The 57,671-nt window shown below is 36.8% G+C and carries 51 protein-coding genes and 1 tRNA gene (2 of these 52 cut by a window edge); 34 read left to right on the plus strand and 18 right to left on the minus strand.

Going from position 1 to position 57,671, the window contains the following annotated elements:
• Positions 1-2,506, minus strand: partial view of a 2-oxoglutarate dehydrogenase E1 component gene (locus BUB25_RS03245; RefSeq protein ID WP_072939919.1) — the 5' portion only. Its footprint begins 269 nt before the window's first position; only the first 2,506 of its 2,775 coding nucleotides appear in the window; the start codon lies at positions 2,504-2,506; its stop codon lies off the left edge, out of view.
• 116 nt (positions 2,507-2,622) lie between these two features.
• Here BUB25_RS03245 and BUB25_RS03250 point away from each other — a divergent pair, with 116 nt between their 5' ends.
• Positions 2,623-3,165, plus strand: a complete 543-nt coding sequence (locus BUB25_RS03250) for a hypothetical protein (RefSeq protein ID WP_072939923.1) — start codon at positions 2,623-2,625, stop codon at positions 3,163-3,165.
• Positions 3,166-3,209: 44 nt separating this feature from the next.
• Here BUB25_RS03250 and BUB25_RS03255 read toward each other — a convergent pair whose 3' ends face one another.
• The gene (locus BUB25_RS03255; protein ID WP_072939926.1) at positions 3,210-3,563 is read right to left on the minus strand and encodes a hypothetical protein; all 354 of its coding nucleotides are present in this window, start codon (positions 3,561-3,563) and stop codon (positions 3,210-3,212) included.
• A gap of 89 nt (positions 3,564-3,652) precedes the next feature.
• The gene (locus BUB25_RS03260; RefSeq protein ID WP_072939930.1) at positions 3,653-4,627 is read right to left on the minus strand and encodes a polyprenyl synthetase family protein; all 975 of its coding nucleotides are present in this window, start codon (positions 4,625-4,627) and stop codon (positions 3,653-3,655) included.
• A gap of 197 nt (positions 4,628-4,824) precedes the next feature.
• Between BUB25_RS03260 and BUB25_RS03265 the strand changes: the two genes are divergently transcribed.
• Genes BUB25_RS03265 through BUB25_RS03285 form a run of 5 tightly spaced genes read left to right on the plus strand, consistent with a single transcriptional unit; the run spans position 4,825 to position 11,609 of the window.
• Positions 4,825-5,346, plus strand: coding sequence for a YceI family protein (locus tag BUB25_RS03265; RefSeq protein WP_072939933.1), 522 nt, complete (start codon positions 4,825-4,827; stop codon positions 5,344-5,346).
• A gap of 20 nt (positions 5,347-5,366) precedes the next feature.
• Positions 5,367-5,963 carry a TetR/AcrR family transcriptional regulator gene (locus BUB25_RS03270; RefSeq protein WP_072939936.1) on the plus strand — a complete coding sequence of 199 codons (597 nt, stop codon included), beginning with the start codon at positions 5,367-5,369 and terminating at the stop codon, positions 5,961-5,963.
• Positions 5,963-7,327 carry a TolC family protein gene (locus BUB25_RS03275; RefSeq protein ID WP_072939938.1) on the plus strand — a complete coding sequence of 455 codons (1,365 nt, stop codon included), beginning with the start codon at positions 5,963-5,965 and terminating at the stop codon, positions 7,325-7,327. Before BUB25_RS03270 ends, BUB25_RS03275 begins: the two co-directional genes overlap by 1 nt.
• An 8-nt stretch (positions 7,328-7,335) precedes the next feature.
• On the plus strand, positions 7,336-8,403 hold the full coding sequence (locus tag BUB25_RS03280) for an efflux RND transporter periplasmic adaptor subunit (RefSeq protein ID WP_072939941.1): 1,068 nt from the start codon (positions 7,336-7,338) through the stop codon (positions 8,401-8,403).
• Between the two features lie 29 nt (positions 8,404-8,432).
• Positions 8,433-11,609 (plus strand): efflux RND transporter permease subunit, encoded by a 3,177-nt coding sequence (locus tag BUB25_RS03285; RefSeq protein ID WP_072939944.1) that lies wholly within the window; start codon positions 8,433-8,435, stop codon positions 11,607-11,609.
• Between the two features lie 50 nt (positions 11,610-11,659).
• On the opposite strand, the gene BUB25_RS03290 is transcribed toward BUB25_RS03285, so the two are convergent.
• Together BUB25_RS03290 and BUB25_RS03295 are read right to left on the minus strand one after the other, a co-directional pair.
• On the minus strand, positions 11,660-12,658 hold the full coding sequence (locus tag BUB25_RS03290) for a GntR family transcriptional regulator (protein ID WP_072939947.1): 999 nt from the start codon (positions 12,656-12,658) through the stop codon (positions 11,660-11,662).
• A 273-nt stretch (positions 12,659-12,931) separates the two neighbouring features.
• The gene (locus BUB25_RS03295) at positions 12,932-13,936 is read right to left on the minus strand and encodes a TlpA family protein disulfide reductase (protein ID WP_072939950.1); all 1,005 of its coding nucleotides are present in this window, start codon (positions 13,934-13,936) and stop codon (positions 12,932-12,934) included.
• A 147-nt stretch (positions 13,937-14,083) separates the two neighbouring features.
• On the opposite strand from BUB25_RS03295, the gene aspS reads away from it, so the two are divergent.
• From aspS to BUB25_RS03395, 20 genes are all read left to right on the plus strand, one after another.
• Positions 14,084-15,835 carry an aspartate--tRNA ligase gene (aspS, locus tag BUB25_RS03300; RefSeq protein ID WP_072939953.1) on the plus strand — a complete coding sequence of 584 codons (1,752 nt, stop codon included), beginning with the start codon at positions 14,084-14,086 and terminating at the stop codon, positions 15,833-15,835.
• Positions 15,836-15,946: 111 nt separating this feature from the next.
• Positions 15,947-16,141, plus strand: a complete 195-nt coding sequence (locus BUB25_RS03305; protein WP_007137066.1) for a cold-shock protein — start codon at positions 15,947-15,949, stop codon at positions 16,139-16,141.
• Positions 16,142-16,384: 243 nt separating this feature from the next.
• Positions 16,385-16,750 (plus strand): NADH-quinone oxidoreductase subunit A, encoded by a 366-nt coding sequence (locus BUB25_RS03310; protein WP_072939957.1) that lies wholly within the window; start codon positions 16,385-16,387, stop codon positions 16,748-16,750.
• 88 nt (positions 16,751-16,838) lie between these two features.
• Positions 16,839-17,387: an NADH-quinone oxidoreductase subunit B gene (locus tag BUB25_RS03315; RefSeq protein ID WP_072939960.1), complete on the plus strand. Its 549-nt coding sequence runs from the start codon at positions 16,839-16,841 to the stop codon at positions 17,385-17,387.
• 5 nt (positions 17,388-17,392) lie between these two features.
• Positions 17,393-17,914, plus strand: a complete 522-nt coding sequence (locus BUB25_RS03320; RefSeq protein ID WP_072939963.1) for an NADH-quinone oxidoreductase subunit C — start codon at positions 17,393-17,395, stop codon at positions 17,912-17,914.
• Between the two features lie 32 nt (positions 17,915-17,946).
• Positions 17,947-19,185 carry an NADH-quinone oxidoreductase subunit D gene (locus BUB25_RS03325; protein WP_072939966.1) on the plus strand — a complete coding sequence of 413 codons (1,239 nt, stop codon included), beginning with the start codon at positions 17,947-17,949 and terminating at the stop codon, positions 19,183-19,185.
• Between the two features lie 3 nt (positions 19,186-19,188).
• Positions 19,189-19,719 (plus strand): NADH-quinone oxidoreductase subunit NuoE family protein, encoded by a 531-nt coding sequence (locus tag BUB25_RS03330; protein WP_072939969.1) that lies wholly within the window; start codon positions 19,189-19,191, stop codon positions 19,717-19,719.
• A gap of 1 nt (position 19,720) precedes the next feature.
• Entirely contained in the window at positions 19,721-21,088 is a 1,368-nt protein-coding gene (gene nuoF, locus BUB25_RS03335; protein ID WP_072939973.1) for an NADH-quinone oxidoreductase subunit NuoF, read from the plus strand.
• Positions 21,089-21,175: 87 nt separating this feature from the next.
• Positions 21,176-22,219: an NADH-quinone oxidoreductase subunit G gene (locus tag BUB25_RS03340; protein ID WP_072939976.1), complete on the plus strand. Its 1,044-nt coding sequence runs from the start codon at positions 21,176-21,178 to the stop codon at positions 22,217-22,219.
• A 3-nt stretch (positions 22,220-22,222) separates the two neighbouring features.
• Positions 22,223-23,275, plus strand: coding sequence for an NADH-quinone oxidoreductase subunit NuoH (gene nuoH / locus BUB25_RS03345; protein WP_072939979.1), 1,053 nt, complete (start codon positions 22,223-22,225; stop codon positions 23,273-23,275).
• Between the two features lie 135 nt (positions 23,276-23,410).
• Positions 23,411-23,956 carry a NuoI/complex I 23 kDa subunit family protein gene (locus BUB25_RS03350; RefSeq protein ID WP_072939982.1) on the plus strand — a complete coding sequence of 182 codons (546 nt, stop codon included), beginning with the start codon at positions 23,411-23,413 and terminating at the stop codon, positions 23,954-23,956.
• Positions 23,956-24,468: an NADH-quinone oxidoreductase subunit J family protein gene (locus BUB25_RS03355; RefSeq protein WP_072939985.1), complete on the plus strand. Its 513-nt coding sequence runs from the start codon at positions 23,956-23,958 to the stop codon at positions 24,466-24,468. The genes BUB25_RS03350 and BUB25_RS03355 overlap by 1 nt, the downstream gene beginning before the upstream one ends.
• 1 nt (position 24,469) lies before the next feature.
• Positions 24,470-24,790, plus strand: coding sequence for an NADH-quinone oxidoreductase subunit NuoK (gene nuoK, locus BUB25_RS03360; protein WP_072939988.1), 321 nt, complete (start codon positions 24,470-24,472; stop codon positions 24,788-24,790).
• Between the two features lie 6 nt (positions 24,791-24,796).
• Positions 24,797-26,680, plus strand: coding sequence for an NADH-quinone oxidoreductase subunit L (gene nuoL, locus BUB25_RS03365; RefSeq protein ID WP_072939991.1), 1,884 nt, complete (start codon positions 24,797-24,799; stop codon positions 26,678-26,680).
• 9 nt (positions 26,681-26,689) lie between these two features.
• Entirely contained in the window at positions 26,690-28,132 is a 1,443-nt protein-coding gene (locus BUB25_RS03370; RefSeq protein ID WP_072939993.1) for a complex I subunit 4 family protein, read from the plus strand.
• Between the two features lie 40 nt (positions 28,133-28,172).
• Positions 28,173-28,490, plus strand: coding sequence for a four helix bundle protein (locus BUB25_RS03375; RefSeq protein WP_072939995.1), 318 nt, complete (start codon positions 28,173-28,175; stop codon positions 28,488-28,490).
• A 77-nt stretch (positions 28,491-28,567) separates the two neighbouring features.
• Entirely contained in the window at positions 28,568-29,938 is a 1,371-nt protein-coding gene (locus BUB25_RS03380; RefSeq protein ID WP_072939997.1) for an NADH-quinone oxidoreductase subunit N, read from the plus strand.
• A gap of 177 nt (positions 29,939-30,115) precedes the next feature.
• Complete coding sequence (locus BUB25_RS03385) at positions 30,116-30,832, plus strand: DsbA family oxidoreductase (RefSeq protein WP_072939999.1); 717 nt, start codon at positions 30,116-30,118, stop codon at positions 30,830-30,832.
• A gap of 100 nt (positions 30,833-30,932) precedes the next feature.
• Entirely contained in the window at positions 30,933-32,207 is a 1,275-nt protein-coding gene (locus tag BUB25_RS03390; protein WP_072940001.1) for a Y-family DNA polymerase, read from the plus strand.
• Complete coding sequence (locus BUB25_RS03395) at positions 32,198-32,638, plus strand: LexA family protein (protein ID WP_072940004.1); 441 nt, start codon at positions 32,198-32,200, stop codon at positions 32,636-32,638. The genes BUB25_RS03390 and BUB25_RS03395 overlap by 10 nt, the downstream gene beginning before the upstream one ends.
• Positions 32,639-32,675: 37 nt before the next feature.
• On the opposite strand, the gene BUB25_RS03400 is transcribed toward BUB25_RS03395, so the two are convergent.
• Positions 32,676-32,755: transfer RNA gene (locus tag BUB25_RS03400), tRNA-Leu, on the minus strand.
• Positions 32,756-33,284: 529 nt separating this feature from the next.
• On the opposite strand from BUB25_RS03400, the gene BUB25_RS03405 reads away from it, so the two are divergent.
• The 3 genes from BUB25_RS03405 to pth all read left to right on the plus strand — a co-directional run bounded on the left by BUB25_RS03405 (position 33,285) and on the right by pth (position 35,842).
• On the plus strand, positions 33,285-34,226 hold the full coding sequence (locus BUB25_RS03405) for a ribose-phosphate pyrophosphokinase (protein WP_072940007.1): 942 nt from the start codon (positions 33,285-33,287) through the stop codon (positions 34,224-34,226).
• A gap of 42 nt (positions 34,227-34,268) precedes the next feature.
• On the plus strand, positions 34,269-34,880 hold the full coding sequence (locus BUB25_RS03410; RefSeq protein WP_072940010.1) for a 50S ribosomal protein L25/general stress protein Ctc: 612 nt from the start codon (positions 34,269-34,271) through the stop codon (positions 34,878-34,880).
• A 287-nt stretch (positions 34,881-35,167) separates the two neighbouring features.
• A complete protein-coding gene (gene pth, locus BUB25_RS03415) occupies positions 35,168-35,842 on the plus strand; it encodes an aminoacyl-tRNA hydrolase (RefSeq protein ID WP_072940013.1) in 675 nt (224 codons plus the stop codon).
• Between the two features lie 30 nt (positions 35,843-35,872).
• On the opposite strand, the gene BUB25_RS03420 is transcribed toward pth, so the two are convergent.
• On the minus strand, positions 35,873-38,551 hold the full coding sequence (locus BUB25_RS03420; protein ID WP_072940016.1) for a zinc-dependent metalloprotease: 2,679 nt from the start codon (positions 38,549-38,551) through the stop codon (positions 35,873-35,875).
• A gap of 208 nt (positions 38,552-38,759) precedes the next feature.
• On the opposite strand from BUB25_RS03420, the gene BUB25_RS03425 reads away from it, so the two are divergent.
• The 4 genes from BUB25_RS03425 (at position 38,760) to bioB (ending at position 41,937) form a co-directional block, all read left to right on the plus strand.
• The gene (locus tag BUB25_RS03425) at positions 38,760-39,689 is read left to right on the plus strand and encodes a bifunctional riboflavin kinase/FAD synthetase (protein ID WP_072940982.1); all 930 of its coding nucleotides are present in this window, start codon (positions 38,760-38,762) and stop codon (positions 39,687-39,689) included.
• A 113-nt stretch (positions 39,690-39,802) separates the two neighbouring features.
• A complete protein-coding gene (locus BUB25_RS03430) occupies positions 39,803-40,240 on the plus strand; it encodes a hypothetical protein (RefSeq protein WP_072940019.1) in 438 nt (145 codons plus the stop codon).
• A gap of 76 nt (positions 40,241-40,316) precedes the next feature.
• Positions 40,317-40,754: a hypothetical protein gene (locus BUB25_RS03435; protein ID WP_072940022.1), complete on the plus strand. Its 438-nt coding sequence runs from the start codon at positions 40,317-40,319 to the stop codon at positions 40,752-40,754.
• Positions 40,755-40,851: 97 nt separating this feature from the next.
• Positions 40,852-41,937: a biotin synthase BioB gene (gene bioB, locus BUB25_RS03440; protein WP_072940025.1), complete on the plus strand. Its 1,086-nt coding sequence runs from the start codon at positions 40,852-40,854 to the stop codon at positions 41,935-41,937.
• A 122-nt stretch (positions 41,938-42,059) separates the two neighbouring features.
• Here bioB and BUB25_RS03445 read toward each other — a convergent pair whose 3' ends face one another.
• Entirely contained in the window at positions 42,060-45,290 is a 3,231-nt protein-coding gene (locus BUB25_RS03445; protein ID WP_139256886.1) for a hypothetical protein, read from the minus strand.
• A gap of 351 nt (positions 45,291-45,641) precedes the next feature.
• On the opposite strand from BUB25_RS03445, the gene BUB25_RS03450 reads away from it, so the two are divergent.
• Positions 45,642-46,112 carry a regulatory protein RecX gene (locus BUB25_RS03450; RefSeq protein WP_072940984.1) on the plus strand — a complete coding sequence of 157 codons (471 nt, stop codon included), beginning with the start codon at positions 45,642-45,644 and terminating at the stop codon, positions 46,110-46,112.
• A gap of 3 nt (positions 46,113-46,115) precedes the next feature.
• Here BUB25_RS03450 and BUB25_RS03455 read toward each other — a convergent pair whose 3' ends face one another.
• The 10 genes from BUB25_RS03455 to BUB25_RS03500 all read right to left on the minus strand — a co-directional run.
• Complete coding sequence (locus BUB25_RS03455; RefSeq protein WP_072940988.1) at positions 46,116-47,300, minus strand: beta-ketoacyl synthase N-terminal-like domain-containing protein; 1,185 nt, start codon at positions 47,298-47,300, stop codon at positions 46,116-46,118.
• 457 nt (positions 47,301-47,757) lie between these two features.
• Positions 47,758-49,029, minus strand: coding sequence for an adenosylmethionine--8-amino-7-oxononanoate transaminase (bioA, locus tag BUB25_RS03460; RefSeq protein ID WP_072940030.1), 1,272 nt, complete (start codon positions 49,027-49,029; stop codon positions 47,758-47,760).
• Between the two features lie 43 nt (positions 49,030-49,072).
• On the minus strand, positions 49,073-49,693 hold the full coding sequence (gene bioD, locus BUB25_RS03465; RefSeq protein ID WP_072940033.1) for a dethiobiotin synthase: 621 nt from the start codon (positions 49,691-49,693) through the stop codon (positions 49,073-49,075).
• Between the two features lie 53 nt (positions 49,694-49,746).
• Positions 49,747-50,040 (minus strand): GxxExxY protein, encoded by a 294-nt coding sequence (locus tag BUB25_RS03470; protein ID WP_262496838.1) that lies wholly within the window; start codon positions 50,038-50,040, stop codon positions 49,747-49,749.
• Between the two features lie 132 nt (positions 50,041-50,172).
• A complete protein-coding gene (locus tag BUB25_RS03475) occupies positions 50,173-51,336 on the minus strand; it encodes an aminotransferase class I/II-fold pyridoxal phosphate-dependent enzyme (protein ID WP_072940036.1) in 1,164 nt (387 codons plus the stop codon).
• A 61-nt stretch (positions 51,337-51,397) separates the two neighbouring features.
• Positions 51,398-53,218 (minus strand): TonB-dependent receptor plug domain-containing protein, encoded by a 1,821-nt coding sequence (locus BUB25_RS03480; RefSeq protein WP_072940040.1) that lies wholly within the window; start codon positions 53,216-53,218, stop codon positions 51,398-51,400.
• Positions 53,219-53,283: 65 nt separating this feature from the next.
• Complete coding sequence (locus tag BUB25_RS03485) at positions 53,284-53,565, minus strand: F0F1 ATP synthase subunit delta/epsilon (protein ID WP_072940043.1); 282 nt, start codon at positions 53,563-53,565, stop codon at positions 53,284-53,286.
• A 73-nt stretch (positions 53,566-53,638) separates the two neighbouring features.
• Positions 53,639-55,150 carry a F0F1 ATP synthase subunit beta gene (atpD, locus tag BUB25_RS03490; protein ID WP_072940046.1) on the minus strand — a complete coding sequence of 504 codons (1,512 nt, stop codon included), beginning with the start codon at positions 55,148-55,150 and terminating at the stop codon, positions 53,639-53,641.
• A 249-nt stretch (positions 55,151-55,399) separates the two neighbouring features.
• Entirely contained in the window at positions 55,400-56,920 is a 1,521-nt protein-coding gene (locus BUB25_RS03495; protein WP_072940049.1) for an SGNH/GDSL hydrolase family protein, read from the minus strand.
• A gap of 33 nt (positions 56,921-56,953) precedes the next feature.
• Positions 56,954-57,671: the end of a TonB-dependent receptor domain-containing protein gene (locus BUB25_RS03500; RefSeq protein ID WP_072940053.1), read on the minus strand. It continues 2,180 nt past the right edge of the window; 718 of the gene's 2,898 nt are visible here — the last part of the coding sequence; its start codon lies beyond the right edge, outside the window — the gene reads right to left on this strand; its stop codon occupies positions 56,954-56,956.

Consider the following 57,671-nt stretch of genomic DNA (forward strand, 5'->3'; position numbering starts at 1 on the left):
CTACGGCAACATCTTTGCGTCCGTTATTTTCTCTTTCGGCAGTGATGTCATAATAGAATTTACCGGTGCAGAAAACTAAGGTTTTTACCTCTTCTTTGTTTACTGTTGTATCATCAATTGTTTCCTGGAAACTTCCGTTAGTGAATTCTTCTATTGAAGAAACGCATCTTGGATCACGCAATAAACTCTTTGGTGTAAACACGATAAGTGGTTTACGGAAAGTGGTTTTCATTTGTCTTCTCAACAGGTGGAAGAAGTTTGCCGGCGTGGTACAATCGGCAACATACATATTATGTCTGGCACAAAGCTGTAAATACCTTTCCATCCTAGCCGAAGAGTGTTCTGCTCCTTGCCCTTCGTAGCCGTGAGGCAGTAGTAAAACAATTCCGTTTTGATTGTTCCATTTGTCTTCCCCACAGGAAATGTATTGGTCAATCATAATTTGAGCGCCATTAGAGAAATCTCCAAACTGTGCTTCCCAAATCGTCAATGTATTAGGATTAGCCAAAGCATATCCATAATCAAATCCTAAAACCCCGTATTCTGATAAAAAGGAATTAAAAATATGAAATTTTCCTTTTGCTCCTTCTAAGCTATTTATTAATGTTACTTCTTCTTCCGAATCTTCTACCTTAACCACAGCATGACGGTGAGAGAAAGTTCCACGCTCCACATCCTGACCGGAAATACGAACATCATAACCTTCCTGCAATAAAGAGCCATAGGCCAAATGTTCTCCCATTCCCCAATCTAATTGATTGGTTTCAAAGAACATCGTTTTCCTGTCGTTTATTAATTTTTCTGTTTTTTTGATAAACTTTTTATCCGAAGGTAAATTACAAATAGCGTTTGCTACCTGAGTCAAACCTTCTTTAGGATAAGTCGTATCCACCTTTTGCAACATTTGAGTATCAGTCACCTGCTCAAAACCTTTCCATTCATTTTTCATAAATGGAGTGATAATGGTCAAATCTTTTTTGCGTGAAGCTTCCAGATTGATTTCTAGATTCGATTTATATTCTACCTCTAAACTATTGACATAAGTAGCGTCGATAACACTTTCTGACAATAATTTTTCAGCATAAATGTCTCTAGGATTTTTATGCTTTGCAATAAGTTTATACAATACCGGTTGTGTAAAACGAGGTTCATCACCTTCATTATGTCCGTATTTTCTATAGCCTAATAAATCGATAAACACATCACGTCCAAATTCCATTCTATAGTCCAAAGCAAATGCCATGGCATGTACTACCGCTTCGGCATCATCGGCATTGACATGCAATACTGGCGACAACGTTACTTTGGCAACATCTGTACAATATTTAGAAGAACGGGCATCGGTATAATTTGTGGTAAATCCAACTTGGTTATTGATAACAATATGAATGGTACCGCCTGTCTTGTAACCATCAAGCTGAGCCATTTGAATGATTTCATAAAGAATCCCTTGTCCAGCTATGGCCGCATCTCCGTGTACCGCAATTGGCAATACTTTTGAAAAATCATCCGGGAAATACTTATCCTGTTTCGCTCTGGTAATTCCTTCAATTACCGCCCCTACTGTCTCTAAGTGAGATGGATTTGGCGCTAAATTGATGTTTATCTTTTTACCTGTGGCAGTAACTTTATCAGCTGTTAAGCCCAAATGGTATTTTACGTCTCCGTCAAAATATTCCTGATCGTAATCTTTACCATCAAATTCGCCGAAAATATCCTGGGTAGATTTGCCAAATATATTTGCCAAAACGTTCAAACGACCACGGTGTGCCATTCCCATAACAAATTGTTCCACTCCTTTTTCGGCAGCTTTTTCAATCAAAGCATCCAGAGCCGGAATAATTGTTTCTCCTCCTTCTAGCGAAAAACGTTTTTGACCTACATATTTTGTATGCAAGAAATTCTCAAAAGAAACCGCCTCATTCAATTTATTCAAGATTGATTTTTTCTCCTCGTTAGAGAATTTAGGCAAATTATCATTTACACCTAGCTTATCCTGAATCCATTTAATAACGCCAGGATTCCTGATATACATGTACTCGACACCAATGTGTTGGCAGTAAATCGTATCAAGATGCTTAATAATATCCGAAAGCGAACAAGGCGCTTTTCCTATAATCTTGGCCGCATCAAAAATAGTATTCAAATCAGAACTTGCAAGTCCAAAATTTTCGATATCCAAAGTAGGCGTTGATGCTCTACGATCGCGAACCGGATTTGTTTTTGTAAACAAATGACCACGAGAACGGTAGCCGTCAATCAGTTTTAATACGTTGAATTCTTTTTGAAGTTTTTCAGAAATAGGTGCACATTCTATAGCCCCGGCTGCTACATTTGCTATGTATGTCGCTGGGTTTTCCTCATTATAAGTAGCCATCCCAAAGTCAAAACCTTGAAAAAAACTCCTCCAGCTTGGCTCTACGCTATCTGGATTTTCTAAATATTGATCGTATAATTGTGCAAAAAACTCTGTATGTGCTGCGTTTAAAAATGAAAACCTATCCATAATATCAGTGAATATACTTTTTGTTAAAATAGTTTGGCAAAAGTACAATAATCCACTAAATTTATATTTACTTTTATTTACATTTAAATGTTAAATTGTTCTAAATTTAAATAATTATGAGAAAGAATCGCTTTTTTTCTGTTTTAAAATTAATTTTAGCTGCCATTGTTTTATTAATTTCAAATAATCTGTTGGCACAACAACAAAAAAGCGTGTCAAATTCCGGAAACGATTTCTGGAGAAATGTGCAATTTGGAGGCGGAATCGGCTTGAGTCTGGGCACCGGCTATACCGACATTTCATTGGCTCCCAGTGCCATTTACAACTTCAATGAATATGTCGCCTTAGGACTCGGGGCACAATACGCCTATATCAAACAGAAAAATTATTACGCTTCGCATCTATACGGAGGCAGTATAATCGCCTTGTTCAACCCGATTCAAGAAATTCAGCTTTCGGCAGAATTAGAAGAATTAAGAGTCAATGTAAACCTTGACGGATCAAGCAATAACTCCCAGGATTATTGGAACACCGGCTTATTTCTGGGCGCTGGTTACAGAACCGGCAATGTAACTATTGGAGCCCGTTACAATGTATTGAATGACACCAATGACATTTACGGCAGCGCTTTCATGCCTTTTGTAAGGGTTTATTTTTGATTTTTCCCTTTTCAAAGAACAGAGAAATCCCAATCAAAAAGAAATTATTTATATTTATTCCTGAACCAAACCTTCTGCCACTCTCTTTTTAGAATCAAAAAAGAAACCTCTTCGGCCAGAATCACTAAGTCTGATCCGTCCAGTTCTTTTATCTGCTGCTCAGAAACATCAATAATATAAAGCAGATTGAGGTATTCGGCAAATTTATATTGAATCAACCTGTAGATTTTTTCATGCAATTGAATTTTTAATTCCTCTGGAGAAATACTCAAAGGAAAATCAACTCCTTCATTGGCCAGATTAAAATCTTTATTCAATTGCTCGACTAATTTGATATACAAAGTCTCTTTCTCGGCTTCCGAAAACAGCAAATCAACAGTTACTGGCGCTATATACATGGGTTTTTTGATTTTTAATTAACGTCCCGAAACCATCGGGATTGATTTAAGATTCCTGAGCACGAAATACTGCGGCAGATTATTGCCCACTATACTTTCCTTCCCATCAAGTCTTCGCCGAAAGCGCGCAATATCGCTTTCTTGTCTTTCTCGATATCCATTTTTTCAAGGGTATCAAAAGCTTGAAAAGTATATTGCTGTATGGCTTGTTGGGTCGCTTTTGAAGCTCCCGAACGAACAAAAATTTCTTTTACCACATTTATTTTATCCAAATTATCCTCCAGTTGAACAGAAAACAAATCTATTAATTGCTGCCCTTCTTCTTTTGCCGAAAACTCTAATGCTTTTAGATACAAATAGGTTTTTTTATTCACAATAATATCACCGCCCAACTGTTTTCCAAAGGTTTCCGGATCGCCGAATGCATCTAAGAAATCGTCTTGCAATTGGAAAGCCAAGCCTAAATTCAATCCAAATTCGTAAATTAAATTTGCATTCGCTTCAGAAGTTTGGGCTACAATCGCACCCATTTTCATCGCTGCAGCAACCAGAACGGCTGTTTTATATTCAATCATTTTCAGATATTCAGCAATAGTGACATCTTTTCGAGCTTCAAAATCAACATCCCATTGCTGTCCTTCGCAAACTTCGAGTGCTGTCTTACTGAACAATTTTGCCAAATCCCTGAAAATAGCAGGTTCATATTGCTCAAAATACTGATAGGCCAAAATAAGCATCGCATCTCCAGACAAGATCCCCGTATTGAGATCCCATTTTTCATGAACCGTTTCGTGTCCACGTCTCAACGGTGCATCATCCATAATATCATCATGGACTAATGAAAAATTATGAAAAACTTCTACCGCCATAGCAGCTGGAAGTGCTTTTTTATAATCTGCATTAAAAACCTCCGAAGCCATCAGGGTCAACAAAGGCCTCATGCGCTTTCCTCCTAAACCTATTATGTATTCAATAGGCTCATATAGATTTTTAGGTTCTTTACGGATGGATTGATTCATTAAATAAGTCAAGAAAAAATCTCGATACTGGCTAATGGCGTGCATAAAATATTTTTCGGCTAAATTACAGCATTAACCGCTTATAACAAACTGGCTTGTTAAATGAAATGTTAAAAAAAAGCAAATACTGCGGAAACTATTTTGGTTTCCTGAGTTTCCGCTTTACATTTGCAAACGAATTTTCACACTAAACGTTCCCATTGCGTTTTTAAATCGAAACGCAACAGACACATTTTTTAATTATGACAACAAAATGGACTATTGATTCGAATCAATCAGATGCTCTGATTAAAATTAGACATTCCATAATTGCTTATTTAGCCGGAACCAAAAACAAGTTTGACGGTTACTTAGACATTAAAAACAACGAGCTGGAAAATGCAAGCATCACATTTGATTTAGACATCAACAACAAAGACACCAAACTAGAACAGGTGGATTCGCATTTAAAATTAAATGATCTTTTTGACACAACGGTATACCCGCTTATCAGCTTTAAGTCGACATCATTCCAAAAAGTAAACAAAAACATTAACTTCCTCAAAGGAAACTTGACGGTAAAAAACATTACCAAAGTAGTAGAACTTGATGCAGAACTTATAGGAATTGAAACTTATAACGGGAGTACCAGAGCAGCTTTTGAAATCACCGGAAGCATCAATCGCAAAGATTTTGGTTTAACATTAAATTCGCATAATCACTCTGGCGGTTTAGCTATGGGCCAAGACATTAAACTCGTTGCTAATCTGGAATTCAGTGCTTAAATAAAAACTAATTCAACACAATGAAAGAGAAAATAGTATCAAAAGCCAGCGAATTGTTTTTAAAACTTGGTTTTAAAAGCATTACTATGGATGATATTGCAGGAGAAATGTGTATTTCAAAAAAAACAATTTACAAATACTTCTGCAACAAAGAGGTTTTAATAGAAGAATGTACCACAATGGTTCATCAGGAATTGCATCGAATAGTGGATACCATTACAGCCAAAGATCACAATGCAATTAAAGAAAATTTTGAAATTAAAAGAATGTTTAAAGAGATGTTTAGTTCTTCAGACACATCTCCTTTATATCAATTAAAAAAATACTATCCAGCGATGTACCATACTGTCATCTCAAGAGAAATAGACGTTTGTCAGGCATGGTTCAAGCAAAACATCCAAAAAGGGATTGAGCAAGGATTGTATCGACAGGATATAGACATAAACACTTACGTTATATTCTATTACACCCTTCTTTTCAGCATCAACGAAAACACAGGCTCTGAAAAAGATGCACAAAACAAAGAACTACAAGCTCTGGAATATCATACAAGAGCTATGGCAACAGCTGAAGGAATCATTGAACTAGAGAAAAATTTACTAAACTTCACCCGATAATGAAAAAACTAATTTTATTAACCGTCTTAACATTGGCCTTCACAGCAAATGCACAAGACCAGAGTCTTGGCTCGAAATCCTCGGAAGCTAAATCACTGACACTAAAAGATGCTATTAGCTATGCCTTAGAGAATAAAGCGGATGCCAAAAAAGCAAAACTAAAAGTAGAGAACAGCGAATACCAAATTCAGGAAGTTCGCTCCAGAGCCTTACCGCAAATTTCAGCTAATGGAGGATTAACTTATAATCCAATAATACAAACTACTGTCATTGATGGCGCTGGATTTGGTCAGCCGGGAACAACAATTCAAGCCGCTTTTGGACAAAAATGGAATTCTGTTGCCGGTATTTCTCTTACCCAAAATATCTTTGACCAATCGGTTTTTACCGGTTTGAAAGCAGCAAAATCGACAAGAGAATTTTACCAAATCAACGAGCAATTGACTGAAGAACAAGTCATCGAAAGAGTAGCAAACAGCTACTACCAAATCTATGTTCAAAGACAAAACTTGGACGTTTTAGACAATATGTATAAAAATACGGTTAAAGTAAAAAACATCATCCAGGGACAATATGACAATGGGCTTGCCAAAAAAATTGATCTGGATCGAATCATCGTTAAAATTTCGAACATAAAAACCCAACGCCAACAAGTCCTCAATGGCGTTCAAATTCAGGAAAATGCCTTGAAATTTTACATGGGAATGCCTATAGAAAGCGCAATAGTAATTCCAAAAGCCGCCTTTGAAGTAACACCTGTGGCATTGACTGAAGTTCCAAATACCGCAAACAGAACCGAATTTTTACTGCTGAAAAAACAGGAAGAATTACTGGAATATCAAAAAAAGTCAGTTATAGCAGGCTACTACCCTACTTTATCACTTTCTGCAGGATACAACTATATAGGACAAGGTCCTAAAATGCCTTTAGGAGCAAAACCGGCAGACGGTGTTTACTGGTCAGATTTCTCCTCCATAGGATTGAATTTAAGAGTACCCATTTTTTCAGGATTTGATACTCGCTCCAAAATCAGAAAAGCCGATGTTGAATTAAGAGCGATTAAAGAAGACCTAAAAGACACCCAACTCGGACTTGATTTGGCTTTTTCAAATGCAAAAACCCAAATTGACAATAGCTTAATCACAATTGAAAATCAAAAGGAAAACGCAAAACTTGCCCAAGAAGTCTTAGAAAATACCCGAAACAATTACGTTCAAGGATTAGCGACTTTAACTGATTTATTAGATGCTGAAAATGCATTGACCGAGGCACAAAACAATTATACTGCAGCGATATTAGATTACAAACTGGCAGAAATTCAATTAATCAAATCAAAAGGAGAATTAAAAACACTTATTAAATAACGATCAAAATGAAAAAAACTATTATAACAATTGTAGCCATCGCTGGATCTTTGGCCTTAATTGGATTCATATTAACTAAAAACAAAAAAGAAAACGAAGAGAAAACCGCTATTGTTGCTGAAAAAAATGCGGCAGTATCAGTAAAAACAGCCTCTGTGAAAACAGAAGAAGTTTCTCTGGATTTTAGTGCCAATGGTAATTTTGAACCTACTCAGGAATTAACTTTCTCAGCCGAAAAATCAGGTAAAGTAACCAGCGTTCTGGTAAAAGAAGGGGACTATGTAAATGTTGGACAAACGCTATTAATTGTTAGAAGTGACGTGATCAACGTAAACGCTCAAGCAGCACAAGCAGCATACCAAAATGCCAAAGCGGATTACAGCAGATATGAGAATGCTTTTAAAACCGGAGGTATTACAAAACAACAGTTAGATCAGGCAAGATTAGCTTTAACAAATGCTGATGCCAATTTGAAACAAGCCAATATTAATGTTGGAGACACTAAAATAAAAGCCCCGATCAAAGGGTTTATCAATAAAAAATATGTTGAACCGGGTTCTATTTTAACTGGAATGCCAGCAACTGCCTTGTTTGATATTGTAAATGTTTCCAAATTAAAATTGAAAGTTACCGTAAACGAAAGCCAAGTAGCCAGCTTAAAACTAGGAAACACAGTCAACATCTCGGCCAGCGTTTATCCTGACAAAAGCTTTTCTGGAAAAATTACTTTTATTGCCGCAAAAGCAGATAGCAGCCTGAACTTTCCAGTAGAAATTGAAATCACAAACAATGCATCCAACGACCTAAAGGCAGGAATGTATGGAACAGCCCAATTTGCCTCTCAACAACAAAAACAAATGCTAACGGTAGTACCTAGAAATGCTTTTGTGGGCAGTGTAAGCAGCAACGAAATTTTTGTAGTCGAAAACGGTATTGCAAAATTGAAAAAGGTTACGGCAGGTAGAATCTTAGGTGATAAAGTCGAAATTATCAATGGATTAGCTGATGGTGAAATCGTAATTGTTACAGGTCAAATTAACTTGCAAGACGGAAACACTGTAGAAATCATTAAATAATTGATTTTAAGAATCAACAAAAAAGAAATATGAAATTAGCCGAAATATCCATAAAACGTCCGTCGCTGGTGATTGTATTGTTTACAATCCTGATTCTTGGTGGATTATTCAGTTACAACCAACTAGGTTACGAACTGATTCCAAAATTTGAAACAAACGTGATTACGGTTTCAACGGTCTACCCGGGAGCTTCTCCGAGTGAAATAGAAAACACCGTAACCAAAAAGATTGAAGACGCCATTGCATCCTTAGAAAATATAAAAAAAATAGACTCTAAGTCTTACGAAAGCCTTTCGATAGTATCTATTACATTGACTTCAAATGCCAATGTTGACATTTCTATGAATGATGCCCAACGTAAAATTAATGCCGTTTTAAGTGACTTGCCAGACGATGCCGATCCGCCTTCGTTGACAAAATTCTCGCTGAGTGATTTACCTATTATGACCATTGGCGCCAATGGAAAAATGGATGAAGCCGAATTTTATGACTTAATTGACAAAAAAATTGCCCCTATTTTATCTCGTGTAAATGGAGTCGCTCAAGTAAACATTATTGGAGGTCAGGAACGTGAAATTCAGGTAAACCTTGATGCTGTAAAAATGCAGGGTTATGGACTATCAGTTCCACAGGTACAACAGGTAATTTTATCATCAAATTTAGATTTCCCTACAGGAAATATTCAAACCCGTGAACAAAAAATATTAATTCGTTTAGCGGGTAAATATAAAAATGTAGATGAGTTGAGAAACTTAGTGGTTTCCTCTCAAAACGGAATTCAGGTGCGTTTAGGAGACATTGCGGATGTTCAGGATACTCAAAAAATTGCCGAAAAAATTGCTCGTATTGACCAGAAAAGCGCCATTATACTTCAAATTGTAAAACAATCTGATGCGAATGCGGTTGCCGTTAGTGAGCAATTATTAAATACTATTAAAACCTTAGAAAGCGATTATAAATCAGTCGATTTAAAATTAAACGTTGCAAAAGACAGTACCGTTTTCACATTAGAAGCAGCTGACTCTGTTGTACATGATTTATTGATTGCGGTTCTTTTGGTTGCTTTTGTAATGTTGTTTTTCTTACACAGTATCCGAAACTCTTTGATTGTAATGGTAGCTATCCCAGCTTCATTAATCGCAACATTTATTGGAATCTACTTATTGGGCTACACCCTTAACTTAATGAGTTTGTTAGGACTATCGCTGGTGGTAGGTATCCTGGTCGATGATGCTATTGTGGTAATTGAAAATATTTACAGGCACATGGAAATGGGCAAGAGCCGAATTCGAGCTTCTTATGATGGAACTGCCGAAATTGGCGCCACCGTAACTTCGATTACCTTAGTAATTGTGGTTGTGTTTTTACCAATTGCAATGAGTTCTGGTTTAGTTTCAAACATCATTACCCAATTTTGTGTTACGGTAATTATTTCCACTTTATTCTCTTTATTAGCTTCCTTTACTATTATTCCATGGTTGTCTTCCCGTTTTGGAAAATTAGAACATATTGAAGGTAAAAATGCTTTTGGAAGAATTATCCTTGGCTTTGAAAGCTATTTAACACGTTTTACCAACTGGGTTTCCAACTTGCTAAACTGGTGTCTGGATCATTATATAAAAACGATTCTAGTGGTATTGGTCCTTTTCTTTGGATCCATTTTTTCACTACTTGGTGGCGGCTATATTGGTGGTGAGTTTTTCGCTGCATCGGATAGTGGTGAGTTCCTGGTTCAAATCGAAATGCCAAAAGACGCTTCCTTAGAGCAAACCAACTTTATGACCCAACAAGCGGAAGCCTTCTTGAAAAACGAACCCTATGTTTTTAGTCAAATTACAACAGTAGGTCAAACCAGTGAAGGTCTTGGAGCATCGCAAGCAACAGCTTACAAAGCAGAGATCAACGTTAAAATGATTGATCAAAAAGATCGAACTGATGATGCCTCTGTATATGCTGCAAAAACAAAACGTAAACTGGAAAAAGTTTTAGTAGGTGCCAAAGTGAAGACCGTTCCTGTAGGTCTTTTAGGAACAGCTGAAGATGCTACTTTAGGATTGATCGTAACGGGTCCAAATGTAGATAGTGCAATGAAATTTGCAAAATTAGCTGAAGCTGAATTACGCAAAATTCCGGGTACTACTGAGATTAAATTAACTGTAGAAGACGGTAATCCGGAGATAAACGTACAAGTTGACCGAGATAAAATGGCTGCTTTAGGATTAAGCCTGCAAACCGTTGGTTTAACCATGCAAACAGCTTATAGCGGTAATACCGATGGAAAATTTAGAGCGGGTGAATATGAATATGACATCAACATTAAATACAATGCTTTTGACAGAAAAAACATTACTGATGTTAGTAATTTAATTTTCATCAATAGTGCTGGTCAGCAAATCAAACTAAATCAGTTTGCCAAAATCACCGAAGGTTCTGGTCCTAGTAAATTAGAACGTAGAGACAAAACAGCATCGGTAACGGTACAAGGTCAAAACGTGGGAGTTCCAGCCGGAACAATTGTTGGTCAATGGCAAGAAAAAATTGACAAACTTGAAAAACCTGTAGGTGTAAACTATATTTGGGGAGGTGATCAGGAGAACCAAAGTGAAGGTTTTGGTACTTTAGGAATTGCATTGTTAGCCGCCATTATTTTGGTTTACCTTGTAATGGTTGGTCTTTACGATAGCTTTGTTCACCCGTTTGTAGTACTATTTGCTATTCCGCTTTCATTTATTGGAGTATTATTAGCCTTGGCTTTGACCAATAACACACTGAATATATTCACCATCCTGGGAGTAATCATGTTAATTGGACTGGTATGTAAGAATGCGATCATGCTTGTAGATTACACGAACCAGCGAAGAGCCGCAGGCGAATCTATCCGTACTGCCTTAATCCAAGCGAATCATGCCCGTTTGCGTCCAATTTTGATGACAACCATTGCGATGGTATTTGGTATGCTTCCAATTGCATTAGCTTCTGGAGCTGGAGCAGAATGGAAAAACGGTTTGGCTTGGGTAATTATTGGGGGGTTAATCAGTTCGTTATTCTTAACCTTGATTGTAGTTCCTGTGATTTATGAAATTATGGAAAAAATCATCCATAAATTCTCAAAAGGAGAAAAAATCGATTATGAAGCGGAGATGGTTGCTGATTATGTGCACCAAGAACTCAGCGAAGACGGTTTTAATCCAAAACACACTCTTTAAAAATAGAAGAAATCAATAAAAAACCTGCTCATTAGAGCAGGTTTTTTTATTTACAATGAATTCCTGATAATCAATGAACACTTGTTTTCTATTTGTTCTTTTTTCCCTTTCAGAACCATTTGGGCCAAAATTTCTCCCATAGCCTCAAAATCTGTAGAAATGGTTGTGATACCGTTTTCTACCACTTTTTTTAATGCAGTTTCATTATAGGAAATAATACCATAATCACTTCCTAATTTCAAGTTTTGAAGCTTTGATTTTTCAATAACAGCCACTAAATCCCTGTCATTTGGAATAATATAAGTTTCTCCCACTTCAATGTCACGATTATCAAACTTTGTGATTACTTCGTGCTCAAAAGAAAAATCCTTACAAAAGTTCTCAAAACCTTCTTTCATCCCTAATGGTTCTCTAAAACCCGGAAAAATAATAATTAGCTTTTTGAATTTATCCAATTTAGACTTGCCTTTCAACAAGGCGTCATAAATATCTTTTTTATGATTTTGATAAATTGCAGGATAAGATTTCAGCTCGGGATTCGTTTGATCCAATATAAAAACTTCCTTTGCAGGCAAGGTTTTTATCGCCAGAACGGCACCCGATAAATTGGTAGGCATTATAATGTATTTGGTATAATTTCCGTTGCTTTCATTGATCAGCTTTCGAAACATTTCATTATTGAAATGATGAAAGAAAATGTCAACCTGAACATCATCGCCAATACTTTTTAAAAATGAATTATAAATATCTTCCTTGAAAATATTCAACTCGTCAAACAATAAAAATATTTTTTGTTTGATGGTTACTTCGGTGCTCTTTATGTAATATCCTTTTCCAAGAATTGCATAAATAATCCCTCTTTTCTTTAATTCTTCATAGGCTTGCAAAACGGTATCCCGAGACAATGAAAACTCTAAACAAACTTTGTTTATGGAAGGTAGCCGCTCCCCTTTTGCTAATATCCCTTTTTCAATTGCTTTTTCAATTGATAAAACTATTTGCCTATATTTTGGCAACCCTAAATTATTTTGAATCGAAATAATTTTCATGAACCCCTTTTTTTGGGCAAGTTACAAAAAACCGGTAGGTACTGGTATATTTTTTCAAAAAAATATCGTTTTAAATTTCACATTCCCTATAAAAACGACTAAAAACAAACATAAATCGTATTTTTTACGCAATAAAAAGAGAGACTAAAGAATCTTAATTTTTTCACTAACAATGACTTTATCAAAAAGTCACAAAACTGTCTGTTAAGTAAATAACAAAAAAACACCAATGTTTGTCACATTGGTGTTTTTGATATAAGCAAGAAATAGAAACTAGTTCAAAAGAGCATCCAATTCTACTTGAATATTGGCACTAGAAGGTCTTGGCGCATCAGCTTTAACAATTTTTCCGTTTGGATCTATCAAAATAAATCTAGGGATTCCTGTAATATTAAAGTCTTTTACAAACTGAGAATTCCAATCATTATCGGCAAAAACCTGAACTCCACCTAATTCTTTTTCTTTGATCATTGTTTTCCATTTTTCAATGTCTTTCAATTTATCAATAGACATACTCAAGAAAACAATGTTTTTACCATGATATTTCTCTTCCATTTTTTTTAAAAACGGAATTTCAGTACGACAAGGACCGCACCAAGTGGCCCAAACATCTATGTAAACATATTTTCCCCTAAAATCTTCTAATTTTGTTTTTCCGCCTTTATAGTTATCATACTCAAAAGAAGGAGATAGCGTACCGTTCATTTTGTTTGCCTCCAAACCTTTCTGATGGTATTTAGTCAAACCTTCTACAGATCTTTCGATACTTATTTTTTGTAATTCAACGAATTTTGAATCCAATTTAGTGTTGTTTAATTTCAACAAATCAGCCGTTTTTTTCTCGCCGATAAGCTTCGCAAAACCTTCTTCATTTGAAGCCAAAAGACTATCATAATCGTATTTTGCATCTTCCATGGCGTTTTTTGCCAAAAAGTTATTCTCAACAGCTCCTTTTCCGGAATACACAATTGACTCATCAAATTTTTGAGCATCCATTTTAAGCTTTAAATCATAGCCGTTTTTAAGAAACAATTGAGTGTATTCTTTTCCATCAAACAACATATAAAACCCTTCTTCTACAGAAAAAGAATCTTTAAAAATTCCATCTTTTCCAACTAAAATCTTTTTGACTTCTTTTCCGGTATTTCGATCCAAAAAGCTGATAGCATCCGTATTTCTATTGGCAATTTCAGCCTTAAAAGATAAATCAGCCTTAGTTTGCCCAATAGCATTAACAGCGCAGACAAATGCTATGGCAATAAAAAATAATTTTTTCATATGGTTATAGTTTAATATTATAACCAAATCTAATTGATTAAACTGGAGTGAAATTAAAAATTAACAAAAAATTAATTTATTGAAGTTTGTCTCTTTTCGGGATTAATTTAATTTTTGTCGCTACTTTTGTATCCTAAAATTTTGATAATGTATAGAAGTCATAACTGTGGAGAACTTAACGCTTCACACATTAATACTGAGGTTACTCTAGCCGGTTGGGTTCAGAAATCCAGAGACAAAGGATTTATGAATTGGGTAGATTTAAGAGATCGTTACGGAATTACTCAACTTATTTTTGATGAAGGCCGTACGGACAAATCCGTTTTTGAATTAGCCAAAACACTTGGACGCGAATTTGTTATCCAAGTAAAAGGAACGGTTATTGAGCGTGAAGCCAAAAACAAAAACATCCCAACAGGTGAAATCGAAATTTTAGTTACTGAACTAAACATATTGAACAGCGCTTTGACACCTCCTTTCACTATTGAAGATGAAACTGACGGTGGGGAAGACATTCGAATGAAATACCGCTACTTGGATATCAGAAGAAACCCGGTAAAAAACAGCTTGCTTTTCCGTCACAAAGTGGCAATGGAAGTTCGAAAATACCTTTCAGACTTGGATTTCTGCGAAGTAGAAACACCTTACCTTATAAAATCAACTCCTGAAGGAGCCAGAGATTTTGTTGTTCCTTCCCGAATGAATGAAGGACAATTCTATGCCTTGCCGCAATCGCCACAAACTTTCAAACAATTATTGATGGTGGGCGGAATGGACAAATACTTCCAAATCGTGAAATGCTTCCGCGACGAGGACTTACGTGCCGACAGACAGCCTGAGTTTACGCAAATCGATTGCGAAATGGCATTTGTAGAACAAGAAGACATTCTGAATGTTTTTGAGGGACTGACAAGACATTTACTAAAAAAAATAAAAGGAGTAGACGTAGATAAATTCCCTAGAATTACCTACGATTACGCGATGAAAACCTATGGAAATGACAAACCGGACATCCGTTTCGGAATGGAATTTGGAGAATTAAACGAATTTGCGCAACACAAAGAATTCCCGGTATTCAATGCCGCCGAACTAGTTGTCGGAATTGCAGTTCCGGGAGCAGGAAATTATACCCGTAAAGAAATTGACGCCTTAATTGATTGGGTAAAACGCCCACAAATAGGCGCAAGCGGAATGGTGTATGTAAAATGCAATGAAGACGGAAGCTACAAATCGTCTGTAGACAAATTTTACGATCAAGATGATTTATCGAATTGGGCCAAAACAACCGGAGCAAAAGCCGGTGACATGATTTTTGTCCTTTCCGGTCCGGCAGATAAAACACGTACCCAATTATCAGCACTTCGTATGGAACTGGCCACGCGTCTAGGATTGAGAAAACCAGAAGAATTTGCCCCACTTTGGGTAGTTGATTTTCCTTTATTAGAGTTTGACGAAGAAAGCGGTCGCTACCGCGCAATGCACCATCCGTTTACCTCTCCTAAGCCAGAGGACATGCACTTACTGGAAACCAACCCTGGAAAAGTTCGTGCAAATGCCTATGATATGGTTTTGAATGGTAATGAAATTGGAGGAGGTTCCATTCGTATCCATGACAAAGCAACCCAACAATTAATGTTCAAATACTTAGGCTTCACCGAAGAAGAAGCAAAAGCACAATTCGGATTCTTAATGGATGCTTTCCAGTTTGGCGCTCCGCCACATGGAGGATTAGCATTCGGATTAGACCGTTTAGTAGCTATTTTAGGAGGTCAGGAAACCATTCGTGATTTTATTGCCTTTCCAAAAAATAACTCCGGAAGAGATGTAATGATAGACGCCCCTTCAACAATTGATGCTTCGCAATTAAAAGAGTTACACATAAAGCTAGACAGCATTTAAAGGACGAAAACACTGAATATCAATATTTTTGCAAAAAAATATTAGAATTTTAGCGTTCGTATTATATTAAAGATTACATTTGCCTCATTATAAATTATTATTACTATTACAATGCGTACAGGTACAGTTAAATTTTTCAATGAGTCTAAAGGTTACGGATTCATTACAGACGAAGAAACAGGAAAAGACATTTTTGTTCACGCTTCAGGAATCAACGCGGAAGAATTGCGCGAAGGTGACAGAGTTAGCTACGAAGAAGAAGAAGGAAGAAAAGGAAAAGTTGCTGCGAAAGTAGCAGTTATCTAAGCATAAAAAAATATTTTTTTTTGCCTACGAATGTTTAAAACGTTCCGATTTGTTTCGGAACGTTTTTTTTTGCTCCCAACGAAAAATACCGCTAAGAAAACACAAAACAAAATTCCTTATTTATAATCATTAAAAATTAAGGAGGAACCCTATTTTAGCTCCTACTAATTTCCGGATTTGGCTTGTGTTTTAATTCCTTGAAACCTATCTTTGTGGCTTATTTTAGTGCTAAAAAAGACAATTATGCAATCTGATCAATTAAATTATATCCCTATTTTAATACAGTTTTTACTGGCTGTTGGATTTGTTGTAGGAACAATCATCGTTTCTGGAAAATTAGGCCCAAAAAGATCTTCCAAAGTTAAAGATGCTAATTTTGAGTGCGGGATCGAATCCGTAGGAAATGCTCGAATTCCTTTTTCTGTAAAATATTTCCTTGTCGCTATACTTTTTGTTTTATTTGACATCGAAGTAATTTTCCTTTATCCTTGGGCTGTCAACTTCAAAGAACTTGGCATCGAAGGCATGGTTAAAATGGTGATATTTATGTCTTTACTTTTGATTGGTTTTTTCTATATCATCAAAAAGAAAGCTTTAGAGTGGGAATAATAAATTTATTTTAAATTAAAAATGATGAATTAAAAATGGTTTTGAACATTCAAAATTTACAATTCAAAATTCAAAATAAAAATATAAAATGAGCAATTCAAATATAAAAATGGTTGAACCGCCAGAAGGTGTTGTAGGCGAAGGTTTCTTTGCTACAAAACTAAATGATGTTGTAGGTTTAGCCCGAGCTAATTCACTTTGGCCTCTGCCTTTTGCAACTTCTTGTTGCGGTATTGAATTCATGGCAACCATGGCATCTCATTATGATTTGGCACGATTTGGATCTGAGCGTGTGAGTTTCTCTCCACGTCAAGCAGATATGCTGTTGGTAATGGGAACTATTTCAAAAAAAATGGCCCCTATTTTACGCCAGGTATACGAACAAATGTCAGAACCTCGTTGGGTTATTGCCGTAGGTGCTTGCGCAACATCAGGAGGGATTTTTGACACCTACTCTGTTCTTCAAGGAATTGACAAAGTAATACCGGTTGACGTTTACGTTCCGGGTTGCCCTCCAAGACCGGAACAAATTGTAGATGGAGTAATGAGATTGCAAGAACTAGTAAAAAATGAATCTGTAAGAAGAAGAAGTTCTCCAGAGTACCAAGAATTATTAGCTTCTTATAATATCAAATAATCAAGATGGCATTAGAAAATACAGAGATTCAAGATAAATTAACGCAAAACTTTGGCGAAAGCGTTTTCAATTTTCAACAGCAAAAAGATATTTTTACTTTTGAAATTGATGCGGATAAAAACAAAGCCATCATTTTATTCTTGAAAAACGATCCTAGCTTACGATTTCACTTTTTGACTGACTTATGCGGAATACATTATCCTGATAATGAAGTTAACAAGCAATTTGCGATTGTTTATCATTTGCACAATTGGTACGAAAACAAACGTATAAAAATAAAAACTTACATCAACGGTGAAAAACCGGAAATAAAAACAATATCAAACATTTTCCTAAGTGCAAACTGGATGGAAAGAGAGACCTTTGATTTTTATGGTGTAGATTTTATAGGTCATCCACAATTGAAACGTATTTTAAATATGGATGAAATGATTTCTTTTCCAATGCGTAAGGAGTTCCCTATGGAAGACGGCGGAAGAACAGATAAAGACGATCGTTTTTTCGGTAGAACAATAGACAATTGCTAAAAACACATTCTATAATTTTTCACATTCTATAAATGTCAGAACTATTATTACCACCAGAGCATCGATATGCCAAAATAATAAAAGAGAAGCTAAATGAAGACGGAAGCGAGCTTTCTATTCTGAATTTAGGTCCTACTCACCCCGCTACACACGGAATTTTTCAAAATATTCTGTTAATGGATGGGGAGCGGATTTTAGACGCCGAACCAACTATTGGCTACATTCACCGTGCCTTTGAAAAGATCGCTGAAAACCGTCCTTTTTACCAAATCACTCCACTTACAGACCGAATGAACTACTGCTCATCGCCTATCAACAATATGGGATGGTGGATGACTGTAGAAAAACTATTGGATATTGAAGTGCCAAAACGCGCCCAATATTTAAGGGTTATCGTAATGGAATTAGCAAGAATAGCAGACCATATCATCTGTAACTCTATCCTGGGTGTAGACACCGGGGCTTATACCGGCTTCCTTTATGTTTTCCAGTTTAGAGAAAAAATATACGAAATCTACGAAGAAATTTGTGGTGCTCGTCTAACAACAAACATGGGAAGAATAGGTGGTTTCGAAAGAGATTGGTCTCCAGAAGCTTTTAGAAAATTAGACTTGTTCTTAGAAGAATTTCCGGCAGCTTGGAAAGAATTCGAAAACTTATTCGAAAGAAATAGAATTTTCATTGACAGAACGGTAAACGTAGGTCCGATTTCTGCCGAACAAGCAATGGCTTATGGATTCACTGGGCCTAACTTACGTGCGGCAGGTGTTGATTACGATGTACGTGTGGCACAACCATACAGCTCTTATGAGGACTTTGACTTCATAATTCCAGTAGGAAAATCAGGCGACACTTACGACCGTTTTTGTGTACGTAATGCCGAAGTTTGGGAAAGTTTAAGTATCATTCGTCAAGCATTGGCAAAAATGCCGGAAGGCAATGATTACCATGCCGAAGTTCCTGACTACTACCTGCCTCCGAAAGAAGATGTTTACACTAGCATGGAATCCTTAATATATCACTTTAAAATTGTAATGGGAGAAGTTCCCGTTCCGGTTGCAGAAATATACCATGCTGTAGAAGGCGGTAACGGAGAACTTGGTTTTTACCTAGAAACAGACGGAAGCCGTACTCCTTACAGACTTCATTTTAGAAGACCTTGCTTTATATATTACCAAGCCTATCCTGAAATGATCAAAGGAGCATTACTCTCTGATGCTATTGTGATTTTGTCAAGTTTAAATGTAATTGCCGGAGAATTAGACGCATAAATTATGGAACGTACTCATTACAAACAAGAAATAAACATGACTGAAGCATTGATGAATCGCATCAATGAATTAATCAGTCATTATCCCGCAGACAAACGAAAATCAGCCTTACTCCCTGTTTTACACGAAGTTCAGGACGCTCATGAAAACTGGTTGAGCATTGAACTAATGGATAAAGTAGCCGAAATTCTTCAAATACTACCTATTGAAGTATATGAAGTAGTTTCATTTTACTCGATGTACAACCAAAAACCAATTGGAAAATACATGTTTGAGTTTTGTCAAACCTCCCCTTGTTGCCTCAATGGAACAGAAGATTTGATGGATTATACCTGCGAAAAATTGGGTGTAAAAATAGGCGAAACAACTCCGGATGGCCTCTTCGAAGTAAAAGGTGTCGAATGTTTAGGCGCTTGTGGCTATGCCCCTATGATGCAATTGGGTGATTTTTACAAAGAGCATTTGACCAAAGAAAAAATCGATCAGCTAATCACTGATTGCCGAGATAATAAAATAATATTACACGATAAATAAGATGTCAAAAAAAATATTATTAGACAAAATAAACATTCCAGAAATCAAAACCTATGAAGTGTATCGTCAAAACGGCGGTTACGCTTCTGTAGAGAAAGCAATAAAAACAATGTCTCCTGACGAAGTCGTGGAGCAAGTTAAAACATCAGGCCTTCGCGGTCGTGGTGGTGCTGGATTCCCTGCCGGAATGAAATGGAGTTTTATCGATAAAAAATCAGGAAAACCAAGACATTTAGTTTGTAATGCCGACGAATCTGAACCGGGAACATTCAAAGACCGTTATTTGATGGAATTTATTCCTCATCTCTTGATCGAAGGAATGATTACTTCCAGTTTCGCTTTAGGAGCTAACTTATCGTATATCTACATTCGTGGAGAGTACATGTGGGTTTACAAAATTCTGGAAAGAGCCATTGCCGAAGCGAAAGCTGCGGGTTGGTTAGGAAAAAACATATTAGGTTCAGGATACGACTTAGAACTTTATGTTCATTGCGGTGCCGGAGCTTACATCTGTGGTGAAGAGACCGCATTGATTGAATCATTAGAAGGAAAAAGAGGGAATCCTCGCATCAAGCCGCCCTTCCCGGCAGTTTCTGGATTGTGGGCAAATCCAACTGTGGTGAACAATGTGGAAACCATTGCTACCGTGCCATGGATCATCAATAATTCCGGTGATGACTATGCCAAAATTGGTATAGGAAGATCTACTGGAACCAAATTAATTTCGGCTTCAGGACATATCAAAAATCCTGGTGTTTATGAAATTGAATTGGGATTAAGCGTTTACGAATTCATGAATTCTGACGAATATCTTGGCGGAATGAGTTCCGACAGACCTTTGAAAGCTTTAGTGCCCGGAGGTTCATCAGTCCCAATTTTACCTGCTGATTTGATTTATAAAACCGCAAACGGCGAAGATCGTTTGATGACCTACGAATCACTAAGTGATGGCGGATTTGCAACAGGTTCTATGTTGGGCTCAGGAGGTTTTATCGTTTATAATGATACTTCTTGTATTGTACGCAACACTTGGAACTTTGCCCGTTTCTACCACCACGAAAGCTGTGGACAATGTTCCCCTTGTCGTGAAGGAACAGGATGGTTAGAAAAAGTATTATGGCGTATTGAAAACGGTCAAGGACGTGAAGAGGACATTGATTTACTTTGGAGCATTCAAAGTAAAATTGAAGGAAACACAATTTGCCCATTAGGTGACGCGGCTTCATGGCCGGTAGCAGCAGCTATTCGTCACTTTAGAGACGAATTTGAATACCATGTTCGTTTCCCGGAAAAAATAAAAAACAGAGACCATTTTGTTGCCGAGCCTTTTGAAAAAGTAAAGCATTTAGTAACGAAACAAACAGTTTAAATTAGTTTCAAGTTTTAAGTTTTTTTTAGTTACAAGTGTAGCAACCTGAAACTTTAAACTTTTAAACTAAAAAAACAAAAGTAAGAAATGAAAGTAACAATAGACGGTCAAGCGATTGAAGTAGAACCAGGAACGACCATTCTACAAGCAGCACGTATGATAGGCGGGGAATCAGTACCACCTGCTATGTGCTATTATTCTAAACTAAAAGGGAGCGGCGGAAAATGCCGTTGTTGTTTGGTAGAAGTTGCCAAAGGAAGCGATGCCGATCCAAGACCAATGCCAAAATTGATGGCTTCCTGCGTAACAGGCTGCATGGATGGAATGGAAATCAACAGCAAATCTTCGGATAGAGTAAAAGAAGCCAGAGAATCAGTAACTGAGTTTTTATTGATCAATCATCCCCTAGATTGCCCAGTTTGTGATCAAGCGGGAGAATGTGACTTACAGGACTTGAGCTTCGAACACGGAAAGTCAAAAAGCCGTTTTATAGAAGAAAAAAGAACATTTGAGCCTGAAAACATTGGTCCAAATATTCAACTGCACATGAACCGTTGTATCCTTTGTTACCGTTGTGTAATGGTGGCCGACCAATTGACAGACCAACGCGTTCACGGTGTTATGGACAGAGGAGATCATTCGAATATTTCGACCTGTATCTCTAAAGCCATCGACAATGAATTTTCCGGAAATATGATTGATGTATGTCCGGTAGGAGCATTGACCGATAAAACTTTCCGATTCAAATCGAGAGTTTGGTTCAACAAACCGTATAATGCGCACAGAGACTGTGACAAATGTTGCGGTAAAACCACACTTTGGATGTTTGGAGACGAAATACAAAGAGTTACAGGAAGAAAAGATGTCTACCATGAAGTAGAAGAATTCATCTGTAATGGTTGTCGTTTTGACCATAAAGATCCGGCTGACTGGGTTATTGAAGGACCAAGAGAATTTGACAAAGATTCGGTTATCAATCAAAACAATTATACTCAAGAACTAGAAACAGTTCATATCGCTACCGAAGAAGGAATTCTTAAAGGAAGAGAGCAAGACCGCAAGAAAATCAGTATGTCTGCTATTCCATTGGCCAAAGAAGAAGGAGAAGATTTTAAACATGGTAACCTTTAAGAAATGGATAGTACAATCATTATAGAAAAAAGTATCATCATACTAGTTGTTTTTGCCATTACCATGCTTATGGCAATGTACTCTACCCTAGCCGAACGTAAGGTAGCAGCTTGGCTTCAAGATCGTATTGGACCAAACAGAGCAGGAAAAGGCGGTATTTTACAACCACTTGCCGATGGATTAAAATTATTCTCGAAAGAAGAATTTGAACCAAACACGCCCAACCGTTTTTTATTTTTCGTAGGGCCTGCTATCGCTATGAGTACAGCTCTGATGACCAGTGCCGTAATTCCCTGGGGCGATAAATTCCATCTTTTTGGAAGAGATATTATATTACAAGCCACTGACATCGATATTGCCCTATTATACATCATCGGGATATTATCTATAGGCGTTTATGGTATTATGATAGGTGGATGGGCTTCTAACAATAAATTCTCCTTGATGGGAGCAGTACGTGCCGCTTCGCAAATGATATCCTATGAAGTAGCGATGGGATTGTCATTAATAGCCTTATTGATGATGACAGGAACACTAAGCTTAAGAGAGATTTCATTGCAACAATCAGAAATGAACTGGAATGTGTTTTACCAGCCACTGTCTTTCTTGATTTTCCTGATTTGTGCTTTTGCGGAAACAAACAGAACTCCATTTGATTTAGCAGAATGCGAAACGGAATTAATTGGAGGATATCATACAGAATATTCATCAATGAAAATGGGATTCTATTTATTTGCTGAATATGCCAATATGTTTATCTCCTCTGCAATACTTGCTGTTTTATTCTTTGGCGGATATAATTATCCCGGAATGAGCTGGGCAGTGGAAAACTGGGGTGTGAACATTGCCAACATTATAGGAATTGCAGTATTATTTGCAAAAATATGCGGTTTCATTTTCTTTTACATGTGGGTAAGATGGACAATTCCAAGATTTAGATACGACCAATTGATGCATCTAGGATGGAGAATACTAATTCCGTTGTCGATTATCAATATCGTCATTACCGGAATCGTAATTTTAAGAGCCGAAATAGCCAGCTATTTAGGATTTTAATCTCCTTAGAAATTAAGATTATATTCATATAGAAAAGCACTAGCCCTGATAGCAGCGGCATCCTTTTATTTTTTTCTTTAAAAAATAAAAGATAAAGCGGATAGCAGGAATAAGCTACAAATAAAAATTAAAAAAATGTCAATAGAAGCCATATCCTTATCGGGAAGAAAAAAGCTGGTCTCCAATAAAGAGATGACCTTTTGGGAAAGAATGTACCTTGTTGCAATTGTCAAAGGTTTGATGATAACATTAAGACATTTATTCTCCAAAAAGGTGACCATTCAATACCCAGAACAGCAACGTACAATGAGCCCTGTTTACAGAGGACAACACCAGTTAAAAAGGGACGAACAAGGGAGAGAGAACTGTACTGCTTGTGGTTTATGTGCCCTTTCTTGCCCGGCCGAAGCCATTACGATGAAAGCCGCTGAACGCAAACCGGAAGAGAAAATGCTGTACCGTGAGGAAAAATATGCTTCGATTTATGAAATCAATATGTTGCGTTGTATTTTTTGCGGACTCTGTGAAGAAGCTTGTCCAAAAGACGCTATTTATCTGACTACTTCAAAAGTATTGGTTCCGGCTAACTATGATAGAGAAGATTTTATTTTCGGTAAAGACAAATTAGTTATGCCATTGGATATCGCAATGAAAAATGCTCAACTTAAAAACGCTAACTAATGTCAACGATACTTATTATATTTTGTGTTTTAGCTGCCATCACTTTGTCAACAGCATTTTTGACTATATTTAGCAGAAACCCTATTCACAGTGCACTTTATCTGGTGATCTGTTTTTTCTCTATTGCCGGTCATTATTTATTATTGAATTCTCAGTTCCTGGCGATAATGCATCTTATTGTCTATTCAGGAGCGATTATGATTTTATTCTTGTTCACCATCATGTTGATGAATTTAAACAAGGAAAACGAAGTACATAAACCAAGAATTACGCGTCTGGGAGCCATTGTTTCTTTTTGCTTGATTTGTATCGTTTTAATTTTGGTTTTCATCAACTCTAAACCAATTATTGGCGAATATGTTCACACAGGTGAAGATTACCAATCCATAAAAGTTTTGGGTCATGTGCTGTTGAACGAATATATGGTACCTTTTGAATTTGCGTCCATTCTGCTTTTAGTAGCAATGATTGGAGCCGTTCTATTGTCTAAAAAAGAAAAAACAGGGAAATAAAATGAATAATATTTTAAATGAAATAGGCATCGAAAACTACATTTTTCTCTCTACTATACTTTTTTGTATTGGGATCTTTGGAGTTTTATACAGACGAAATGCTATCATTGTATTTATGTCTATCGAAATTATGTTGAATGCGGTCAACCTTTTGTTTGTTGCCTTTTCTACTTATCACCAGGATGCCCAAGGACAAATTTTTGTGTTTTTCTCGATGGCTGTTGCTGCCGCAGAGGTTGCCGTAGGTCTAGCCATTCTAGTTTCGATATTTAGAAATTTAGGTTCGATTGACATCAATAATTTAAAAAACTTAAAAGGATAAACTATAATGGACATGAATTTAGCTTTACTCTTATTATTAGCTCCTTTTTTAGGATTTTTATTTAATATTTTCTTTGGAAAAAACATTGGTAAAACTGCTTCCGGAATAATCGGAACAGGCACTGTAGTGCTTTCATTTGCGCTAAGCATTTTCTTTTTCCTTCAAATAAATCAAAGCCATCAAGCGATTAGCATTCAATTGTTCGATTGGATCCAAATCAGTAATTTCAAGGTAGATTTTGGTTTTCTTTTAGACCAATTATCCATACTTTGGTTGCTTTTTGTCACCGGAATTGGTTCGTTGATACACCTGTACTCCATCAGCTATATGCATGATGATGAAAATATGCATAAGTTTTTCGCTTACTTAAACTTGTTTATCTTCTTCATGATTGCCTTAGTAATTGGAAGTAATCTAGTGGTATTATTCATCGGATGGGAAGGTGTTGGACTTTGTTCTTATCTTCTTATTGGATTCTGGCATAAAAACCAAGATTTCAACGATGCTGCCAAAAAGGCGTTCATCATGAACCGTATTGGTGATTTGGGCTTATTAATAGGGATGTTCATCCTAGGCTCTTTATTCTCTACTTTAGATTATGCTACTTTAAAAACAGCTATCGCTGGAGCAACTGATCTGAACATCTATTGGATTTCTGCTGCGGCCTTTGCTTTGTTCATTGGAGCTTGTGGAAAATCGGCACAAATCCCATTGTACACTTGGTTACCGGATGCGATGGCAGGACCAACGCCGGTTTCGGCATTGATTCACGCTGCAACGATGGTGACGGCTGGTATTTTTATGATTACCCGATTGAATTTCCTTTTTGATTTAGCGCCAGACGTTCAAAATATTATTGCCATTGTTGGTTCGATAACTGCTTTGGTAGCCGCTACAATTGCCTTGGTTCAAACCGATATCAAAAAAGTACTGGCCTACTCTACGGTTTCTCAATTGGGATTAATGTTTTTGGCCTTAGGTTTAGGTGCCTATGAAGTGGCCGTTTTCCACGTTATCACGCATGCTTTCTTCAAAGCTTGTCTTTTCTTAGGTTCGGGTTCTGTGATTCATGCCTTACATGGAGAACAAGACATGCGCAACATGGGCGGATTGAAAAAAGTAATGGGCATCACATTCATCACTTTCTTAATCTCTTCTTTGGCGATTTCAGGAATACCGCCTTTTTCAGGTTTCTTCTCAAAAGACGAAATCTTATTAGTAGCATTCGAACACAACAAAGTACTTTGGTTCATCGCTTCCTTAGCTTCTCTTATGACCGCCTTCTATATGTTTCGTTTATTGTACCTTACTTTCTTCAAAGAATTCAGAGGTACAGCAGAACAGAAAAGTCATTTGCATGAAAGTCCTTCATTGATTACTTTCCCTTTGATTGTTTTGGCCATCTTAGCGACAATTGGCGGATTGATTAGTTTACCGACCAACAGTTGGTTAAATGCTTACCTTGCTCCTTTGTTTACCAAAACAGCAACCGAAGCACATCATTTTGGAACAACAGAATATGCATTGATGGCTGTTGCCGTAATTGGCGGAATTGTGGGAATCGCAATTGCCTATGCAAAATACATCAAACAAAATCAGCTTCCGGCAGAAGATGCTGCTATCAGCGGTTTTGCAAAAGTATTATACAACAAATATTATGTAGATGAAATCTATGATTATCTATTTGTAAAATCAACCAACAGCCTGTCTAGATTCTTTAGAGACCAAGTAGAAACTACTTTGTCATCTCTAGTATTTGGATTAGGAAAAGTAACCAATGAAATAGCGTTTCAAGGTAAAAAATTACAAAGCGGAAGTATCGGTTTTTATCTTTTTGCTTTTGTTTTAGGACTTTGCGCCATTGTAACCTATTTATTTTTAGCTCAATAATTTTATACCATGAACGTATCACTACTATTAATTATACTTCTTGTTGGTGCATTTGCAACTTATCTTGCCGGTGACAAACTGGCTTCAAAAGTGGCTTTATTCTTTGGGTTATCCGCTTTAGGGTGTTCCATCGAATTATTAAACCAGTTTAATGCCGGAGAAAACATTAGTTACCTAAGCCAATGGATTAATCAGCCCAATATAGCATTTGCCTTAAAAGCCGATGGCCTATCTATAGCCATGCTACTATTGACAACTGCTCTGACACCAATCATTATCTTTTCATCCTTTGGAAATGACTATAAAAATGCGAAAGCATTCTACAGCCTCATCTTGTTTATGGCTTTTGCTATGGCAGGAACTTTCCTAGCATCTGATGGGCTTTTATATTACATTTTCTGGGAACTATCATTAATTCCTATTTATTTCATTGCCTTACTTTGGGGTAACGGAGATACTGAAGAACGTAAAAAAGCAGTGGTAAAATTCTTTATTTATACCCTTGCCGGATCATTATTTATGCTGATTGCCTTCGTTTATCTGTACCAACAAGCTGGAAGCTTCTTATTGGAAGATCTTTACAAACTGGATTTATCGGCTACGGAGCAATTATGGATCTTCTTGGCTTTTTTCTTAGCCTATGCGATCAAAATTCCAATCATTCCTTTTCATAGCTGGCAAGCCAAAGTATATCAAAAAGCACCTGCTGCAGGGACAATGTTACTTTCAGGAATCATGCTGAAAATGGGATTGTACAGCGTTATTCGTTGGCAATTGCCTATTTCACCGCTTGCGGCAAAAGAATACATGAATATCTTCATTGGTCTTGGAATTGCTGGAGTTATCTACGGATCAATTGTAGCTTTGAGACAAAAAGACCTGAAAAAATTACTGGCTTATTCCTCATTGGCCCACGTAGGCTTAATTGCAGCCGGAACCTATACACTAACTATTGACGGATTACGAGGCGCCGTTTTACAAATGATTGCACACGGTTTTGTGGTTGTTGGATTGTTCTTCATTGCTGAAATCATTTTTAGAAGATACGAGACCAGAACCATTTCTGAAATGGGTGGAATTCGTTCCCAATCCCCTAAATTTGCTTCAATGTTCTTACTATTAGTATTAGCATCTGTGGGACTGCCTACCACTTTCAACTTTGTTGGGGAATTTACCGTACTGTATAGCCTTTCTCAAATCAACTTATGGTTTGCCCTTTTAGGAGGAACAACCATTATCTTAGGAGCATATTATATGTTGAAAATGTACCAACACGTGATGCTGGGAGAAACTAACAGCAAAGTATTTGCGGATGTTACTGCTAAAGAAGCGATAACATTGGTACTGATTATCGGCGTTATTTTCTTCTTTGGAATGTATCCAAAACCAATTACAGACTTGATCACACCAAGTTTGGAAAATATTTTAACTCATATTAATAGAGTAAATTAAATTTAGGATTAAGGGATTTACGAATTAGGATTACTATGCTATGACCAAGGAAGAACTTAAGAAACGTAACAAAGCAGTTGATGTAGTTTCTTATCAACTTTTTAAATCCTCTTCTTCAGTTGCAGCAAACTACAGATCCGTTTGCAGAGGAAAATCAGATGCTGATTTTCTAAATAAATTGAAAATTGTAGATGAAGAAGCTGATGAAAGTTTATTTTGGTTAGAATTTATTAAAGGTTTAGAAATTGAATGTGATAAAGTCCGGCTTGAAAAATTAATACAAGAAGCAAACGAATTGGTTTCCATTTTTTCGGCAGGAATAAAAACGATAAAAGAAAAAAATAACATAAAAAACTAAGGTTAGGAATAATAGAATCAGGTAATAAACAGGTATTAAATCCTAAATTCTAAAATCCCAAATCAAAAAATCAAAATATGAATACATTAATAGCTATAATAGGATTAGGTGTTTTATGCCTTTTATTTGAAATTTTCGAATGGAGAAAAGCGATTATTCCCGTAACCGTTATTGGACTATTGGCTGTCCTTGGATTAAATATATCCGAATTTAACTCTCCTGAAGCCTACTACAACAATATGATGATTGTGAGTAAATTTTCTACGGCATTCTCAGCTTTGTTTATAATCCTTACCCTTTTCTTGGTAATCTTAAGTCATAAATTTTACGAAAATCAACCGGGAAAACTATCGGATTTCATTGCCATAAAAATATTCTTGCTTGCAGGAGCGGTTGCCATGGTTTCTTTTGGCAACTTGGCCATGTTCTTTTTAGGGATCGAAATTTTATCGATTGCCTTATACGTTTTGGCATCAAGCAGCAGACAGAGTGTAAAAAGTAACGAAGCGGGACTAAAGTATTTCTTAATGGGATCTTTCGCCTCTGGTATCATCCTGTTTGGCATCTGTTTGATCTACGGTGCTATGGGAAGTTTTGATGTTATTGAAATCAGCGAATTATCCCGTTCTGCCGAATTGCCGATTTGGTTTCCTATTGGGATTATTTTGGTTGCTATCGGTATGTTTTTCAAAATTGCCGCTGTTCCTTTCCATTTCTGGGCTCCGGATGTTTATGAAGGTTCTCCTACATTGACCACTGCCCTAATGAGTACTTTGGCAAAGGTGGTCGCTATTGCTACTCTATTCAAACTGTTGAACGTGATGAATGCCGATCTTTCGCCTTCTTTCCAATTAGTGATTGTTATTATCTCTATGGCTTCAATGACCGTAGGAAATATTATGGCATTACGACAAGTAAACGTAAAACGTATCTTAGCTTTCTCTGGAATTTCTCATGCCGGTTTCATGTTAATGACCCTGCTAAGCACTACAAACGCAGCCGGAACCTTATTATATTATACCTCTGCTTATGCCTTGGCGGGAATCGCTGCTTTTAGCGTAATCCTATATGTTTGTAAACACAACGAAAACGAAGATATCACCAATTTCCACGGATTAGGAAAAACCAATCCCTTATTAGCCGCTATTCTAACAGCATCATTATTGTCTATGGCTGGAATTCCAATATTTTCCGGATTCTTTGCCAAACTGTTTTTATTCAATCAGACCATTCAGGCCGGTTATATCGCCTTAGTGATAGTTGCCGTAGTCAATTCGATTATAAGCGTAGGTTACTACTTCAAATTGATCCTGGCGATGTATACTAAGGAAGCCAACGAAGAAAGAACAGCGACTCCAATTACGATTTATGCCGTTGCCGTTATAGCAATTGTATTGAATATTGCCTTAGGATTGTTCCCTTCCTACGTTTTGGATTTATTGGCATAAAGAACACACTTTATCTATCCCACAAAACCATCAAAAGCAATTTTGATGGTTTTTTTTATCCCTGCCATTTAAAATTAAAAACCAATTTCCCAATAAAAACAAAAAATACATTTGGTTCCAAAAGCTTTTTAGTACATTTGTATATACAAATGAAATTGGCTCTAAAATAAATCAAGGATGGAAAACAAATTAAAAATACAAATCTGGTCGGACATCATGTGTCCGTATTGCTATATTGGAAAAAGAAGAATCGAAGCGGCTCTAGAGCAATTCAAACATAAAAATGCTGTAGAAATAGAATGGAAAAGCTTTCAGCTTGACGCAAATTTTGTAGCTTCGGAAGGAGATAATTTAACCGAACATCTGGCAGAAAAATACGGAAAAGATAAAAAATGGGCTCAAGAAATGATGGATAACATGACCCAAAACGCTAAAAATGCAGGATTGGATTTCCATTTTGAAAAAGCCGTCATGGCCAATTCATTTGATGCCCATCGCTTATTGCATTTGGCCAAGAAATTCCAACTAGGCAACGAACTAAAAGAACTATTGTTTAAAGCGTACTTAACCGATGGTAAAAACATAGGCGATTTAGCAACCCTAAAAGAATTGGGAATTCAAGCCGGCCTTGATGCCGCAGCAATTGATGACGTATTACAATCGGATGCTTATGCGACAAACGTAAAACAAGATATCGAAATGGCTCAGAACATAGGTGTTCAGGGTGTACCATTTTTTGTTTTAGATAACAAATATGCGATTTCCGGTGCACAACATGTTGATACTTTTGTTCAAACAATTGAAAAAGTATGGCAAGAAGGGCAGTTTGATTCCAAAATAACGGTAATTAACACTCCTTCCGAAGGAAGCTGTGATATTAATGGTTGCAATTAACGCCATCCTCCCCCCCAGCTCTAAAAAACAAGATATAACTAATCACAAAAATTAACCACCTTTTCAGGAAGCATAAAACCATAATGACTAATTTTGCCCTATGTATGCTTTAGTCGATTGTAACAATTTTTATGCTTCCTGCGAACGTGTTTTCCAACCGGAATTCAACGGGAAACCGCTTGCCATATTATCAAATAATGACGGCTGCGTAATTTCCCGAAGCAATGAGGCCAAAGCCCTTGGGGTTCCAATGGGTGCGCCAGCATTTCAGATTAAGGATTTAGTCCGGGAGAAAAACATTAAATTATTCTCATCCAATTATCCGCTTTATGGAGACCTGAGCCACCGTGTCATGTCTATACTGGGACAGTTCACCCCTAACATCGAAATCTATAGCATCGATGAAGCCTTCTTGAACTTTGACGGAATGACAATTCCAGATTTTCATGACTATGGGATTCAAATGAAAAAAAGAATACAAAAATGGTTAGGACTTCCCGTATCAATAGGCTTCGCTGAAACCAAAGCTTTATCAAAAGTAGCCAATAAAATCGCAAAAAAATTCCAAGACAGAACCCAAAGTGTCTATGTAATTGATACCGATGAAAAACGAATCAAGGCCTTAAAATGGACAAAAATTGAAGACGTTTGGGGCATCGGATACCGAACAACCAAGAAAGCCAAACTAAGAAACATCAAAACGGCTTTCGATTTTATTCAGCCACAACATGAATCTTGGATCAAGAAAGAAATGGGAGTAATTGGACTGCGTCTAAAATATGAGCTCGAAGGAAAATCAGTACTGGATTTAGAACCCATAGCAGATCAAAAGAAAAGCATAGCCGTTACCCGAAGTTTTCCAAAACAAATCTCTGATTTTGACCTATTGCGAGAACGTGTAACTACATTTGCTTCGGTATCCGCAGAAAAATTAAGAAAACAAAAATCTTGTTGCCACACTATAATTGTGATGTTGCTTATTGACAAACACAGTGTTCAAACATCAAAATATTATTTCAATATGGCAGTAACCTTGCCTTATGCGACAAATTCCAGTTTGACCATTTCAAATGCAGCTATTGACTTATTAAAAAAGCTACATAAAGGAAACGAACATTTGAAATTCAAAAAAGCAGGAGTCATCGTAACGGCACTTATCGATGAAAACCAAAAACAATTTCAATTATTTGAGGATGAAAATCCAAAACATTTGGCCCTAATGAAAGTAATAGACAAACTCAATAAGAAAATTGGATATACTCAGATAAAACTCGCAACCCAAAATTTAGGCCTGACCTGGAATATGAACCAAAACCATTTATCCCCAAAATACACTACTAATTTTAAAGAGATTCTTGAAATACGATGTCAATAAAAAACGAACAAAAACTCCAGTTTTTCCATCCCGAATATGAGAGTGAATTAAGAATTCCTTTCATTGCAGACGGCGTTTCGGCAGGTTTTCCTTCCCCCGCAACCGATTTTATGGAAACCAACATCGACTTAAATAAAGAATTAAGTGAAAATCCATTGGCTACTTTTTACATCAGAGTCAAAGGCAATTCGATGATTGATGCAGGCATCAACGATAAAGACGTTCTGATTGTAGATCGAAGCCTGGAACCGCAAAACAATAAAATCGCCATCTGTTTCATCGACGGAGAATTTACCGTAAAGCGAATCCAACTCGAAAAAGACTGCCTCTATCTGATGCCTGAAAATTCCAATTACACACCAATAAAAGTAACAGAAGAAAATCAATTAATTATCTGGGGAATTGTAACCTATGTAATTAAAAAAGTATAAAATAAAAAAAGCCTCTTCGAAAGAAGAGGCTTTTAAGTACCCGGAGCCGGAGTCGAACCGGCACGGTTTCCCACAGGTGTTTGAGACCAGCGCGTCTACCAATTCCGCCATCCGGGCTTAGCAGACAAGAATAATAAACAATTATTCTAACGCAATAAAGAGATATTTAGTGGTAGCTAAACATCTTTTCCTTTAACACGGTGCAAATGTAAAAAATAAATTTAGAAATCCACCCAAAAATATCTATTTTTTTAATGCCGAACCCAAACCATTTTCAGCCCCTAATAAATGCAACAAATTAACTCCTTACAAAACAATAATTTAAATTAAAATCAGCATTGAAAAAAAACACTAAAACCACAAACCTCAACAGCACAAAACCACTATTAAGCCAACCTATCAATCAAAACCACACCATTCGATATCAAATTCAACAAACAACTCCATTTTATCATCCTTAAGAGGCTTCAAATCTGAAAATACTTAATTTTTTCCTTTCAGAGTTAAATAAATTTTCTAAATTTGCACCTCGTTAAAAACACAACACACAACTAACTACACCCGAGGCGTATACACATATTTAGCTAACACAAATTACAAAGCAGAATTGTATTAAGCGCAGCGGAATAAAAAACAACAAATTACAATGTCACATCTAGAACCGGAAGCTAAAATTTTTGCTTGTTCACAAAGTGTCTATCTAGCCGAAAAAATCGCAAAAGAATACGGAATTCCATTAGGAAAAGTTACCATGTCTAAATACAGCGATGGCGAATTTCAACCTTCTTATGAAGAGTCTATCAGAGGATTGAGAGTTTTTATCGTTTGTTCAACTTTTCCAAATGCAGACAATTTGATGGAATTGTTACTTATGATAGATGCTGCAAAAAGAGCTTCTGCAAGACACATTACAGCAGTAATACCTTACTTTGGCTGGGCAAGACAAGATAGAAAAGACAAACCTAGAGTTCCGATAGGAGCAAAATTAGTGGCTAATTTATTAGATGCTGCTGGCGCAACAAGAGTAATGACAATGGATCTGCATGCAGACCAAATTCAAGGATTTTTCGAGAAACCGGTAGACCATCTTTTTGCATCCACTATCTTTTTACCTTATGTAAAAAGTTTAGGTTTAGATAATTTGACGATTGCATCTCCTGACATGGGAGGATCAAAAAGAGCCTATGCCTATTCTAAATTTTTAGAATCTGACGTGGTTATCTGCTACAAACAAAGAAAAGAAGCCAATATCATCGACACCATGGAATTGATTGGTGAAGTAAAAGGCCGAAATGTAATTCTAGTAGATGATATGATTGATACCGGAGGCACCTTGGCAAAAGCCGCCGATTTAATGCTCGAAAAAGGAGCATTGAGCGTAAGAGCCATCTGTACTCACGCCATTTTATCAGGAAGCGCCTACGAAAAAATTGAGAATTCGAAATTAACAGAACTAATCGTTACCGATTCTATTCCGTTAAAAAGAGAATCAAACAAAATAAGAGTGTTGAGTTGTGCCCCTCTTTTTGCCGAAGTAATGCACATGGTACATCATAACAACTCCATCAGCGGGAAGTTCATCATGTAATCACAAACAAGTAGAATATTTAATAACTATATAATTTTTACAATGAAATCGATTACAATTAAAGGATCAGAAAGAGAAAGCGTGGGCAAAGTAGCTACTAAAGCCTTACGTAATGCTGGAGCGGTTCCTTGCGTGTTATACGGAGGAGATCAACCAGTACATTTCTCAGCAGAAGAAAAAGCATTCAAAAGCTTGGTTTACACTCCAAACGCTCACACTGTTGTGATCGACCTTGGCAACGGAAAATCATTTAATGCCGTTTTACAAGACATTCAGGTTCACCCTGTGTCTGACAAGATTTTACATATTGACTTCTTTCAAATTTTTGAAGACAAAGAAATCACTATGGAAGTTCCTGTAAAAATCGTTGGTAAATCCAAAGGAGTTATGGCCGGTGGAGATTTACGTCTAAACAACCGTAAACTTAAAGTAAGAGCTTTACCAGCAAATCTTCCAGATTTCGTTGAAGCTGACATTACTCCACTTGACATGGGCAACAAATTATACGTTACTAAAGTGCCATCTGAAAACTTCAAAATCATGCACCCTGACAATACAGTAATTTGTCAAGTGAAGATTTCACGTGCTGCTATGAAAGCGGCTCAAGAAGCAGCAAAAGCAGCAAAAGCACCTGCAAAAGGAAAGAAAAAATAATTTTTTTTCAAGCATACTTAAAAGCATCAGTTGTAAAACTGGTGCTTTTTTTTTGAACCATTGCGAAAAACAAAACAATCTGGAGCGAAACACAAGGCCTTCCCAGCCGGCAATTTTCCCGCTGTACACTTCAATCTTTTATTTTTTTCTGAAACAAATTCAGAAAAAAATAAAAGGATTTCCGCTTCCATCGGGGCTACTTAGATTTTATGGTCTTGTTCTTGTCATTAATCTAAAAATACACCAATCCTATAGCCCAATAATCGAATAAAGCCTATTTTTGCAGCATGATAAAATGGATATCCAATATATTCTCATCAACGAAGAAAGAAGACCATACAGATTCTATGAAACCGGAGGTTCACGAACACCAAAAAAACAATATAGAAAGCGTGAGTAATAAATTTTTAATAGTAGGACTGGGCAACATCGGTGCCGAATACGTAAACACCAGACACAACATCGGCTTTAAAATAGTAGATCATCTTGCCAAAAAAGAAGGAACTCAATTTGAAACGGCGAAACTAGGCTCATTAGCCCAATTCAAATTCAAAGGAAGAACTTTTCTTCTTTTAAAACCCAATACCTACATGAATTTAAGCGGAAAAGCAGTACAATACTGGATGGACAAAAAAAACATTCCTTTGGAAAATTTATTTGTCATTACCGATGATTTAAACCTGCCATTCGGAACCATCCGCATCAAACCAAAAGGAAGCGACGGAGGACACAACGGTCTAAAAAACATCAACCTGATCCTCAACACCAATCAATATACCCGATTCCGTTTTGGCATCAGCGATGAATTCAAAAAAGGAAAACAGGTAGATTATGTATTGGGAGATTGGGACGACAATGAAAAAACAGCGCTACCGGAACGCTTAGAAATAGCTTCCGAAATCATAAAATCTTTCGGAACTGCGGGTCTCGAAAACACCATGACCGCATACAACGGCAAATAAAAAAGGAAGCCTAAGGCTTCCTTTTTTATTTTACTCTATTATTATTTTCTTTACCTCTCTTCTATCCCCATCAACAACGGTCAATAAATAAATCCCAGATCCTAATTGTGGCAACTGAATGTTTTCATTGAAATTAAATTTACTCTCAAATTCTCTTTTAAACAATTCCTTCCCCAACAAACTGTGAACCATGACTTTTACACCATTCGTATTCTTACTCATAAATTGCACCGTAATGTTGCCATCACTTGGATTAGGATAAGACACTATTGGTGAAAACTCGAAATCTGGCGCTATTAAAGTATAATTTTTGGTACAAATCGTTATTGCAGCCGAGTCTAAGGTTCCTGTATCCTCAAGATAGCGGTCACGCACTCTAAACACCCATTCTCCTTGAGGATTTTGACCATTAAAAACAGCCAAAGACTCATAAGGAGCAACCTTTTGAGCTACTGTAGACCCACAGTCAAGAGCATCACCCAAATCATCATAGTTCAACAACAAACTGCCATTTGTATTTCCGCAACTTTCATCAAACAACTTCACAGTAATCCCTTGAGGATTCACAACATCTATTTTCACATCCGACATATAAGAATGTGTAAAACCTACAGACAAATTCACATCTACAATTGTTCCTGTTGTAGCAGGTACACTAATTTTTCTCGTTGTATAAGTCGCAGATTCGGGTATAGCAAAAGGAGTTGGAGCAAATGTATAAGTCTCACAAGAGGAAACAACCGCATACCCAATTGCAAAAGCCTTACTATTTATCGCATAATAGATATTCGCTGTTGGCTCTATTAAAATTCGACAGTCTTTTGCGGTAATATTTGGAATCACAATAAGCTCTGAACCATCATTTGGAGTATTTGCCGCCAAAATTGTCGGAAACGTCAAACCTCCGTCTGTAGAAAGTTTAATGTTGACGTTAGCCGATCCCGGCAAAGTATTAGAACCGTTTACACTCCAACTGATTGTTGTCTTTTCACCCTGAAACCAACTTATATCTTCGGTATTTTGCGATGTTATCGCAAATGGACCCGCTGCTCCGCTTACATTTACGATCATCGATGCGGAATTCGTTTGAGCCGTGCCAAGAGGAGCATTGTCCCTTGCCGTCAAGCTAAAATGAAGCGTTCTTGCAATAGACGAAACCGACTCCCAAGTGGTGCTCAACCTACCCGAAAGTACCGTGCTAAGCGCCGGCATATAACGGATAGGAGAACTGGTCGGTTTCATAGATCTAAAAAGAGGCCCGTCAGGCTTAGTAGGAAATGCGATACTACTTGAACCACTTTGAGTTTTCGCGTCGTCATTTTGCTCCCAGCAATAAGTGAGCACATCTCCATCAGGATCAAGCCCAGAACCCTTTAACACAAAAGCAGTTCCCTTTGGAATCGTCCAATCGGGACCAGCATTTACAACAGGAGGATTATTACTTAAAGTAACTGATTTAGGACAAACTTTTGAAGCAAGATTATTTTGTATTTGTAAAATACTGACATAGGCAAAATAATCATCCGAATAGTTTTGAATATTATTATCGGCAATTCCAGCATATCCCATAATCGTAGAACCGCTTCCCGGCTCCACATTTACTCCAGTACCCTCAATATCTTCAGAAAAAGTATGGCTTGCTCCCAATTGATGCCCCATTTCATGAGCGACAAAATCTATATCAAAAGCATCCCCCATAGGACGTCCATCAGAAGGAGAAGTATAAGCACTTCCCTTGGCAAAAGAATCGTCAACCGTAGGATCTACACAAACACAGCCAATACAGCCCGCGTTACCTCCCCCACCTGAAGCACCAAACAAATGTCCTATATCATAATTCCCATTTCCTATCACATTACTTAGAGTATGCTGCAATTCGAGACTCCAGCTACCATCTACTCCCGTACTAGCATCAGAATAAGGATCTGTAGCAGCATTTGTATAAACAATAAGATTATTGTTGGCAATTATCTGTAATTTCAGCGCCAAATCTCTATTAAAAACCCCGTTAACCCTTGTCATAGTAGCATTCATGGCCGCCAAAGCTCCAGCGATCGTGCCACCGTGATACGCCGCATACTCTCCTGTGCAAGATAAAGCCAATCGCAGGGTTTTAAAAACCTTCTCATTGGCCGAAATTTTGCTTGTCTTCTTCAACAGCTGCTTATTAATCGCAACATCCTCCGTCTTACAAGAAAAGGGAAGATTCGCAGTATTTCTGCTTCCGGAATTAAAAAGTACATAGACGCCTTTATCACTTGATGAAGCCTCTATAAATTCTGATGCGCTATCAGCTCTAAGCACCATCGTTTGAATTCCATCGGGTGACAAACTAAAATTCAAGGAAGCCGTGGGATCGGTAATTCCTATTCCGGTATAAGACTTTATATCTGGGAATTTGGCCTGTAATTCGGGATCAAAATTGGAAGATTCCCAAACTGAAAACTCCTCAAAAACACCATTAATATTAGGGATTTTAATACGTTTTAATTGTTTTCTATCCGTACTGCTTGGCAAGAAACTCAAAGATTGCCTCAGTATTGTTTCATCCAATTGAAAAAACAACTTTTTTTCGGGACCGGAATTCAATCCATTTCCCTGAAAATCCAGATTCATATCCCGATTAACTCGCTTCCAAGGGGATTCTTTTTGGGCATAAACCACCGAGCCGAAGAAAATAACAAACAGCCAAAGTATAATTTTTTTCATATCTTGAAAATATAAACTCAAAAATAAACCATTTTTATCTAATTCGAGTATTCCTTTTGGCTTTCCTTAAAATCTAACCTTCAATTCAGTCTGTTTCTTATGAATTTGCTTTTTTATACAAACAACACAAAATATATTGAAAATCACTGGCAATACCGCTAAATTTAAAATAGATACCATAAATTTGCAGCATTATAAAACAACAGCTTTGAATATTTTTCAATCGATACAAGATTTTAGCTCTACCAAAAAAACGATTCTTACCCTTGGCACTTTTGACGGGGTACATATAGGTCATAAAAAAATTCTGGAAAAACTGATCCAGAACACGGAAAACAACAAATACGAAAGCTTAGTATTGACCTTTTTTCCACATCCTAGAATGGTTTTACAAAATCAATCTGACATCAAATTACTGAATACAATCTCCGAAAAAATAGATTTACTTGAAAAAACAGGAATTGAAAACCTTGTTATTCACCCTTTTGACGAGAGTTTTTCCAGAATAACGGCCGAAGATTTTGTTAGGGAAATTCTTGTGGATCAATTCCATATCCATAAAATAATTATTGGCCATGACCATCGATTTGGAAGAAACCGCACAGCAAACATTGATGATTTAATCCGTTTTGGAAAGCAATTTGGTTTTGAAGTTGAACAAATATCTGCGCAAGAAATAGATGCTATTTCAGTAAGCTCCACCAAAATAAGAAAAGCATTATCTCAGGGAAACATGGCTCTGGCAAACCAATACCTGGGATACAACTATTTTTTGACAGGCATCGTTGTAGAAGGAAAACGCCTGGGAAGAACCATAGGATTCCCTACTGCAAACCTAAAAATAAATGAAGATTACAAACTGATTCCAATAAATGGCGTCTACGTCGTAAAAAGCACAATTGATCAAAAAACTATTTTTGGAATCATGAATATTGGCTATAACCCTACCGTAGGCGGAGAACATTTATCGATAGAAATCCATTATTTAGATTTCGATACTGAATTGTACGGCCAGCAATTAACGGTTTCAATACTTCACTATCTGAGACCAGAACAAAAATTCGACTCTATAGAATCGTTAAAAACGCAAATAGAGAAAGACCGAAACAACGCAATAGCCTACCTAAAAAAACACTAATAATTAGTAAATAAAACCTTAAGCTATCTCAAATTTTTTGTGTAAATTTGAGATGTATTCCCTTGTTTATCAAAAAGATATTATTGTTTTTTAACTTTTTTAAAACTAAACATATGAAACTACCAAAAGAACTATACAACGGATGTATTATCTTTATTGGAATCGGTCTCTATTTTTTTTCAATGGAACTTTTAGGCCTAGCCGATTTGGTTTACTTACGATTATTCAACATCCTATTTGTTTTTTATGGAGCAAACAGAACTTTAAAAGCAAATTTTAAAGAAGGAAAAACAATTTTCCCATACAATGCCGTTTCTGCTCTTATTACATCTCTAGTTGGAGTATTTCTAAGCATAATAGGCCTAATAGCCTACACTTACTATAAAGGTGGAGATTCTTACATACAAACATTACCGGACACTTTTCTATTTGTTGGAAAACCCTCCGTGATGACCTATAGCATTTCTTTGCTTTTTGAAGGAATTGTTTCTGCTGTAATTGTGACATTTTCACTAATGTTATTTTGGAAGAAACAATACCCATCTGACTAAGCCGCATCTTAGCCCAAAAAAGTCAAAAAGCAATTTCCGGTATTTTACAACAAATTAGTTTTAATAATGGACCAATATGAAACTACCACAGGAATTAATAAACGGATTGATTATTTTCATTGTTATTGCCGCCTTTTTTTTATCAATGGAAGCGCTTGGCTATAGTAATTTATTCTATTTACGCTTCTTAAACATATTTTTTGTTTTATATGGTGTGAACAGAACCATTAAAGCAAATCTTTCCCAAGGCAAAAAAAGACTTGCCACTAATGCCGCTTCAGCCATAATCACCTCATTTATAGGTGTATTTTTAAGCGCCATCGGATTAATTTTTTACAGCTATTCCAAAGGAGGAGATTCATACATCCAGACCTTACCAAAAACCTTTTTATTTGCTGGAAACCCTTCAATCAATACCTATTCTATTTGTTTATTATTTGAAGGCATAGCCTCATCTGTTATTGTCACCATGCTACTAATGCTGTATTGGAACAATCGATTTACCACCGACTAATCTTCCAGACCACTCAATTCCAAAATACTTTTTTAAAAGACATTACATTGTCATTAGAACAATTTGACTACTTTTGGGGCATTAAAATTAGTATACAATGAGTATTACAAAACACAATTGGACTAAAGAAGAAATAATCGCAATATACAATAAACCCATGATGGACTTGCTTTACGAAGCAGCTTCCATTCATAGAGAACATCATGATCCAAACGTGGTTCAAGTTTCAACCTTATTGTCTATTAAAACTGGTGGATGCTCTGAAGACTGCGGCTATTGCCCACAAGCAGCTCGCTACCATACTGCTGTTGAAGGCAATGATTTAATGTCGGTTAGCCAAGTAAAAGCACAAGCTTTACGTGCAAAATCAGGAGGTTCCTCACGCGTATGCATGGGAGCTGCCTGGAGAAACGTAAAAGATGGCCCCGAATTTGACCAAGTACTGGAAATGGTTCGCACCATCAACAAGATGGACATGGAAGTATGCTGCACCCTAGGTATGATTACTGAAAACCAAGCGCAACGTCTGGCAGAAGCGGGTTTGTACGCTTACAATCACAATTTAGATACTTCTGAAGAATATTACAAAGAGGTGATTTCAACCCGCGGATTTGAAGATCGTTTGCAAACTATAGAAAATGTACGTAAAACTAATGTTACGGTTTGTAGCGGTGGAATAATTGGAATGGGAGAAAGCATTGACGATAGAGCCGGAATGCTTGTAGCGCTTTCTACACTAAACCCTCAACCGGAATCTGTGCCTATTAATGCTTTGGTTGCCGTTGAAGGAACTCCCCTGGAAGAAGAAAAACCGGTAGAAATTTGGGAAATGATCCGCATGGTTGCCACAACCCGAATTATCATGCCCGAAACCCAAGTACGTTTGTCAGCAGGCCGAATGAACATGAGTCGTGAAGGACAAGCTATGTGTTTCTTTGCAGGAGCCAACTCAATTTTTGCAGGCGATAAATTACTAACCACGTCAAATCCGGATGTGAATGAAGACATGAAAATGTTCGAAATGTTAGGTCTTAACCCACAAAAACCTTTTACAAAAGTGGTCCAACCAAAAACGATTGAAGCAAAAGACTCTCAATTTCAATCCCTGGGAGAAAAACCAAAATGGTCACGCCCCGGACACATTATTGAAAGAAATCTTGAAGCATCTGTCAAAGGAAAATAAATACTTAAAATAAAACAACAAAAATCCCGGCTTTGTATAAAAAGCCGGGATTTATTTATTGTACTCATTTTACTATTGGAAACAGGCCTTATTTAGCAAGAAGAAAAACAGTACCCAAATGGCTAATAAATGATTTTTTTACTGACTGTTGTGCCATTTTGCAAAACGACATTCACAATCAATACCTGCTCACCAGAAACCACATTAGAAACCGTTAAACCAGTATCATTCACATCCCCCTTATAAAAAACCCTACTGCCACCAACATCATAGATCACAATTTTATCGATAAAACCATCCCTCGAATTGATTTTTAGAACTTTATCCTGCACCAAAACAGACACCCTATCATCAACACCTGAAGCGACTTTCAATATATTTTTATTATTATAACGCAATACAAATCGGTCATTAAAAACACCTTTTTCTGTAGTGAAACTATAGGCTTCCTTTTTTAAATCATGGAAAATACCTATCAATTTATCTTCTAGAAATATATCCCGCGAAGCTAATTGACCATCGGTACGGTCGATGCTTATTTGAAAATCCCCTTTGACTGAAGTTTTATACCCCAATCGAATTGTATCATTCTCTTGAAATGGCAAAGCACGACCTTGAATGCTTAAATTTAAGTTCTCATTTATACTATAAAAATCCACAAACTGATTTCCGTCGTAACTTATTCCATCAAAAAAACCTTCATTAGTATTTGTTGCTCCGCTAATGTATCCTATTAAAGTCTGTTTAAAAGCACCTTGTTGGTTCGCTAAATTCAACCAAATACGGTTTTTCTCAATTGTCTTAGTATTAGCCGATTTTGATGTTGTTTTAAATCTAAAAAACTGTGCATTATCATTGCCTGATGGTCCTCCAGGAATACGCATACTATTATTGAAGCTAACTAAACCACCTGAAATACTGCTTGAAGCAAAAAAAGCCTGTCCAGCAGCAATTTTCCCTGTTGGCAAATTCAGATTATTATTGTTATTGGGGTCATTTATATCTGAATCTGTTTGGGCCGAAATAGCCGTTTTAATCCCGCCAGTAAGATTATAGGATGCATAATCATTAACAGTATAATTATACGTGCCATTTCCAGCGACAGCACTACTGGGCGGGGAGTTATGTGTCCAAAAATAAAGAGTCCCTTCTAAAGCTGCCGAATTATAGATCAAAAACTCATCAGCATCTATAGCTGAAGGATATGGATTCCCTATCAGATAAGACTTATCACCCTCAACTGAGACATTTATTATTCCATTATTAGGCACTCCTATAAATTTAGGATTAGAGTCAATACTAGCTACCGTAATACTGAAATTTTGCGGCGCTCTTACACTATATCCTATTGCCGCATCCATAATTACATTACCATTGACATGTATCACCCAGCCTTTGTCAGGGTTAAAGCTATAATACTTATCGTAGAGCGTATTGGGAGATAAATCATGCAATGCCTGTCCAGCCACAGGCGAAGACCAATAAGTAAAATCATATCTTTTTACAGGAGCCGTGTTTCGCCTGTAAATGATATTTCCCATATTTATTGCATTATCGGCAATTTGAACCAGGCTTGAATTATTGTCAAATGTCAATGAACCGCCTGAAACAGTCAATCCATTAGTAAGCGTAAGCGTTCTGCCGTTTGGAATAACAACGGCTCCTGATTTTACCTCACAAGAACAACCAACTAAATCTTGGTTTTCAGAATAATTTCCCTCAAAAACGATCTTATCAGAAGCTGTAGGAACATTAGGAAACCATGAATTCCCATTCCATTTCGATTCTACCGATGCTTTTATGACGCAATCGGCAACAGTAGAAACACAGCCAGCACTGTTTTTTATAAGTATCTTATAATTTCCTGCCGTCAAAGCTGATTTAATATTACTTGCTTGGTAATTCGCCCCATTATCAAAACTATAGCTATCTGTTTCACTCTGGACCTCCACCCTAATTGATCCTGTGGCTGTCATACAATCCGGTTGCACAATAGTTGTTTGCGGGCTTGTCAACTGAGGTAAAAAAGTAATCAAACGTGTTCTTGACGAACTATCCACTGAACATTGAGTTGTAGTATTATTGAAAGTGACATAAACACGATATTCCGCTGACTCCGCCGGCGTTCCGTTAATAATATTCAATGTTGCAGTTGAAGCTCCTGAAAAATGAGTCCCATCAACAACATCGGTCCATACTCCGGAAGCAACAGATCGTTTCCATTTGTAGAGAACAGGCCCATTTGAAGGATTGGAAATTACCGCTGTATACGAATAGCTGGCCCCGTAACAAAGATTTACATTCACTATCGATTGAGCCGGAGTCAAAGCTGGCGATGTTATATTGACTAATTCATTGACCGAAAGAGTAGCAACACTAGAGGTGATACTGCAAATCCCATTAGAAACAACGGCTTGGAATTGTGTGCCGTTTGGAAATTGAGCACTACCAACATTCCTTACAGTAATCACATTTGTATCGTAATTGCTCACATTACTAATAGCTGAGGAAATTGAAGTAAAACTCAAATCCCCGGGTTTTTTATATTGCCACGAATAGACTAAACCCGAACCCGTTGCAACTACCTTAAAATTAACATCACGCTTTTCACAATCTAATTGATTGCTAGGTTGCGTTGTGATGACAGGAGATGAATTAACAACTACCGTAGTATGACCGTAAGCAACTTTCTTATCAGATTGTCTTGTCATTACCACCTTATAAACACCCCCAACTGCATTAGAACCCGCTATAAAACTAGGATTTTGAGCCGTACTTGCAAAAGAATTAGGCCCTGTCCACGAATAGCTAAAAACTCCATTAGGCGGTGGAGTAGCAGCAAGATTAACAACACTCCCTACGCATACTGGCGAATTTGATGTAGCAGCTCCTGTTCCTCCCAAAGATTCTAAATCACTAAAACTACTGTTTGAATTGGCTTGACCATTACAAGTCGATACCAACTGCTCTCCTATATAAATTCTATCAGATGCTGTACATTGATCACCTCCGTCAAGTCTCCCACCTGAATTAACAGTAATACTAGAGCCTTCTGCCAGTGTTATTCTATCATTAGCTCCAGTTCCAAATAATAGTATAGCCTTATTTCTAACAACAAGATTAATTGGCCCCAAACAACTAAGATTAAATCCTGAATCAATTGTCAAAGTCATCGCATTGGTACCATCCCCAACATATAAAAATGCACCACAATTTCTTAAGGGAGCTGTACCACAAGATAATGTGCCTGTACTTACAGATGCCGTAATAGAACACTGTGCTTTAGTCTCGGTTGAAAAGAAAAATGTTAAAAAGAAAAAAACAACCCTTATAATAGTGTAAAATTGCCTCATAAAAAAACAAAATATTGTTAATATCCTCTCTTATAAATAATTATAAATCAATAAAATTGAAATATCCTACAAGATTAAATGATATATTAGGGCTAAAAAATAAAAGACGTTTATGTACCTCTTTTGTCGCTCAAATACATGTTTTTACAATTACACAAAATTGCTACAATACTGATTTACATCTTTTTGCATATCTGTTTTTCAAGGCTAACATTTAAAAAAAACAGCAAAACACAGTGCTACAATTGCGAGAACAACAACGAACCACAAAGCTTTTATAAAAAGGCTTTTCACTTTTTATTGGAACCAAGCTATAGTATTCAGTTTAAATTCTTAATTTTAAAATTTCAAATGAAAGACATTTTTTCCATCAAAGAGGCCATCCATAAAATAGAACATTATTGTGCTTATCAAGACCGCTGCCATGAAGAAGTGGAGCAAAAATTGAGAAGTATGAAAATGGATTCAGAAGAAATTAGTTCCATTATTACCCATCTTATCAAAGACAATTTCCTTAACGAAGAGCGTTTTGCCTGCAGTTTTGCCAGAGGCAAACACCGCATCAAACATTGGGGTAAAATCAGAATTGTAAATGAATTAAAATACAGAGGCATCAATCAGACACTGATTAATATTGCCCTAAAAGAAATTAGTCCCGATGAATATACCGCTACTTTTGATTCATTGGCAGAAAAACATTGGGAATCGATAAGAGAAACCAACATTCAAAAAAAACGAAAGAAATTTTGTGATTATTTACTAAGACGCGGATTTGAAAGCAGCCTAGTCTATGATAAAATGAAAGAATTAGAACTGACCTAGTATTTATAAAGATAATAAAACACTCACGGCATTCCCTCCAAAACCAACCGCATTCACCAATACTTTCTTTATCACCCTTTCAGGGTTTACAACCCTGAAAGGGTGATCGGCAAAAGGAACTCCGATAAACCTATTGTGTTGCATCATCATTATAGCCAGCTCCATACTCAATATACCCGATGCTCCGAAGCTGTGTCCAATTTTCCATTTATTAGTTGTCAATAAAGGAAGCTTATTACCAAAAACTTTTTCTATAGCTCTATATTCTGTCAAATCCCCTTTAATAGTTCCGGGAGCATGCATAACAATAGCATCTACGTCTGATAAATCTGTGTCTTGCAATGCCATTTTCATCGATTTCTGGAAACAACTTGCTTCTGCCGAAATGGAAATATTATGTTCCAAAATTTCAGTCGCATATCCAATCCCTTCAATAAAAGCCAACGCATTTTCTTTCTTCCCGATTTCGAGACAGCAAACAGCAGCACCTTCGCCGAGAATCATTGTGTTTTGATTTTTTTCCAAATCCAAAGCCCGATTTGGCCATTCGGCAAGCTCAGGCTGACGTTCATCTATATTCGAATAAATCTTCAACGCGCGCATCTGGGCTATTGTAAAATCAGTCAAAGGAGCCTCGCTTCCGCCAACAAGAAATTTATCAGCCATACCCGCGCGCAACCAAGCGACGCCATTCAATACCGCATGCAATGCCGTAGAACAGGTAATAGAATGAGAAATTTCGGGCCCGCTACTCTGCAAATCATGGGCAATCCAGGAAGAAATATTACCCAAAGTCGTTGTTGGTGAAGCCAAGGTCTGCGCTTTACCCGATTGCAAATAGTCCAGATGGTGCTTTTCGAATAAATCAGTGGCGCCACGTGAGGAACCTATGTTAATCCCAAAAATATCTTTTTCACCCCATCCGGCACTTTCAATCGCTTTTCGCGAAGCCAGCATCGCATACAAAACCGATTTATCCAAAGCTTTGTATTTAATGTCAGAATCGCGCATTGCGCCAACAAGCGCTTTCGAATCTTCATCAAGTATTGCGGCCCAGGTTTCTTTATGATCTAAAAAGTGCTTTTCAAAAAAGTGCGTATTCTTTAGATAATTCTGCCAAATAGTACTTGATTGATTTCCTAAAGGGGAAACCGAAGCGATCGCGGTTATGGAGATTGTTTGTGACAAGATATTATTTTTTGTCGCAAAGGTCGCAAAGTTTTTCGCAAAGTTCACAAAGCTTCGGAAGTTTATATGTGCAAAATATAACTTAGGCCTTAAGCGCTATACGTTTTTCACAAATCGAAAATAGCATAAATAGCATACCGATTGTAATAATTTAACGGCTTAGCATAAATAAAATTCATCTTAAGCCGTTATTTTTTTGCTAATCTTGCAATATATCAAATGGCTTTTGAATCCATTTATGAACCAGACAAAAAAACATGTGAATTTGTAAAATCCCTTGTTAGCTGTGCTATATTGATTGTCATTGCAAACAAAATGTACGTCTTATCAAACCTATAACAAGTCCCTAGATACCTGCAACATACTTGCAACAAATGTCAGCATTGATGTGGATCGAGCCTTAAAAGGCTGTGTTATAATAATTACACCTCAGTGCGGACTTATTCTTAAACAAAAATCAGACTGTTTCTAAAGCGTTTTCAACCACCTGATACACTTTTTGCAACTGCTCATTCGTCATAATATAAGGAGGCAAAATATAGACAATATTACCAACGGGACGAAGAATCACGCCGTTTTCAATAAAAAAATCATAGAGTTTATTGCGCAAGCTTCCGTAATAACTTGCGTCAGTATCCGTTTTTATTTCCAAAGCAAAAATGACTCCGAGCACCCTTGTGGTCGTCACTTTTGGATGGTTTACTAGCTGTTTTTGGAATTTCAGATGGCTTTCGTTTACTCGGGCAATATTGAGCTGCATTTCATTGGTTTGCAACAATTCCAAACTAGCCAAAGCAGCCGCACAACCTGTAGGATTTGCGGTAAAAGTATGACCGTGAAACAGAGCTTTATTAATGTCATCGTCATAAAAAGCTTCAAATATTTCCTGCGTAAAAGTAGTTATCGCCATAGGAATAGTGCCTCCGGTGAGCGCTTTTGACAAGCACATCATATCTGGCTTTTGCTTTGCATAATCCATAGCAAAGGTTTTTCCGGTTTTTCCAAAACCAGTCATCACTTCATCGGCAATGGTAAGCACATTATTTTCCTGACAAATTTTAATTAATTCGTCCAAAGCCGTTGGTTCGTACATCACCATTCCAGCCGCGCCCTGAACCAAGGGCTCAAATATAAAACCGGCACATTTTTTATTTTTAATCACTTCTTTCAAAGCATCAAAACTTTGCTGCTCCTGCCCTTTTACCGGCACCGGAATTCGCACCACATCAATAAACATCCCTTGAAACGCCTGAGTATAAAACGAAATTCCGCTCGCCGCCATGGCCGCAAAAGTATCTCCGTGAAAAGCATTTTCAAAAGCAATAATCGTGGTTCGGGTTTCTCCCCTATTGAAAAAATACTGCAAAGCCACTTTTATGGCCACTTCCACCGCAGTTGAACCATTGTCCGAAAAGAATATTTTCTGTTGGTTTTTTGGTAAGATTTCGATCAATTTTTCAGCCAAAACCACTGCCGGCTCATGTGTAAATCCGCCAAATAGAACATGTTCTAATGTGGTAAGTTGCTTATAAATCGCATCGGCAATAAATTTATTGCTATGTCCAAAGGGGTTCACCCACCAGGAAGCAATAGCATCGATATATTCTTTATTGTTTTCATCCCACAGCAAGGCTCCTTCGCCTCTTTTAATGGCAATTGGAAGTGCTGCTGTTTTGTGTTGGGTGTAGGGATGCCAAAGGTATTGACTGTCTTTCTCTACTAGATTCATTTGATTTTTAATTGAAGATTAACGATTTCAGATTTTAAAATTGCTATTGAAGTTGTAAAAGATTTTCTCTGAACAAATCCGCATATTCACGAATTACATTGCAATCAAAATACGGTTCTTGATCGATTCTGCCAATACATTTTATTCCTGTTTTAGACAGAATTATCGATTCGCTAGCTTTATTTTCTTCACCGCTAAAAACAATGCCAGCAATACTTATTTTACGATTTTGCAAAGCTTCTATAGTAAGTAAGCTATGATTGATACTTCCTAAATAATGACGGGAAACTACGATCACTTTATAATCTGCTTGTATCAAATCGACAATAGTATCCTCATTATTTAAAGGAACAAACAATCCTCCCGCTCCTTCAATAACCAAATGATTTTCGGTTTCAGGAGTTCTAATTTTACTTAAGTCAATGGTGATTCCATCAATTTCGGCAGCCAGATGCGGACTTGCAGCGGTGTTTAATTTATAACTATTGGGATGAATCACTGTTTTATCATTACTGATAAAAGATTTTATTTTATGACTGTCAGAGTTTTCTAAATCTCCCGCTTGGATAGGCTTCCAATAATCAGCTTCCAAAGCTTCTGTTATAATAGACGAAGCGATTGTTTTTCCAACATCGGTTCCAATTCCTGTTACAAATAGTTTCATATCATTTTGCGGCCACTGATAGCACGGATTTAACAGATTCACACAGATTTTTTTTAATTCTTTCTGTTGTTTGTAAAAATTAGTCTTTTAATTTCAGGTTTTTCTCCAAAGTTTAATAATAACCCAATTTCAATATTTGTTGCTTTTAGATAGTTTAAAGTTTGCGCATAATGTGCTTTCATTAACCCATCACAAGCCTTTAATTCTAATATGATTAAATCTTCAATTAACAAGTCTGCAAAAAAATCTCCAACAAGTTCACCCTTATAATGCACTTTAATCTGTTTTTGAGTCTCAACTTTAAAACCTTGTGATTTCAATTCCAAATACATTGCGTTTTGATACACTTTCTAAAGAAATCCATGGCCCAGTTCATTATAAACTTCATAAAAAATCTTTAAAATTGATTCCGTTAATTCTTTGTGTAAAATCTCCGTCATAAACTGTTATTTAAAAATTTAAATCCGTGGCATCCGTGGCTAAAAGGCAAAAGTACTCAACAAAGCTAAGACTTCTGAGATTTCTTCTTTTGAATTATAACTGTGCAGACAGAATCGCAGGCGTTCCTGCCCTTCAGGAACTGTTGGAGACAAAATTGCTTTCACATCAAAACCTTTTTCCTGCAGTTGACCGGCAATTGTTTTTACCTTTTCGTTACCTGGAATAATAGCCGATTGAATGCTCGATTTGCTTCGCACAAAAAGTGGTTTTAAACCCAACATATTCTTTTCTTGATTGAAATGAATAATATTCTCTCGTAGCGCAATAATATTTTGTTTTTCTTTTTCTAAAAACTGAAAAGCAACTAGAATTGTCGCAATAGAATGTGGTGAAAGCCCCGTGGTATAAATAAAACTTCGGGCAAAATTGACCAAATATTGTTTTAATTCCTGACTTCCCAAGATCGCAGCACCATGGCAACCCAAACCTTTGCCAAAAGTCATAATTCGGGCAAAAACGCGGTCTTGCAAACCTAACATTTGAACCAATCCTTCGCCTTGATCACCAAAAACACCCAACGCATGGGCCTCATCAATGACTAAATTAGCCCGGTATTTATTAGAAAGCTGAGCCAATTCTTCAAGATTTGGCGTATCACCGTCCATTGAAAAAACAGATTCCGTAACAACATAAATTTCATTTATCATCACGCCCTTATTCTGCAAATCACGGCAACGTAAAATCAGTTTTTCCAAATCTTCAAAATCATTATGCCCAAATTTATAAGCTTTGGCGTTAGACAATTGGATTCCGTCCCGGATTGAAGCATGACACAATTCATCATACAAAATAAAATCCCCTTTTTGCGGAACCGAACTGAAAAACCCAACATTGGCATCATAGCCCGAATTGAAAATCAAGGCGCTTTCAGTTTGATGGAATTTGGCGATGAAATCTTCGGTTTCTTGATAGATTTTATGATTTCCGGATAACAATCGAGAACCCGTTGCACCGTTTTGGAGAATAGCATTTGCAATCAGATACTGATGCGTTTCTTCGAAAATGGATCTGTTTTTTGAAAATCCAATATAATCATTCGATGCAAAATCAATTAAATCATTAGACAATGAGAGCTTTCGCAAAGCATTGTTTTGCTCTCGTTGATTCAGTTTCTGTTGTAATGATTTTGGAAAACATTTCATATGCCGAAAATATAAAAAAGTCTGACAATAATATGGGATTTCACATTTAGATTGTCATTATCTATCTGAAATTATATCGCATTCCAAACAATAAATTACCTTTTGGCATGGGAACCAAATTTGTCTCTGTATATTCCGTATTGAAAATATTGTTAGCAAATAAAGAAAACTCAAAAGCGTATACACTATAAGAAGCCGCAAGATCTACAAGCGAATACGGGTTTCCACTGGTTCGTTCCGCATAACGATACGAAATAGTATTGGTGAAGTTTTTAAAAAACTGCATATTGTAACTTCCCACAAACTGATGCTTCAATGAATTCAAAGAATACTGTGAGAAATTATAGGCACTTTGCTTCACATCATTCTCTATAAAAGAATAAGCAAACTGTATCTTCTGAGTAAATGAATTAAGATCAAACTTATAAAGCAGTTGGGTTTCGAAGCCTTTGGTAGTAACATCTTGAATATTTTGAGCTTGCCAAGGATCCGTAATCTGCATTTTTACATAATCAATCAAATGATTCGAATTGCGATTAAATACCGCCGCAGAAACATTAAAACTTGAGCTATTCCATTTCAAACCAATTTCTTGCGAAAACGCTTTTTCCGGCTCTAAGTTTGAATTACCTATAGTATTTGGTGATTCATAATTTAAATCGGTAAAAGTTGGAATTCTATAGGTATAACCCACATTACCATAAACCCTAAGATCATCAAGCAATTGATAGCCAATATCCACACCCGGAAAAGCAAAAAATTTGAAGTCAGAAAAATAAGTTACCGCTACTCCGGGAGTAACATCAAACTTGTTATTGAACAATCCCAAACGATGCTCTAAAAACAAAGTACTTACAAAACGATTGTTATCCCCTAGATTGTTACTGGAAAGAAACACCTTAGCAGTTTCTACACCAAAGCCCGTAACGCCGATATTGGATGTATATGATCCATTTAATTCCGCAGCAATTTTGTTTGAAATATGCAAATTTCTGTAAACAGACGGATTGTTTCTAATGTAAATATATTCATCTTCATTACGTCTCCAATACACCTTTGGTTTCCAGGTAAAATTACCTTTATTAATAACCGTCGAAAAACCAACTAAACTAGCCTTAGTCCTTTCATACTGATTAATAGCTGCTGGCGAAGAATAAAAACCATTTGCCCCAAAGTTTCTTTCCGAAAGAGAAATCAACATCGCTATTGGCAATTCATTTTTATTAAAAGTACTCTTCAATACAAAATTCTGATTGTCAAAATCTGTATTATAGCGATAGCCATTAGAAGTGTTTTTTGAAAAATGTAAAATATGACTGCTTTCATTCAAACTAACTCCTGCTGTAACGGCAGCACTAATCTGACTATAAGAACCCGCCTGAATACCTAATGAAGCGTCATTATCAAGCGAATCTTTTGTAATGATATTCACAGCTCCGGTAAAAGCATTTTGACCAAATACACGAGCCGCTGGCCCTTTTATAATTTCAATCCTCTTAATAACTTCAATCGGCAAAGCTAAATTCATCGTATGGTGCCCCGTTTGAGCATCATCTACCTTAATCCCGTCTATAAGTAGCAGCGTTTGATCAAAACTTCCGCCACGTATGTATAAATCAGCCTGCATTCCGCCAGTACCGCGACGTCTTATATCTATACCGGCTATTTGCTGTAAAGCGTCGGCAACATTAGACACTCCGGATTTTTTTATATCATCGGCAGTAATCAACTGAATTGTTCTGGAATTCTCTTTGAAAGGCAAATCAATCCTACCGGATGAAATAACCACTTCTTGTAACGAATCTATCTTTATGCGATTTTGAGCTAAACTAACCGTATAGCTTAAACCCAAAACAAATACTAAAAAAACACTTTTCTTCATATCAGAATAATTAAAAAAAAAGTCACACATTGCTGTGTGACTCTTGGTTTTTATTTTGAATTGCCTTAGTCCGCTAAAACAATCACTTTATTATCTTTCATTTCAATAGTCCCTGAAGAAATAGCTAGAGTATAGTTCTGATCGTTAACTTTCGAGAACAATGCAGCTGTTTCTTTACTGAACTTAAAACTTGCTGCCGTAATACTTACAATTCCTTTTTGAAGCAATGAAACTATAGGCGCGTGATTATTCAAGATTTGAAAAGCTCCATCTACTCCAGGTACAGATACAGATGTTATTTCTCCTTTGAACAAAGATGCTTCCGGTGATACTATTTCTAAAATCATTTTTATTTATTTTAAATTTTAAATTTCAGATTTTAAATTAATTTATAATTCAAAATTCAACATTTAAAATAGATTAAGCTTCTGCTAACATTTTTTCTCCAGCTTCGATAGCTTCTTCGATAGTTCCTTTAAGGTTGAAAGCTGATTCTGGCAAGTGATCTAATTCACCGTCAATAATCATGTTAAATCCTTTGATGGTATCTTTAATATCAACTAAAACTCCTTTCAAACCTGTAAATTGCTCAGCAACGTGGAACGGCTGAGACAAGAAACGTTGTACACGACGTGCTCTGGAAACTGATAATTTATCTTCTTCAGACAATTCTTCCATACCTAGAATCGCAATAATATCTTGCAATTGTTTGTATTTCTGAAGAATTTCTTTTACTCTTTGTGCACAGTTATAATGCTCATCTCCTAAGATATGTGGAGTCAAAATTCTTGATGTAGAATCCAAAGGATCTACCGCTGGGTAAATACCTAGCTCAGCAATTTTACGAGACAATACTGTTGTTGCATCAAGGTGAGCAAATGTTGTAGCCGGAGCCGGGTCAGTTAAGTCATCCGCAGGAACGTAAACCGCTTGTACAGATGTAATAGAACCTTTGTTTGTAGAGGTGATACGTTCTTGCATCGCTCCCATTTCAGTAGCCAATGTTGGTTGGTAACCTACCGCAGATGGCATACGACCTAAAAGTGCCGAAACCTCAGAACCTGCTTGTGTAAAACGGAAGATATTATCCACAAAGAACAATACATCTTTCCCTTGATCAGAACCAGCTCCATCACGGAAATATTCTGCAATAGATAATCCTGAAAGTGCTACACGAGCACGAGCTCCTGGTGGCTCATTCATTTGACCGAAAACGAAAGTAGCTTTAGACTCTCTCATTCCTGGCATATCTACTTTTGACAAATCCCATCCTCCATTTTCCATAGAGTGCATGAATTCATCACCGTATTTTATAATTCCTGACTCTAACATCTCACGAAGCAAGTCATTTCCTTCACGTGTTCTTTCTCCTACTCCTGCGAATACTGAAAGTCCACCGTGACCTTTTGCGATATTATTGATCAACTCCTGAATCAATACTGTTTTACCAACACCAGCACCACCGAACAATCCAATTTTCCCTCCTTTTGAGTAAGGCTCAATCAAATCGATTACTTTAATACCTGTGAATAAAACTTCAGATGAAGTTGACAGATCTTCGAATTTTGGAGCCTGACGGTGAATTGACATTCCGTTTTCTCCTGTTTTTGGCAAGTTTCCTAAACCATCAATTGCATCTCCAATAACATTGAATAAACGTCCATAAACATCTGCACCAACTGGCATTTGAATTGGATTTCCAGTTCCAACTACTTCATAACCTCTACTCAAACCATCTGTTGAGTCCATCGAAATGGTACGAACGGTGTTTTCACCAATGTGAGATTGCACTTCAAGTACTAACAAAGTACCGTCTTTTTTTGTGATTTCTAATGAATCATAAATTTTTGGAAGTTCAACATCTTTACCGTTGAAAACTACATCAACTACTGGACCAATGATTTGGGCAACTTTTCCTATTACTTTTGACATTACTTATGTATTTATTAAATAGCTATTTAGGTTTATGAAATAAAATCAATCGAAACATATCGATTAGACGCTTTTTTCAGAGTGCAAAGATAATTTTTAAAAATAATAAATCAATAATTTTTAAATAAAATAAATGAAAAATTAAAGTATTATTCAAAAACACAAAACAAACCCAATAAAGCGATGAAAAAACAAAAACCATTCGACTCTCGCCGAACGGTTTTTATTTCCTATAACAAGATGCTTAAATTAAAGCGAACTTGGAAATAATATTCTATAATCCCCTAAGTCAACTCCTTTTAAATTTGAACCATAAGTCATATTAATTGCCTCTATAAATTTATTGGCAATTAAAGCATATCCTCTTGGACTAGGATGAACCCCATCCAAAGAAAACCCGCCCCCCGTTACAAAAACATTAGTAACCGTAAAACCATTTGAAGTGATTCCCCCGTTTACCAGTTTATCCATAATCGCTTTAGTGTCTACAAATGCCAATCCTTTGCTATCTGCCGCTGCTTTAATAGTTAAATTATAAGCATCTGTAGCAGTTTTAACCTGCATTGTTTCGTCAGCAGTTAAAACATGACCGTCTTGTAAAGGGTAGGTAATTCCAAATTTATTGATTGTCGAAGGCGCACCCGGAACGGTAGAACCTATAACACTACTAGTAGTAAGCAACACATAATCTCCCACAGTAGCTTGTCTGGCCTGGCCAAAAATTGAAGCAAATACCGCAGCATTTGTTTCAGCATTAGGATCGCCCTGTTGAGCAAAATAACCTTTTAAGACAGGAATCATCTGAGGCGCTTTATCAACCAAACTCTCATCTTTTATCAACAAAGGGTTAGCTGCAGTTGCCGAAAGCAAACCTATTCTTCCTGCATCAGCCGAACCCAAAGCGGTTCTTAAAAGAGTATATAAACCATTAATCTGAGCAACACCTGCTGCACCGCCCAAAGCCGTAGGCGATAAAGGACTTGTTGGAACAGTAGTAAAATAAGGCAATGTATTTATATAAGGCAAATTAGCCACAACCCCTTTTGCCCCTTTAGCCGTAAGACCAGTTACCAGTGTAGTAAAAGCACCTGCAAAAACATTAGGATCCGTTATATCATTAGTACCATAAGTAGCCGGATTAGTATTCCCAGTGCGGTTCACCCCAATACCTCCAGAGGTAGCATAAGTCAACACATCATTACCTCCTATCCACAAAGAAAAGAAAGTCGCTTCCTGATTAGTCGCATCAGCCAAAACTGTAGCGGTAGCACTTGAAGCAAATCGTCCAAAATAGGGATTTAAAGTTCCATAACCCGGAGTAACAAGATGAAAACTCTTAGCACCTGGCAATCCCATATTATTAAAAGAACCCGTTAAGTGAGTCGTTATTTCGGTTGTTGGCTTTCCTGAAACAGTCACAGGCCCAGTTCCATTAAAGTACAATCGCGGAGAAGCCGCCACATTACCCATAAACAAAAAACCTCCAATATTATCGGCCATAAACGGAGTTGTAAAAGCTCCGCCGCCCACTAATGCAAATTGTTGCGCCATAACATTCGGATAAGCCCCTTCTTGTCCTTTCTTGAATAAAGCACCATCGCTATAGCCCGCAGCAAAGGAATCACCTAAAGCCACGTATTTAGAAAAATTAGCAGTACCCGCCGAAAGCACTAAACCGTCTGATGAATTTGGATCTACTACAACTTCATCATTATTACAGGCTACAAAGGTTAAAGAAACCAAAAGCAACCATTTGATATTTTTTATCATATTGTTAATATTATATGTTACTAATAAAATAAATTACGGATTGATTGTCCAAGAAGCAAAATATTGCTGCCCTATTAAACCAGCCCCCAAAACCTGAGTATATTCTTTACCTCCAATATTTGCCGCACCAATTTTTAATGTTGATTTCAGTTTAGGAATATTGTAATTAATTTGAGCATCAATTACTGTAGCGGCATCAATCATTCCATCAACCATTGTAGATTGCCATAAATACTCACTGTTCCATCTTCCGCTTACGTTAAACCCAAAGTTCTTGAACAGTTTTTCGTTTCCAAACGATGCTTTCGCTCTATGTTTTGGCGTATTAAAACCCGCTTCGAAACTAGGATCTTTAGCTTGATCAAACTTGAATTCGGCATAATTATAATTCACACCCACCTCAAAATCTCTATATACTTTTTTAGAAAGACCCAATCCAAAACCAAGGGACTTAATCTCTACATCTGTATTTGTATACAATTGATAAACCCTGTAATCCCCCCCTTTAAGAGCAGCTAAAGTCTGAAACCCTAGATCCGCAGGATTAACAGTCGGATTCGGTGAATCCTGTGTCTTACCGTAATAAGGAGTTACAACATTTAAATTCCCAATAAAATGATTATAGATATTATAATATCCATTAATATCTATAGACACATCTTTCACAAAAGAGCGATAACCTAACTCAAATGCCTTCACACTTTCAGGCTTTACATAATCTACATTAGTTTTTCTCAATAATGAAGCATTT

The organism is Flavobacterium granuli, from assembly GCF_900129705.1.
Classification (GTDB): domain Bacteria; phylum Bacteroidota; class Bacteroidia; order Flavobacteriales; family Flavobacteriaceae; genus Flavobacterium; species Flavobacterium granuli.

Excerpts from the sequence above, each read along its gene's own strand:
- BUB25_RS03250 (WP_072939923.1), top strand. The coding sequence starts at position 2,623 with ATGAGAAAGAATCGCTTTTTTTCTGTTTTAAAATTAATTTTAGCTGCC.
- BUB25_RS03255 (WP_072939926.1), bottom strand. The coding sequence starts at position 3,563 with ATGTATATAGCGCCAGTAACTGTTGATTTGCTGTTTTCGGAAGCCGAG.
- BUB25_RS03260 (WP_072939930.1), bottom strand. The coding sequence starts at position 4,627 with ATGCACGCCATTAGCCAGTATCGAGATTTTTTCTTGACTTATTTAATG.
- BUB25_RS03265 (WP_072939933.1), top strand. The coding sequence starts at position 4,825 with ATGACAACAAAATGGACTATTGATTCGAATCAATCAGATGCTCTGATT.
- BUB25_RS03270 (WP_072939936.1), top strand. The coding sequence starts at position 5,367 with ATGAAAGAGAAAATAGTATCAAAAGCCAGCGAATTGTTTTTAAAACTT.
- BUB25_RS03275 (WP_072939938.1), top strand. The coding sequence starts at position 5,963 with ATGAAAAAACTAATTTTATTAACCGTCTTAACATTGGCCTTCACAGCA.
- BUB25_RS03280 (WP_072939941.1), top strand. The coding sequence starts at position 7,336 with ATGAAAAAAACTATTATAACAATTGTAGCCATCGCTGGATCTTTGGCC.
- BUB25_RS03285 (WP_072939944.1), top strand. The coding sequence starts at position 8,433 with ATGAAATTAGCCGAAATATCCATAAAACGTCCGTCGCTGGTGATTGTA.
- BUB25_RS03290 (WP_072939947.1), bottom strand. The coding sequence starts at position 12,658 with ATGAAAATTATTTCGATTCAAAATAATTTAGGGTTGCCAAAATATAGG.
- BUB25_RS03295 (WP_072939950.1), bottom strand. The coding sequence starts at position 13,936 with ATGAAAAAATTATTTTTTATTGCCATAGCATTTGTCTGCGCTGTTAAT.
- aspS (WP_072939953.1), top strand. The coding sequence starts at position 14,084 with ATGTATAGAAGTCATAACTGTGGAGAACTTAACGCTTCACACATTAAT.
- BUB25_RS03305 (WP_007137066.1), top strand. The coding sequence starts at position 15,947 with ATGCGTACAGGTACAGTTAAATTTTTCAATGAGTCTAAAGGTTACGGA.
- BUB25_RS03310 (WP_072939957.1), top strand. The coding sequence starts at position 16,385 with ATGCAATCTGATCAATTAAATTATATCCCTATTTTAATACAGTTTTTA.
- BUB25_RS03315 (WP_072939960.1), top strand. The coding sequence starts at position 16,839 with ATGAGCAATTCAAATATAAAAATGGTTGAACCGCCAGAAGGTGTTGTA.
- BUB25_RS03320 (WP_072939963.1), top strand. The coding sequence starts at position 17,393 with ATGGCATTAGAAAATACAGAGATTCAAGATAAATTAACGCAAAACTTT.
- BUB25_RS03325 (WP_072939966.1), top strand. The coding sequence starts at position 17,947 with ATGTCAGAACTATTATTACCACCAGAGCATCGATATGCCAAAATAATA.
- BUB25_RS03330 (WP_072939969.1), top strand. The coding sequence starts at position 19,189 with ATGGAACGTACTCATTACAAACAAGAAATAAACATGACTGAAGCATTG.
- nuoF (WP_072939973.1), top strand. The coding sequence starts at position 19,721 with ATGTCAAAAAAAATATTATTAGACAAAATAAACATTCCAGAAATCAAA.
- BUB25_RS03340 (WP_072939976.1), top strand. The coding sequence starts at position 21,176 with ATGAAAGTAACAATAGACGGTCAAGCGATTGAAGTAGAACCAGGAACG.
- nuoH (WP_072939979.1), top strand. The coding sequence starts at position 22,223 with ATGGATAGTACAATCATTATAGAAAAAAGTATCATCATACTAGTTGTT.
- BUB25_RS03350 (WP_072939982.1), top strand. The coding sequence starts at position 23,411 with ATGTCAATAGAAGCCATATCCTTATCGGGAAGAAAAAAGCTGGTCTCC.
- BUB25_RS03355 (WP_072939985.1), top strand. The coding sequence starts at position 23,956 with ATGTCAACGATACTTATTATATTTTGTGTTTTAGCTGCCATCACTTTG.
- nuoK (WP_072939988.1), top strand. The coding sequence starts at position 24,470 with ATGAATAATATTTTAAATGAAATAGGCATCGAAAACTACATTTTTCTC.
- nuoL (WP_072939991.1), top strand. The coding sequence starts at position 24,797 with ATGGACATGAATTTAGCTTTACTCTTATTATTAGCTCCTTTTTTAGGA.
- BUB25_RS03370 (WP_072939993.1), top strand. The coding sequence starts at position 26,690 with ATGAACGTATCACTACTATTAATTATACTTCTTGTTGGTGCATTTGCA.
- BUB25_RS03375 (WP_072939995.1), top strand. The coding sequence starts at position 28,173 with ATGACCAAGGAAGAACTTAAGAAACGTAACAAAGCAGTTGATGTAGTT.
- BUB25_RS03380 (WP_072939997.1), top strand. The coding sequence starts at position 28,568 with ATGAATACATTAATAGCTATAATAGGATTAGGTGTTTTATGCCTTTTA.
- BUB25_RS03385 (WP_072939999.1), top strand. The coding sequence starts at position 30,116 with ATGGAAAACAAATTAAAAATACAAATCTGGTCGGACATCATGTGTCCG.
- BUB25_RS03390 (WP_072940001.1), top strand. The coding sequence starts at position 30,933 with ATGTATGCTTTAGTCGATTGTAACAATTTTTATGCTTCCTGCGAACGT.
- BUB25_RS03395 (WP_072940004.1), top strand. The coding sequence starts at position 32,198 with ATGTCAATAAAAAACGAACAAAAACTCCAGTTTTTCCATCCCGAATAT.
- BUB25_RS03405 (WP_072940007.1), top strand. The coding sequence starts at position 33,285 with ATGTCACATCTAGAACCGGAAGCTAAAATTTTTGCTTGTTCACAAAGT.
- BUB25_RS03410 (WP_072940010.1), top strand. The coding sequence starts at position 34,269 with ATGAAATCGATTACAATTAAAGGATCAGAAAGAGAAAGCGTGGGCAAA.
- pth (WP_072940013.1), top strand. The coding sequence starts at position 35,168 with ATGATAAAATGGATATCCAATATATTCTCATCAACGAAGAAAGAAGAC.
- BUB25_RS03420 (WP_072940016.1), bottom strand. The coding sequence starts at position 38,551 with ATGAAAAAAATTATACTTTGGCTGTTTGTTATTTTCTTCGGCTCGGTG.
- BUB25_RS03430 (WP_072940019.1), top strand. The coding sequence starts at position 39,803 with ATGAAACTACCAAAAGAACTATACAACGGATGTATTATCTTTATTGGA.
- BUB25_RS03435 (WP_072940022.1), top strand. The coding sequence starts at position 40,317 with ATGAAACTACCACAGGAATTAATAAACGGATTGATTATTTTCATTGTT.
- bioB (WP_072940025.1), top strand. The coding sequence starts at position 40,852 with ATGAGTATTACAAAACACAATTGGACTAAAGAAGAAATAATCGCAATA.
- BUB25_RS03445 (WP_139256886.1), bottom strand. The coding sequence starts at position 45,290 with ATGAGGCAATTTTACACTATTATAAGGGTTGTTTTTTTCTTTTTAACA.
- BUB25_RS03450 (WP_072940984.1), top strand. The coding sequence starts at position 45,642 with ATGAAAGACATTTTTTCCATCAAAGAGGCCATCCATAAAATAGAACAT.
- bioA (WP_072940030.1), bottom strand. The coding sequence starts at position 49,029 with ATGAATCTAGTAGAGAAAGACAGTCAATACCTTTGGCATCCCTACACC.
- bioD (WP_072940033.1), bottom strand. The coding sequence starts at position 49,693 with ATGAAACTATTTGTAACAGGAATTGGAACCGATGTTGGAAAAACAATC.
- BUB25_RS03475 (WP_072940036.1), bottom strand. The coding sequence starts at position 51,336 with ATGAAATGTTTTCCAAAATCATTACAACAGAAACTGAATCAACGAGAG.
- BUB25_RS03480 (WP_072940040.1), bottom strand. The coding sequence starts at position 53,218 with ATGAAGAAAAGTGTTTTTTTAGTATTTGTTTTGGGTTTAAGCTATACG.
- BUB25_RS03485 (WP_072940043.1), bottom strand. The coding sequence starts at position 53,565 with ATGATTTTAGAAATAGTATCACCGGAAGCATCTTTGTTCAAAGGAGAA.
- atpD (WP_072940046.1), bottom strand. The coding sequence starts at position 55,150 with ATGTCAAAAGTAATAGGAAAAGTTGCCCAAATCATTGGTCCAGTAGTT.
- BUB25_RS03495 (WP_072940049.1), bottom strand. The coding sequence starts at position 56,920 with ATGATAAAAAATATCAAATGGTTGCTTTTGGTTTCTTTAACCTTTGTA.